Origin of the sequence: Psychrobacter halodurans, from assembly GCF_017498075.1 — a bacterium.
GTDB classification, from domain to species: domain Bacteria; phylum Pseudomonadota; class Gammaproteobacteria; order Pseudomonadales; family Moraxellaceae; genus Psychrobacter; species Psychrobacter celer.
In genome coordinates this window covers 1-57,671 of sequence record NZ_JAGBKN010000017.1, presented here as the reverse complement: position 1 = coordinate 57,671, position 57,671 = coordinate 1, and the positions used below count along the sequence as shown (strand labels likewise).

Sequence of the window (57,671 nt, the reverse complement as noted above, 5' to 3'; positions counted from 1 at the left end):
AGACCATATTGTCGAGGGTATCGAGACCTTCCCAGATACCTTGATGATGCTGTTTAAAGGTGAGAACTTCGGCAAGCTGGTACTTAAGGTAGAGGGATAAATCATGACAGTGAATACAAATGGAATTGCATCAGACGTAACTGGTAAACACATTTTAATCACCGGCGGCGCGTCTGGCATTGGCGCTGCCAGTGCGTTATTGCTTGCCAGTCGCGGTGCGAAAGTCGTCATTGGCGATTTGGCAGAAGAGATGGGCGCAGCCGTTGCTCAGCAAGGGCAAGACGCGGGCAATAGCATCGTCTTCAAAAAGGTCGATGTCACCAGTGGCGATGAAGTGCGTGCGCTATTTGCTTTTACTATGGAAACGCTTGGTGGTCTTGATGTGGTGATAAATAACGCCGGTATTGACCATAAGCCAGCACCGATGCACGAGCTAAGCGATGAGGATTTTGATCGTAATATCGCCGTTAATCTAAAAGGCGTTTGGCATTGTATGCGTGCTGCCGTTGCTTGCATGGCGACCAACGGCGGCGGTCATGTGATTAATGTGGCCTCCATTGCTGGTTTGCGTTCTGCGCCGCTATTATCCGCCTATAGCGCGGCCAAGCATGGCGTTATGGGGCTGACCAAGTCTGCGGCTCATGAATATGCGCGTGTCAATATCCGCTTTAATGCAGTCTGTCCGAGCTTTATCGATACGCCGATGGTGCGTAATACTATGGCAAATATGGATGAGCGCGCCCAACAAGCAACCATCAAAGCCAGCCCAATGCGCCGTTTAGGGGAAGTTGGTGAAGTAGCGGGTGCGATTGCGTGGCTGGCGAGTGATGAAAGTAGCTTTATGAATGGTCATGCCTTTACCCTTGATGGAGGCATGTTGGCTTAATAGTCAAATAACTGCCAAATCATTACGGCGTTAGCCTCGCTCGATGTACTATTTGTACTATCTATGCTCGGCTGCCTTGTAATGAGTTTGCAGTTTTTCGACTATAATTTATGAAGTGGTTACGATAAAAAAAATTGAAAACTGAATAGCTAGTTCAAAATATAAGGAGTAATGATGAAAGATTTATTTGATTTAACGGGTAAGATTGCGTTAGTGACTGGCGCGAGCCGCGGTATTGGAGAGTCTATCGCTCGTCTATTGGCATCTAGAGGCGCGCATGTGATTGTCTCTAGCCGTAAGATTGATGCTTGCCAAGCGGTAGCAGATAGCATCAAAGCTGATGGTCATAAAGCCAGTGCCTTTGCTTGTCACGTCGGCGATATGGGTCAAATTGACGCTATTTTTGAGCATATCAAAAGCGAGTTTGGTCAAATCGATATATTGGTCAATAATGCCGCGGCAAATCCATATTACGGGCATATCTTAGATACTGACTTAGCTGCTTTTGATAAAACGGTTGAAGTCAATATTCGCGGTTATTTCTTTATGTCGACGGCGGCGGGCAAGATGATGCGCGAGCAGGGCGGCGGGGTGATTTTAAACACCGCTTCGGTCAATGGCTTGGTCGCGGGTGATAAGCAAGGCATCTATTCAATCACCAAGGCGGCGGTGATTAGCATGACCAAGGCCTTTGCCAAAGAGTGCGGCCCTTTAAACATCCGCGTCAATGCGCTATTGCCAGGTCTGACCGATACCAAGTTTGCCTCGGCCTTGACCACCAATGATAAGGTCTTAAAAATGGCGCTACATGCCATTCCACTAGGACGCGTGGCCGATCCGGACGAGATGGCGGGCACGGTGTTGTATCTGGTGTCTGATGCGTCGAGCTATACCACGGGTGCGACGGTGGTCGTCGATGGCGGTATGCTTGCCTAATTATTTGCTGAGTCACTGATAGTCAGTTGAAAATAATTAGTCATTTGCTTAGCTTTGTCTTAAATAGTAATGAGTGATTGGCCATAACAGCACAGCTTGTACGTAAAGTGAAAAACCGCCCAGAGGTGAGTCTCTAGGCGGTTTTTATTTTTTATACGGTTTGTAAATGGCTTAGCACTTCGCTCAGCGCGATCAGTCTTTTAGCACTTCGGCCATGGCATTGGCGACATAGTCGACGTTGTTGACGTTTAGGCCTGCCATACACATACGTGAGTTTGAGACGATATAAACCCCAAACTCTGTTTGTAAGCGCTCGATTTGCTTGGGGGTCAATCCTGTGAAGCTAAACATGCCGTTTTGCTTGGTGATGTAGTCAAAATTGCGCGCTGGCACGTTGGCTTCTAGTACGGATTTTAGCTTGAGGCGCATGGCTTTGATGCGGTCACGCATGCCGTAAACTTCGCCGACCCACTGCTGGTGCAACGCTTCGTCGTTCATGACGATATCGACCACGCGGCCACCGTGTGATGGCGGGCTGGTGTAGATACGGCGTACGGCGTAATTGAGCTGGCCAAAGACGCGCTCGGCCTCTTCTGCCGTAGGGCATACCACAGACAAGCCGCCCACGCGCTCACCATATAGCGACAAGTTTTTGGAAAATGAGTTGCTCACAAACACAGGTAAACCCAGCGCCACAGCTTTGCGAATGGCATAAGCATCGTGGTCCATATCTTGCCCAAAGCCTTGATAAGCGATGTCCATAAATGCAATCAGCTCACGCTGTTTCATGATGTCCAATAGCTCATCCCACTGGGCATGGGTCAAGTCCATACCAGTTGGGTTGTGGCAGCAAGGATGTAGTAGCACCACATCGTGTTTATTTAACTTTGCAATGAAAGCTAGCATCTCATCAAACTTAATGCTGCTGGTGGCAGTATCGTAGTAAGGATAGGTGCCCACCTCGACATCCGAGCCTTCAAAGATGGCAATATGGTTGCTCCACGTCGGATCGCTCACATAGCACTTGGAGGCAGGAAACCATTCATGGATAAACTCAGCGCCGACTTTTAGCGCGCCAGAGCCGCCCAATGTGGCAATGGTAGCGACGCGTTTTTCTTGTAGCACCGCGGCGTCCTTACCAAACAGTAGGTTTTGACAGGCGAGGCGATGCCCTGGCAATCCTGCCATCGGCAGATAAGGTCTGGGCGAGATGGGGTCAGCGATTCGTTGCTCGGCGGTTTTTACACACTCAAGTACTGGCAGTTTGCTGTCTTCATCATAATAGATGCCGATGCCCAAATTGACTTTGTTTGGGTTGCTATCAGCAACAAATTTATCTACTAGACCCAAGATAGGGTCACCCGCATAATAGTCGACGCGTTCAAACATTTTGATTCTCTACAAATAAGATAAAATAAGGTCTCAAAATCATAAACTACATTGTCGCTGAACTCAATGTTAGAATGAACGAATAATGACAAAATACGTATCAATATACATTAATGAGAGTTGGAATGACATCACGTACAGACGATACTGCACATACCGAAAACACTCACTATGCCAATACATGGCTATTTGTACCGGCAACGCGCATGGACAGAGTGGCCAAAGCCTTTGCCAGTGGCGCAGATGCTGTCATTGTCGACTTAGAAGATACCGTGGCTCTAGAGGATAAAGCGTCAGCGCGCAAGGCGTTACAAGAGTATTATGCTCATGCCGACTATCGGCCCGTGTGGGTGCGTATCAGTCAAGCAGGCAGTGATGAGTTTGCCAAAGACATAAAAGCCTGTGAGCAGATGCCCAATCTCGCTGGCATCATATTGCCCAAGGCGGAACAGGCCACAGATATCGAATCCGTCCATCATTTAACTCGACTGTCTGTCATTGCACTGATAGAAAACGCGCGTGGTCTGTATCAAGTCGATACGATGGCAAAAGCGTCGGGGCTGCGTGCTTTTAGCTATGGGTTTTTGGATTTGTGTAATGATTTGAACGTACAAGTAGGAACGCCGGCGGCAGATATTATCGCCAATCAGATTCGCTATCAGCTTATCCTTAGCTCTAAAATCCATCAGTTAGCGCCGCCCATCGATACCGTGTATCCTGATTTTCAGGATGCCAAAGGATTGGTCGCGCGCGTGCAGCTCTGGTCGCAGATGGGGATGGCAGGGATGCTCTGTATCCATCCCAAACAAGTGGCCGTGGTGCAAAACGCGCTGATGCCGACCGCTGCCGAGATGGAGTTCGCTCGGCGAGTGGTGACAGAGTATGAGCGCCACGGGCAGGCGGTATTTAAGGTAGAGGGCGAGATGGTCGATGCGCCGGTGATTGAGCGCTGTCAGCAGTTATTAAAAAATAGCCGTTAAATAAAATGCTGACATCACATGAGCCTTGCGTTTAAGTGATGTTAAAAGTTATGTTCAACGCCATGGCAAAAATCTGTCAAAAACCATGTCATAAAAAATGCCTAAACATAGTATCAATATACCGCTCGATGGCCTCTGTATCAGGGCTGACCTGTGCATAGGTACGCAAGCCGATGAGCTGGATTTGGAAATAGCGTGCCAGTTCGGCAGGGTCCTGATTACAGCTGATCTCGCCATGGTCGATCGCTAGCTCAAAGGTGTTGACAAAAGAGGCTTCTACCTGCTTTAAGATGCTGGTCGCGTGGGTGAGCAGTTCTGGACTATCGTTTTGTGTCAGCTCGCCGATGGTTTTGACCACCATGCAGATACCGCTGGGCGCACAGCCTTTGCTGCAGATGGTGACGCTTCGAATAAAACGCTGTAGGCCTGCGAGCACGGTTTCTTCTTGGGCAATACAATTGGCAAGATTGGCTGCGCCTTGCTCAGCATAGCGGTTTAAGGCTTCTGTAAATAAGCTGTCTTTATTACCAAACGCGGCATAGATGCTGCCAGGGCGCATATCGACGACATCTTGTAGGTTTCGCATCGAGGTGGCGTGATAGCCTTTTTCCCAGTAGAGGTTTTTGGCTTTTTCGATCACCTCATCACGATTGAATTTGGCTTGTGCACTCATGTGGCTCCCCTTAAAATCTCTGTCTGATTAGGGCGTGTTGAATGTTCAACACGCCCTAAGTACATCAGCGTATCACTGTATCGTTTTTATACTGAATTGACTCTATGTTGTTGATCATTTTTGTCTAAAAAACGCCATTATTATAAAGTCATTTGCCTTATCAAGCGGCCAAACTTTGGCGCAAATTAAAGCGGTTTTTGCGGCTGTAATAATAAAGCCAGTCCAATGGCGACAAAGGCGGCAATACCAGAGACCATGTAACTGATGCGAAAGTCGCCCGTCAGCTCTGCAAGATAACCTGCTGCCACCGGTCCAAGCGCTTGACCACTCGAAAAAGCAAATGTCAGCGCTGCAAGCGCACTGGCTGCTGCCGCGGCACCAAAATAATCACCAGCGCAGGCGGCCATAATGACAGGTACGCTCCAGACCACGAAACCAAACAAAATAATCGACAAATATAACCCCAAATGCCAATCCGTTAAGCCGACTAACAGATAAGCGATGGCAAGAAAGAAAAATGCCAGCGCGAGCCCAAGGCGACGGCCGATGTGATCAGAGATCCAGCCAAAAAGCATGCCCGAAAAGACACTCAGTAGACCAATCCATGCCCAAATACCGCCTGCAGCCGCTTCACTGAGCTGATAAGAGCCCACCATGCTGGTCACGATGAAGGTCACATAAACCATATAAGTCGCGCCATAGATAGCAAAGATAAGGCCCAAGTGTACGAGTAGCTTGAGGTTACTGCGTTCCAGCTTTTTTTTGTTTTTTACGGGCGAAGTGGGTATACGTCCGAAAGGGCTGTGCGTGACATCGTTTGGATGATTGCGAATTAACGCAAAAGTAAGGCACGCCACCACAATATTGATTAGCGCAAAAATCAGCCAACCCGTCTGCCAAGACAGTAAGCTAAAAAAGGGTAATAGTTTTGGGACGACAAAGCCCGATAGGATAATACCAAAGCCGGGCCCTGCCATCACCAGCCCCAACGCCAGCCCGCGATGCGACGGAAAAAACCAGTGTGACATGACGCTCATCATCGGTAAGACCACGCCGCCGCTGCCAATGCCAGTGAGCACATAAAAAGCGCAAAGCATAGGAAAACTGGTGGTAAACGCCATACCAAGCATAGAGGCTGCGATGACAAAAAGACTGGCCGTACCGGTTAAACGAGTGCCAAACCTAGGTAGAATAAGCGGACTTAAAAGCACAGCGACAAGATAACCGATCAGGTTGGCAAAACCTAATATACCGCTTTGGGTGTAGCTCAATGCCAAAGACGCCGACATCGACGGCAGCAGCATACCAAAGGCAAATCGCCCCAAACCCAGCCCGCAAAACATCGCTATAGAGCCTGTAACAGCGACAACCCAAGCATAATGTAACCTGCCTAAGCTAAGCGGCGGCGTGCGATTGCGCGGCTCTGATGGCAAGATGTCCTCACGCATGTTGTTTCTCCGAAAGACCGAAGAAATTGGCGCTTATGTGCCCCATACGCATGATATACAAACCAAGTAACACCGCTGTCTGGCGTAAAAGATTGCCCATTTTACACTTATCCTTGTGTGGGTAATGCAGTACAAAAAGTCCGGTAGCAATGAGTATAGCTTTGCCTGAACACTCGTTCAATAGAAGTTATAAAAGTTTATGCAAATTGCTGCTGTTTATGTAAATTACTAGGGCGTGTCTTTATTTCAAAAATGGTGATAAAAATGAGATAAATTGCCGTCAAACAAGGAAAATAGCGCCGTTAATATCAGGATATTGACCAGCTATTTGACGACGTTTGACAAGATTTGACCATTTTTAGCCCATTTAGATAGCTATCGCGTGAATTGAAGACACGCCCTAAGATATGGTGATGAGTAGCATAAAAAATGCCAGACCGTTTAGTAGGCTGGCATTGTATTTAGGTTCGAATCATCTAGCCTTAATTAGCCGAGTCTTTTACTCAGCTCAGGAAAGCGTTTGATCATAAATAGCATCAGTAGCAGCGCCGCACTAGCGATGGCCGCCCCGACATAGCCCACGCTTGATAGCGACAGATGCGTCACCGCGTATCCACCAAAGAGCGCCCCCGTACCAATTCCTAAATTAATAATACCCGAAAACATCGACATCAGCATGTCTTGGGCATTGACATCGACCATGATGACTTTGGCTTGCATGGAGATGATCAGTAGCATCAGCGCCGCGCCCCATAACAAGGCAATTAGGCTGAGCACCCAGATCGAGGTCACCACATACAGCAGTACTAGCATAGATAAAAGCATCAGTATCGTCGAGACCAGCATAATCCGCGTGTTAAATCGATCACCCCAACGGCTAAATATGACACTGCCGGCAATCCCTGCGACACCGAATAACAGTAAAATGATCGTCGCTGAGTTTTCGCTCACTGAGCCGACCTGCCGCATAAACGGCTCAATATAAGAGTAGGCGCTATAGTGAGCGGTAAAGACCAATAGGATAAGCAAGTACAGGCAGACCAATAATGGGTTTTTTAGCAGTTCTGGTATTTTTCTAAAAGAGCCTTGAAACATACTGGGCAAGGTCGGTAACAGCTTGGCTTGTAGCATAAATACCACAAAAGCAATTACCCCAATCCCGCCAAACGTCGCGCGCCAGCCAAACCATTGACCAACCAAACGCCCCAACGGCACCCCTAGCACCATCGCCAATGAGGTACCCGTCGCAAGCACGCTTAGCGCCAGTGCTTTTTTGCCTTCTGGTGCTACTCGTATGGCAATCGCCGCGGTGATGGACCAAAATATCGCATGCGATAGCGCGATACCTACGCGGCTGATCAGCAGCACATCAAAGCTCCAAGCAAATACGGACAATACATGACTGGCGATAAATACCGCAAACAATGCTAGGAGTAAGCTTTTACGCTCAAAGCGACTGGTCAGTAGCATCAGCGGCAATGACATGGCCGCAACGATCCACGCATACAGCGTCAGCATCCAGCCAGTCTCGGCAGTGGTGATAGAAAAATCTTGGGCAATGTCACTGAGTAGAGCGACGGGGACGAATTCTGTGGTATTCATGATAAAGGCACTGATGCCCATCAAAAACACTTGAAAATACTGAGTCCGGCGAGCATCTAAGCTCGCCTCAATGTTGTGTTTCATAAGATCCAATACAAGAAAATGCTAGGGCGTGTCTTCACTCGATGAGTAAGAATAATTAAGTAAGAACTATGAGGACACGCTCTAATACGATAAGAAGATTAGCCAATAAGGGGGTAAAAATGCTGGGTGGTAAACACCTTTGGCAATATAAGAATGGCGAGGCAAGATACCAAGTCAAAGGCATTAGTTAAAGAGATTTTTTGCTAAGGATTGTTAATTTGATATCGAACGGACGATATCGCGTCAATCGCGCTCATCTAGATCGTATATCTAAAAACCTCTAAATAAGAGATAATAGCCGCTATAAAACCATCAACTCATATAACAAGGCCGTCCTGCATGACCAAAGAAAACCCTTATCACTTTTTGCCGTTACAACCCACTGGCAGAAACGAGACCGACAACGTAAACACCTATTCTCCTGAAGACATGATAAAAATATACGAGCAGCAGTTTCTCACGCACGTGCCTGAAGACCAGCTAAGCGAGTTTTTGCCCGCACTAAAGCAATTTTATGATATCGATGACAATACGTTGGACATCGCTGCGGTCATCTTTGATGCCATAGCGGATGCGGCGATTATCTATAATCACAAGGTAAAAGCAGGCGGTTATCAGATATTAGGCAGCTTGGTAACAGAGCAGCTGGAGTACGAGCAAGCCGAAGACAGTAACGAAGGCTCAAATTCAAATGACAGCTCAGACAATCAAGCCTATACCATAGACTGTATGCGTACGTTTTTTATCAATGATATCGAAATACCGTACCACTTTAATCTATTTATCCAAGGCGACGGTTATTCTACCTTGACCGAAAAAAACACCGTGCTAGAAAAGATATACTGGCTGGTCCATGGTGAGTCTGAAGGCGATTTAGACGATACAGCAACTTCTTTAGCATCTATTAACGAGGCGCTAGCCAGCTTACGCATCAGAGCGATGGATCTAAACACCATCCATCAGTTGCTCAATTATATAGAAGATCATCTGCTCGATGACGACATGGCAGACACGCTAAATACTCTGATAGATGCCGCTGAGTAGGTCTTGTCTTATGAGTATGACTCATGACTCACCGTAAGTGTGAATACGCGACAGCCGTTGTCGCAGATGATATAAATACACTGTATTTTTATCAATCTTTATATTATAGTTATTGAGTCAGGCAGCAATAATTCTAAAAACCATAACCGGATATAGTTGGTTTACTTTAAAAACGATACAATGCAGCTGGTATGAGTTTTGCGCAGCATCTGTCAGCGTAGACACAGTAAGCAAGGAAAATTTATACCAGTTGCCCGTTCATATGAGCATATCGATTTTATTTAGAACTGACTATAAACAACAACAGGGCAAACAGTGAACCCTCGGGGCGCAATGCCTCACTTTTTCACTGAGTTGTCTTTAATGATGCTATTTTCGTTTTATCTTATCTTCTTTTGCCTGTACAAATCCAAAAAAACTTAGTTGTTAACACACATAAAACTAAAAAAACGCTCGTTAGTCTGGCAAAAATGTTGACGATGCGACAATAAAAAGCAGCGTCTAAAAGCCAGTTCACCATAAAACTGCTGCCTTGCCAAACCGATTAATCTACTTCTCTTTATAAATACTAACTTATAGATAATAACGTCATTTAATAAAATGGCGAACAGACTTGGCTTGCTCAAGATCGGCATCAAGCAAAGAGCAACCAAAAAAAAGTGACAAACAAACCAAAATCAAAATCAAAATAATAAGGATATGACAATGACAAAGTTAACGTATGAATTTGAGCAAAAACGCGTAGACAATATGCAGTGGGCAGGTCGCTCAAAACTGTCTGGGTTAACGGCATTGGCCAGTGAGCAAGGGCGAGTACGAAAAAAACCCTTGTTTTATCTCGAAAGTGTGTCGGTAGACAATTATGTAGATGACATTTATTTTGTGAATAATAGCGATGAGACGCTGAGCTTTGTCGCGCTATTTATGCCTTATCGAAACATAATAGAGGCAGGGGCCAAGCTCGGTGATATCAGTGAGGAAAATCTAAATAAAGTAAAGCTTTATAGTGATGACATGGACCGTTTATACACCGATGTACTACCCAACCAAGGCGTGCGTATCGGTAGCAGCCATATCATTTATGACAGTGATGCGCTGATGCAGTGGCTGATACACCTGCCCTTTAAGGGGGCTAAGACGCATTACGCCATTTGGCGCTTTAACGTGGTGGAGAAAGGCGGTATAGGTGGGTCTTATCCACTGCTATGGGAGGATTTTAGTAAGCCCTTACCTATGGTGAGTAGCGAATGTCTATTTGAAAAGTCCGAAATGCCGATAGAGGCCAGTGTTTACGAGGAGCGTTGTGTGCTGCTTGAGCGGCTGATTGACGCATTTGGGGTGACCAATGCCATATTTATCTTAGCGATTAACGATGTGCTGTATCGTTACTGCGTGGGCTGGAGCGCGCCTTATAGCGAGTCGGATATACAGGCGCAAGACATCGCGCTCAAACTAAAAAAGCAAAAGCCAAAAGATGCGCAAGCGGTAAAAGGTATTATCCAAGCTGTTTATGACTTTTGGTTTAATGAGGATTTTGCAAAAAATATCTCGATGCAGGCTTGTGAGGAGGTTTTGGCTTTATACCAAGCGCAGGTCGCTATAGTCGATTCTAAATAAAAGAATCATACGTTTATTGATCAGCAAGGCCGATAAAAATTTTCTGGCGTGCTGTGCCTACGCAGACAGAGGTTGCAAAAATTTCTATCAGCCTTGCTATAACATTTTTATAGTGAACTGACTATAGCCAAAAAGCAGTTTAATCTAATTTAAATCTATAAGCCAAGCTGTTGAAAAAAATAAATAATTATTAAAAAAAGGAGAACGCTATGATGTTTCCTATCGAAAACAATGACACGTTTTTGTTGTTTTTTCATGGGCTTGACTCAAGCAATGAGACCAGCAAATATACCTGTATCACCCGTGAGCCAAAATATTGCCAAACGGTCAATTACCGAGACAACTTTGCAGAAGTATTTGAGATTTATGATGCCTTGATTCGTGAAAAAATAACACAGTATCCGCGCGTGGTGCTGGCAGGGCATTCGCTGGGCGGCTGGTTTGCCAATCATTTCGCCCACCAATACAACTTGCGGGCGCTATTGGTTGCGCCTTGTATCTATCCGAGTGAGGTGTTGGCCGATCGTATTCCAAACATCTCTGATATGAAGCTGTCTTTTCCGACATCAAACACCGAGATGATGCGAGTCATGATGGAGGTCGACGATGAAAGCTTGGATGTGGCGGTGGCTAGACGAACTTTGGTCAATCTGCCTGAGAGCTGGGAAGTCGATTACTTCGACGGCGGTCATCACCGTATCGCCCGCAGTAGTGATATCTGGTATCACTTGGTTCACCTATGCGAAGATCCGATCGTTTGGGTGGATGACGCAACCTACTATGGAGAGGACTAAAGAGCGGGGGTGAAAATTAAAGGATGGACTTCATCTAAAAAAAGCAGTTATTTGAGAGTAAAATAATTATTCACAAACAGACACACAGTTCCGTATTTATTTACGCTTATCTGATGTGCTATCATCATAAAACGATTTATCGTGGGTTTAACAGTTTTGTATTGCCAATCACTATTGACGACGATGATGTCAATTGAATGATGGCGTACAAACCTTGCAACTTCCAGCACGATATAAAACAACTCTGGTAAAGCGCATGAGCCTGTACTCCGACATCCTCATTTGTGCCTGATTTTATTATTTTTCGTCGGAGTTATAGGAATCTAAGGTGTCCACCATCATGAGCCACTCATCTCATCTTTCTAAATACACTCGTCACTATCGCCCGCAGCACCCGCTTGCTCAGTATATTGTTACTCAAATCAACACGCTAGAGCTGCGTGCACCAGATATCATCAGAGCCATGGGCTATCCGTTAGGCCATACCATACCTGCTTGTGAGCGCTTGCGCCATGTCTTGTGTCATCGTCATCTTGGGCTTGATGACAGTTATATGGACAGATACTTTAGTGCTGATGCGTTTTTGGCCACGCTGTTTGAGATACTTGAGCTACCTTATGAGCCATTTGCAGAAGATATCGCCCAGATTAAAGCTCAAGTGGCGCAACGCTCTGATACTTTGCCTCACTACCGCCTGCGAGCGCAGGTCGATTTTGCGTTTGTTGACGGGGCCAATTGGCTGTCTCGATGGGGGGCGGCGTTGGCAACTGAGGTGCATTTGCCAAGTGGGTTTGTGACATTAGATGAGCGCGAGCGCAAGGCGGCGATCAAGCAGAGTATCCGTGAGCATTATCGGCAGTTTGATGGTCATCTGCCTTACAACGGGGTGATTCAGGGCTATCAGCTGATGGTGCTGCAGCAAGATGAGGTCATCGAAAAAGTAGCCTATGGACTGCCGACCTCTAGCAGTGTGTAAGAATTTACTCAATAATCTCGAAAATAGTTTGCATAAAGCCTCACTAAATGGTGGGGTTTTTTTGTGGCACTGACTTGTTCGTAGTGTCTTGCGCAAGTGCTATTAGTGGCCTAGTATGAGTCTCATGCCAAAGCCAAAAGGTACGAGTTTTACCTTTATTTATTCAATATAAACCACCCACCATGTCAAGGAAGACACCATGAGTATCGAAAAATTTACCCCAAACTGGATGACCGAAGAGCATCAGATGGTCTATGACAGTGCGCTTAAAATGTTTAAAAGCTGGCAGTCAAAGGACGAAGAATGGCGCAAAAACGGCATGATAGACCGTGCCGCGTGGGAGGAAGCAGGGGCGATGGGGTTCTTGTGCGCATCCATACCCGAAGCGTATGGCGGCGGTGGCGGTGATTTTGGTCATGAAGCAGCGCTGCTGTATGCACAGGCAGAGGCCAATCAGCCAGGCTTCGGCGGTATGGTGCATTCGGGCATCGTCGCGCCGTATATCTTAAAGCATGGCACTGATGAGCAAAAGACAGAGTGGCTACCTAAGATGGCAACGGGCGAGTATGTCGCGGCCATCGCCATGACCGAACCTGGCACAGGCTCAGATCTGCAGAACATCAAAACTTACGCAGTCAAAGACGGCGACGACTATATCATCAATGGCTCCAAGACCTTTATCACCAATGGTCAGCATGCCAACCTTATCTTGCTAGCCTGTAAGACGGATCGCGAAAAAGGCGCGCAAGGGGTCTCGCTCATCGTGGTAGAAACCGACAAGGCCGAAGGGTTTGAGCGTGGTCGCAATCTCGACAAAATCGGCATGAGCGCACAGGATACCTCAGAGCTGTTTTTTAGCAATGTCCGTGTGCCACAACGCAATTTGTTGGGTGCTGTTGAGGGTAAAGGTTTTATTCAGATGATGGAGGAGCTGCCACGTGAGCGGCTTATTATTGCCTTATCTGGGGTAGGCGCGATGAAGCTGGCAATTAATTTGACGTTGGACTATGTCAAAGAACGTGAAGCCTTCGGTAAGCCGGTTTGGCGCTTTCAAAATACACGCTTTAAGATGGCCGAGTGCTACGCAGATTATCTCGCTGCCAGTAGTATGTGTGATGCTGCTGTCGATGCTATGTTAGAAGGCAAGTTAACCGTCCCACATGCGTCACTGATTAAGTATTGGGTCACCCAAAAGCAGTGTGAGGTGATTGATGAATGCGTGCAGCTATTTGGTGGCTATGGCTATATGACCGAATACCCCATCGCGCGCCTGTATGCTGATGCTCGTGTGCAAAAAATATACGGCGGCACCAATGAGATTATGAAAGAGCTGGCCTCACGTTTTATGTAAATGGTGGTCACTTATTCTCAATCTGGGTTTATAGCTCGGTGTATTTAAGATAAAGACAGATGTAGATTTATACGGATTTAACAATAAAAAAGGGATCTTTATGACTGAGACTGCGTATATTTATGATGCGATTCGTACCCCGCGTGGTAAAGGCAAAAAGGATGGCAGCTTATACCAAGCGTCACCGATTTGGCTGACACGCACGTTACTGCAGGCGCTGCAGCAGCGTCATCACTTAGACACCAGCCTAGTTGACGACGTGGTGCTTGGCTGCGTGACCCCTGTTGGCGAGCAAGGCTCTGATATTGCCCGTATTGCGGTGATAGATGCTGGCTGGGCGCAAAATGTGGCGGGCGTGACCTTATCTCGGTTTTGCGCCTCGGGCCTTGAGTCTATTAACTTAGCTGCCGCCAAAGTCATGTCAGGTATGGAGGATATGGTGGTCGCAGGTGGTGTGGAATCCATGAGCCGCGTGCCGATGGGCTCCGATGGCGGTGCTTGGTATATGGATCCGAGGGTCAATGAGGCGACGCATTATGTGCCGCAAGGCGTTGGCGCTGATACCATCGCCACGCTAAAAGGCTTTAGCCGCAGCGACGTCGACGCCTTTGCCACCGTGTCGCATCAACGGGCCGCGCACGCTTGGGAAAATGGCTATTATGACCACTCTGTCGTCCCTGTCTCTGATATCAATGGCATGCTGCTATTGGCGAAAGACGAAACCATTCGCCCAAATACCAGCACTGAGGCGCTAGCGGCTCTCAATCCTTCCTTTGCGAAATTTGGCAAGATGGGCTTTGATAGTGTGATTTTGGACAGATACACCACCATCGAAGCTGTCAATCATGTGCATCATGCAGGCAACTCGTCAGGTATCGTCGATGGTGCGGCGCTCTGCTTGGTCGGTAGCGCTGCCGCTGGTAAAAAGGCAGGACTCAAACCCCGTGCCAAAATCACCATGGCCTCAGTCATTGGCTCAGAGCCAGCCATTATGCTGACAGGGCCGACGCCTGCCTGCCAAAAAGCCCTCAAAAAGGCGGGCATGCAAGCCTCCGATATCGACTTGTGGGAGATTAATGAGGCGTTTGCTGCCATACCACTCAATACTGCCGATGACTTGGGTATCTCTCTGGATATCGTCAACGTCAACGGTGGCGCGATCGCCATGGGTCATCCGCTTGGAGCCACGGGCGCAATGCTGATGACCACCGTCCTTGATGAGTTAGAACGCCGTGATCTCAACACCGCGATGGTTACCCTATGCGTCGGCGGCGGGATGGGTATTGCCACCATCATTGAACGCGTATAGCGCTAATAAGTTTTTATTAAAATATATCGAAGTAGAATAATATTAAAAGGACTTAATATGATCACAAACAGCATAGATGCCATCAATGCACTGAAGCACTTTTCTGCCGAATCTGATAATGGAGTTGTTACTGTCACGATTGATCAAAGCCACCGCAAAATGAACGTCATCGGTGATGGCTTTACGGACGCCTTTGCTGTGCTGACCGATAGCTTTATCAATGACGAGATGGCTATAGGCTTGATCCTGACATCAGCAAAAGAAACCTTTGTGGTGGGCGCTGATATCGACCAGTTGGCGAATATAGAAACCGCCGAGCAAGTCTTTGAATTGGCCGAACATCTCAAAGACAGCTTACGCAAACTTGAAACTTCAGGCAAGCCAGTCGTTGCCGCGTTAAATGGCACAGCGCTGGGTGGCGGTTTGGAGCTGGCATTGGCCTGTCATTATCGCATCGCGATTGACGATCCCAAGACCTTACCTAAACCCAGGCTGGGTCTGCCAGAAGTGAAGCTCGGCTTGCTACCAGGGGGCGGCGGTACTCAGCGCCTACCGCGTTTGGTCGGTATTCCGGCAGCGCTTGAGCTGATGACCCAAGGTAAAGCGTTACGTCCAGATGCTGCTAAAGGCATCGGTCTGATCGATACGATTGCCACTGATCAAGCAGACATGCTACAGCAGGCCAAAGACTGGATAAAAGCCAATCCACAGGCGCAGCAGCCGTGGGATAAAAAAGGCTTTAAAATCCCAGGCGGCGACAGTCAGCATCCCAAAAACGTGCAGCTATTTTCTGTAGCGCCGGCTATAGCCAATCAAAAATCCCACGGCAATTATCCAGCGATTACCCATATCTTATCTTCTGTGTTTGAAGGCGGCCTTGTAGACATCGACACTGGCCTTGAGCTTGAATCACGCTTTTTTGCTGCTTGTGTGTTATCAAGTGAGTCCAGAAATATGATCAATACCCTTTGGACGCAGCTAAACAGTATCAAAAAAGGTCAGTCGTGTCCTGATGGCTTTGATCGCACGATCACCAAAAAAGTTGGCATATTAGGGGCGGGCATGATGGGCGCGGGCATTGCTTATGTCACTGCCAAAGCGGGCATCGACGTGGTACTGCTCGATACCGATCTCGCAGTGGCTGAAAAAGGCAAAGCCTATTCTGGCACCATTTTGGATAAAGCCATTAGCCGTCAGCACTCGACAGCTGAGAAAAAGCAGACACTGCTAAATCGCATCACGCCGACCACTTCTTATGAAGACTTAGCAGGCTGTGACCTTGTCATTGAAGCGGTGTTTGAAAGCCGTGAGATTAAAACTAAATGTACCCAGCAAAGTGACGCGGTGATTGCTGGGTCGGCTGTCTATGCCTCTAATACCTCGACACTACCGATCACTGGATTGGCTCAGGCCAGTACGCGCCCCAAGCAGTTTATCGGGCTGCATTTTTTCTCGCCAGTCGACAAGATGCCATTGGTGGAGATTATCATGGGCGAGCAGACCGATGATGCCACCTTGGCAAAAGCCTTTGATTATGTGCTGCAAATCGGCAAGACGCCCATCGTCGTCAATGACAGTCGCGGTTTTTATACCTCACGAGTATTTAGCACTTATGTGTCAGAGGGTATCGCTATGCTAGGCGAGGGCGTGCATCCGCGCAGTATCGAGGTCGCTGGCCTAAAGGCAGGTATGCCGATGCCGCCACTGGCGTTACAAGACGAGGTCTCTCTCAGTCTAGCGCTGCACGTGAGCGAACAGCAGCAGCTAGATATGGCTGCCGAAGGTAAGCCCGTATCCGTGCGCCCTTCGTACGAGATACTCAAAACACTGGTCAAAGCCCACAAGCGCCAAGGTAAAAAGACTGGCAAAGGCTTTTATGAATATCCTGATGAGGGCGATAAATACCTGTGGCCTGAGTTGCTGAATTTATATCCACCACGCGCCCAGCAGCCAGCCCAGCAAGAGCTAATCGATCGCTTGATGTTTATTCAAGCCAATGAGTCGGCTAAATGCTATCAAGAAAATGTCGTGCGCTCTGTCGCGGATGCCAATATCGGCGCTATCTTTGGTTGGGGTTTTGCGCCGCATCACGGTGGTACGCTCCAATTTATCAATGCCATGGGGCTAGAGGCGTTTATCAAGCGCAGTCGTGAGCTTGCTGAGCAATACGGCGAGCGTTTTCAGCCAGCGCAAATAGTGCTCGATATGGCGGCTAAAGGTGAGGTGTTCTCTGATGACTAATGTAACGACTGACTTGATGACTGATTCAATCATAAACTCCATGGCAGACTGCTTACAAGGGCTGCGAGTGGTCGATTTGACGCGTAACTTACCAGGGCCATTTGCCACGCGCCTGCTGGCCGATTTGGGTGCAACGATCATCAAGATCGAACCCAAAAATGGCGACCCTGCTAGAGCCTTCGGTGAGCTGTTTGCCGCATTAAACCATGGCAAAACTACCGAAAGACACGACTTTCGGGACCCCAAAGGCATTGCGGCTATCAAAGCGCATATCAAAGATGCTGATGTCATGCTCGATAGCTTTCGTCCTGGTGTGTTAGCAGGCATGGGATTGGATGCCAAAACGCTGCATGGGCTTAATTCAAAGCTTGTAATGGTATCAATCACTGGCTACGGCGTGACGGCTAAAGCGTCCAATGAGAGCGCTGCAATAGATGCGAGTGCGATCAATCACCCACGAGCCAGTCATGATTGGGCGCATAAAGCTGGCCACGATATCAACTTTATGGCGATGAGTGGTGTCCTTGACCAATTAAAAACCGCAAGTGGCGAGCAGGCCATGCCCAATGTACAATTTGCAGACTTGGCAGGCGGCAGTGATACTGCTGTCATTGCGCTGCTCGCTGCAGTGTTTGCCGCGCAGCGTACCGGCAAGGGTCGTCATATCGCGGTCAGCATGACCCACAGCTTATACCAGCATCTGGTCATGCCCAAGGAAACGGGCGCGCTGGTTAAAAGCTTTTCAAGAGACATGCCTGCACCGCATCTTGATTTTTTGGGCGGGCTATTGCCTTGCTATCGTTTGTACAGAACCCTTGATAATCGCTATATGGCGGTTGGCTCATTGGAGCTGAAATTTTGGCAAGGGCTGTGCGAGGCGTTGGCACTGCCAGCACTAAAAGACAGCCATTGGCAACTTGGCGTCATGCCAAACTCCCCTGAGAGCCAAGCAGCAGCGAAGGCTGTGAGTGATGCCTTTGCCAGTCAGACACTTGCCCATTGGCAGCGGCATTTCGCACCCATTGATGTCTGCGTTACCCCAGTGCTTAGCTTACAAGAAGCCAAAGCGCATCCGTTATTTGCACATCAAGACAAGTACTACTCAACGCCTGGGTGGCAGCTGGTCGAGTGAGACTGTATGCAATGTGCAGCGGTTGAGGAAGATAAAAGATAGGCTAGATAAAATAACAGTGACCAAGGACGTCTTTAAATAAAAAGGAGTTTACTTATGAAAGCAATTACCCGTTTTTCCAATAGCTTGATGGAAAAATACTTACCTGATCCATTTTTGTTTGTGTTGATATTAACCTTAGTGATTTTTGTGATGGGCTTAGGGCTCACTGAGTCATCTCCTATAGAGATGGTCACGTATTGGGGCGATGGGTTTTGGGCGCTGCTGGCGTTTTCGATGCAGATGGTGCTGGTGCTGGTCACAGGATTTGTGCTGGCAAGTAGTCCGATATTTAAAAAAGGCTTGGGTCACATTGCCGGTTTTGCGCATTCACCCAGTAGTGCGATTATATTGGTCACCCTCGTGTCTCTAGCAGCAAGCTGGATCAACTGGGGTTTTGGTTTGGTAATTGGCGCGCTATTTGCCAAAGAATTGGCCAAGCGGGTTCATGATGTCGATTATCGTTTATTGATTGCCAGCGCTTACTCAGGCTTTATCATCTGGCACGCTGGGTTTTCAGGATCGATTCCGTTATCAATTGCCACAGAAGGGCATCCGTTTGTTGATACCATTGGTGTTATTCCAACGAGTGCCACCATCTTTGCTGGCTACAACTTAATTATCGTCGCGGCATTGGTGATTATCGTGCCTCTACTAAACCGCATGATGATGCCAAAAAAAGAGGACACCATCACGGTCGATCCGAGCGTGCTTGTGGACCCGGTCGCTGAGGCGTTGCCTGCAAAGTCAGAGATGACACCTGCCGAGCGTTTGGAGAATAGCTGGGTTTTATCGATGGTTATTGGTGTGTTAGGCATTGCTTTTATTGTTTATTATTTTGTCCAAAATGGGTTTGCCCTAACGCTAGATTTGGTGAACTTTATGTTCTTATTTCTCGGCATCATATTTCACGGAACGCCCCGCAACTACTTGATTTCTATTCAGGAGGCGGTCAAAGGTGCAGGCGGTATCATCGTTCAGTTCCCGTTTTATGCCGGTATCATGGGGATGATGACTGCCTCTGGGCTGGCAGGGGTGATGTCAGAAGCCTTTGTCAGTGTGTCGACGGCGCAGACGCTACCGCTTTTTGCTTTTTTGAGTGCAGGACTGGTCAACTTTTTTGTCCCCTCAGGGGGCGGGCAATGGGCAGTGCAAGCACCCATTATGTTAGAGGCGGCCGACATGCTGGGCAGTGATCCGTCACGAGTGGCGATGGCGGTGGCATGGGGCGATGCGTGGACCAATATGATTCAGCCGTTTTGGGCACTACCGGCTTTAGCCATTGCAGGACTCAAAGCCAAAGACATCATGGGTTTTTGTGTCATCGTGCTGCTAGTCAGTGGTGTGGTGATTGGGCTGGGCCTATTGTTTTTATAAATGCTGCTTTTATAAATGTCGTTTGTATAAAGTATAAATAAAGCCAGACCTTACCTGCTTTAGGGGTGAGGTCTTTTTTTATGTTAGTCTAGGGCGTGTCATCGATTAGCACATATAGTCGCTTGAAAAAAACGGCTAAGCCTCGCTGTCTAAATGATGACATGCCCAGTGATTTTGATTTTATTGTGAGAAATATGATGAGACCTTCTTTGCCGCTCTTATATTCTTTTCGCCGCTGTCCTTATGCCATGCGTGCTAGGCTTGGCCTTGTGTTTGCAGAGCAGCAAGTGATGCTGCGCGAGATTGTCCTAAAAGACAAGCCGCCGCAGATGCTAGAGCTTAGCCCAAAAGGCACGGTGCCTGTGCTACAGCTGGCTGATGGTACTGTGATTGAAGAGAGCTTTGATATCATGATGTGGGCGCTAGGCCAACATGATCCAAACCGTTTGCTTGACGCTCAGATGTTGTCTCAGGCCAATGCCCTAATCGATAAAAACGATAATGAGTTTAAGCATTGGCTGGATCGCTATAAGTATGCGGATCGTCATCCTGAGATGAGCCAAGAAGAGTATCGCCAGCGCGGCGAGGCGTTTTTGCAGATATTGGAGACGCAGCTGACCAATAGCACTTATCTACTCGGAGATGGCATCAGCGTTGCTGATATTGGTATCATGCCCTTTGTCCGTCAGTTCGCCCATGTGAATCGCGAAGTATTTTACCACTTGCCGTATCCACACCTGCAGCGCTGGCTGAAGCATTGGCTGGCGCATCCGCTGTTTTTGCAAGTGATGACGAAATATCAGCCATGGCAAGAAGGAGACGAGGTAGTGATTTTCCCATCTTAGCTCATCTTAGCTTTGTCCCAGCCCAGTCCTAGTCTGGGATTTACTCATGTCGCCAATATACCTTGACCACCACATCGCTACGCTCAAGCCCCAGTCTTTTTTGTAATAAAGGGCGGAGCGCCTTTGCGGTTTTTGCCTCTAGCGCGCCCCATACTTTGTCGATCTGCAATGGCTGCTTGGCTAAATAGTCCGCCAGTTGTCTGTCGATCTGCGGTGCGACGTTTTGCCCTACCGAGGCAGGATTCATTATCATAGGCAGTACGGTAAAGTGACGATCAATATGACGTCGGGCACTGTTTTTGCTGCTGTCTTTGGCATCGATGCTCGGTGTGATGTCATCAAAATACTCTTGGTCAGCGGCATTTTGGGTGACACAAATGATCAGCGGCGGCGTTGGGTTGTCCCATAGCTCTAATAAACGTGCTGCTGTGGGCATGGAGGTCTCATCGACGATCAGTAGTGTCTGTCCTGTGTGTAAATGCGCCACTTTTTCAGGAAACTCTCGTTTGGTGACCACAGTGTCACCTGCCTGCAGTGCCATGGCCCAATTGCCGCCTGAGGTATCGCCATGCAAAAAAACATCGACCCATGCTCGCACGCCATCAGCGCTCCGCCATGCTTTTCTTAAGGTGTAGTAGACCTGCGCTCTAGCAGGCTGCGTGGTGTTTTTGCTAGGCTGGCTGCTGCTGGCTGTCCTCGCGTTATGCGCCAAATCGAACAAATACGCGTAGCCTGCCTCGTTTGTAGGCACGGTATCTGGGCTAGAGCTGTCATGACGATGGTTTTGTGAGTCCATACTAAGCTCAAGACGCAGCATGTTTTCACTGACTTTATAGCGGCGCTCTACGACAAAGACCTGCCGAGTCAGCTTGATGGTTTTTTTACCCAGTTTTTTATCTGCTCGCTGCCTCAGCAAAATATACTGCTCTTGTAGCTCATCGACTTGCGTGAGAGGGGCGGCAAAACCAATAAAGAAAGACTGTGGTTGCCAGTGGTTGTCTTTGGAGTCGATAGGCCGCGTCGCTAAGGGTTTGGCTTGCAGGCAGATACCTTCTGCATAAATCGCAGTTAATTGCGCCTCTGTATGCTCAAGCTCAGCTGCCGATAATGGGCTAAATGCCCGCACAAACCCAAGCAGCTCATCGATGTGTTCTTCATTGATGTGAGCGATGATGCCCGCTATCTCAGGGTCGTTTAGATCGGTATAGAGCTGGGCTTGATCGTCTAAGTCGGGGGTAGTTACAAAAGAGGAGGCGGGGGTCATAGACATACTCACAAACAACAAACATTCAAAAAAGTACTTATATTAAGGGTAATGATAATTGTTTTTGTTACCATTTACGAGTTGAATTTACTAAATTTCTAAAAAGTAGACAGACTGGCAGGTAAAACGATTTATATCGTCTCTTATAACTGGGATAATGTGGTTGTAGTCAAATCTAAATAAATCAGATACATGGCTATGTTTATTTTAGAAACCTCTTTTACTGATATGTCGAATGAGAACCCATAAGTTATGAGCACTGATGTTAAGACCCCTTTGACTTTTAGAAGATATCCATCGACGACCGCTTTGCAGTGTTTTGAGACGGCAGCTCGGCATTTGAGCTTTACCAACGCCGCGCAAGAGATGCACATGACGCAAAGCGCTATCAGTAAGCAAGTCGCGCAATTAGAGGAGATGCTGAACCTGTCGCTGTTTTATCGGACGCCGCACCGCATCTCCTTGACGCCCGCTGGCAAGACTTACTATTTAGAGGTGTTAGAGATTCTCAAACATATCGAGGCGGCGACTACTAGTCTAATGTCAAACAATGATAATTCAGAAGTGCTGAAAATCGTCTCGCATCCGACCTTTTGCTCGCGTTGGCTGATGCCTGCGCTCAACGGCTTTGGCAGGGCTCATCCGTTGATTAATCTAAATATTAAAGAGCTGGCGGGGCCGTTTTTTTCTGAAGATCAAAATGTCGATGTGGCGTTTTTGTATGGTGATGGGATTTGGGGAGGGATGGAGTCCATCAAGCTGTTTGATGAGTATAATGTGGCGGTTTGTCATCCGGATTATTTGGCTGGCAAAGCGCCTTGTACGAGCAACATCGCTCAGTGCACTTTACTACAGCTCAGCTCTCGCCCCAGCGCTTGGTATGAGTATTTTAGACAGCAGGATATTCGTATCGAGGGCACCTTTGTCGGTCCACGTTTTGATACTTTTCATACGACTATTTCGGCGGCATTACTCGGCTATGGTATCGCCTTGGTGCCACTGCGCCTAGTAGCACCAGAGCTGCAGTCAGGGGCCTTGGTGCGTGCATGGAATTATGCAGCAAAGGGTCGGGGTGCTTACTATATATCTTATCCATTATCTTTGGGTAATTCGCACAAAGTCAAAGTTATTGTAGAGTGGATCTCAACTTACCTGCAACACTCAAACGACCCTCAGCAGGACATAGAGTGTGCATGGTAAGCTAAAAAATAAATGCATGCTTTTGGGTGTCAGCTCATTGTCAATGCTTTGTTGATGAGGTTTGATAATCGATGGGCTAAGCAGGTGCTGCTACCAGCTTGCTACCTGCCTGACCACCGGCCGACTTATGGCCGGTTTTTTATGCCAATGACAAAAAGGAATGATGCCACAACTATTCTTCGTTTGCTGATGATAGGCGGGTTTGCTCAAATTATATCTATCTAGTCAAGGAAGATAAGAGACAGCCATGGAGCAGCAAAAACACCTGAATAATAAAGGATACATACTTGTGAGCCATACCTTTATCAGTAGCGATGATATTCGCCACAATTTTTCTATCGCCATGTCAGAGATGTACCAAAAAGAAGTGCCGTTATATGGTGACCTCATCGATTTGGTGAGCGAGGTAAATACCGACGTATTAAATAAACAGCCTGATATCAGGCAGCCGCTTGTGCACACCGGAGAGCTTGATAGGCTAGGTATGGAGCGCCACGGTGCGATTAGATTGGGCACCGCCGCTGAGCTAAGCATGATGCGCAGGCTATTTGCGGTAATGGGTATGTATCCTGTAGGCTATTATGACTTGGCGCCTGCTGGCGTGCCTGTGCATTCTACGGCGTTTCGAGCGCTTGAGACATCGTCATTAAATAAAAGCCCATTTCGCGCATTTACCTCTTTACTGCGCTTAGATTTGATCGATGATGAGGCCTTACGGCAAGAGGCGATAGCGGCGCTAGATAAGCGCAAAATATTTACAGATGATGTTATTAGCTTGATTGAGCGCTTTGAGGAGCAGGGCGGGCTGATGGCGGCAGACGCTAAGCAATTTGTTAAAGAAGCGTTAGAGACTTTTCGCTGGCATGACAAAACGTCCGTGTCAAAAGCGCTTTATCAGCAGCTATTAAGCCAGCATGGACTTATCGCCGACGTCGTCGGTTTTAAAGGCCCGCATATCAATCATCTGACACCTCGAACCTTAGATATCGATGCGGTACAAGCTGGTATGCGAGCAAAAGGCATCCCGCCAAAAGCCATTATAGAAGGGCCACCGAGACGGAGATGTCCTATTTTATTGCGTCAGACCAGTTTTAGAGCATTAGAAGAAGCGGTTAATTTTAAAAATCCAAAAGGCGGCTATGAAACGGGGCATCATACTGCGCGTTTTGGTGAGATTGAGCAGCGCGGTGTGGCTTTAACGCCCAAGGGCAGAGCGCTGTACGACCAATTGCTTAGCCAAGCACGCCGCCAGTTAGGGGCGACGCCAAATGCCGATAACGCCTTGGAGTATTATCAGATTTTAGAAAGTGCATTTGCAGCGTTCCCTGATGACTATCAAATGCTACACGATGAAGGGTTGGCGTATTTTTACTATCAAGCGGTCGATAGCGATACAAATAACGCGCAAACGCTAGATTCTATAGACGTAGAAAACATAGACGTAGAAAACGTAAATGACCCTTTATCAAAGCAAGTGGTTACTGATTTGCTTGAGCAAGGGGCTATTCGTCTTGAGCCGATTGTCTACGAGGATTTTTTACCTGTCAGTGCGGCGGGGATTTTTCAGTCCAATTTGCATGACGACAGCACAAACGACAATGAAAACGACGAAAACAGCGGCAAGCAAAGCAATGATAAAGGTCATACCAATAAAGACGCCTTTGAGAAAGCTTTGGGCGCTCAAGTCTACGATGAGCTCGCGCTTTATCAAACGCTACAAGCAGAGAGTCTCAAAGCGTGTTTACACAGGTTGATGCAACTTACTGAATAAAAAAAGACAGTAAGCAGGGCGGGTATGCCCAGAGGTTTGCCTGCCATTCCAAAAAGGAATGACAGTAAGAAATTAATTATTTTGCAACTTGCCTAGACGCAAGTTAAGTTAATAAGTCTCTCAAGGAAGCATAAACCAATATAAAAGGATTGATTATGATCAAGCAGTATATGGCCGCGATGGGTGTCAAAGAGGAGCAATATCAAAATGGTGACTTTGAGGTAACTAGCCCGATTGATGGCTCGGTGATTGGCAGCATAACCTTGGACAGCGTTGATGAGGTCAACACCAAGATTGCCAATGCCAAAAAAGCCTTTAAAGAATGGCGCGTGGTGCCTGCGCCAAGACGCGGTGAGCTGGTGCGTCTGCTTGGTGAAGTGCTGCGCGAGCACAAAGAAGACCTAGGGATGCTGGTGTCATTTGAGGCCGGCAAGATTAAAGAAGAAGGCCTAGGCGAAGTGCAAGAAATGATCGATATTTGCGACTTCGCCGTTGGGGTGTCGCGTCAGCTTTATGGTTTGACGATTGCATCAGAGCGCCCAGGCCACCACATGCGCGAGACATGGCATCCGCTCGGGGTGATTGGTGTCATCTCAGCCTTTAACTTTCCCGTTGCGGTTTGGTCGTGGAATACCGCGCTGGCTATCGTCTGTGGTAACCCTGTGATTTGGAAGCCCTCAGAAAAAACCCCGCTCGTCGCTTTGGCCTGTCAGGCACTGTTTGAAAAAGCCTTGACCAAATTTGGCGATGCGCCAGACCATCTATCACAAGTCTTACTCGGTAAAACGGATGTCGGTAACGCCTTGGTTGAGCACAAAGACGTGGCTTTGGTGAGCGCCACCGGCAGCACGCGTATGGGCCGAGAAGTCGGGCCAAAAGTTGCCAATCGCTTTGGCAAATGCTTGCTTGAGCTTGGCGGTAACAACGCCATGATTTTGGCTCCGACTGCCGATTTAGATTTAGCGTTACGTGGTATTTTATTCTCCGCGGTTGGGACGGCAGGCCAGCGCTGTACGACATTGCGCCGTCTATTTGTCCATGAATCTATCAAAGACGATATCTTACCGCGCATCAAATCTGCTTATGAAACCGTCAGCATCGGTCATCCACTAGAAGGCAATCTGGTTGGTCCACTGATCGATGAAGACAGCTTTAACAATATGCAAGCAGCGTTAAAAAAGGCGCGAGACGCAGGCGGCACGGTCACGGGCGGCGAGCGCGTCCTTGCAGACAAATATCCTAACGCCTATTACGTAACGCCTGCCATTGTCGAGTTTGACGAGCAAAACGATGTCGCCAGAAGCGAGACGTTTGCGCCGATTCTGTATGTCATGACCTACCAAGACTTTGATGAAGCCATTGAGATGCAAAACGATGTGCCACAAGGCCTATCATCATGCGTGTTTACCAATGACTTGCGTGAAGCGGAGACTTTCCTCAGCGATCGCGGCAGTGATTGCGGTATTGCCAATGTCAATATCGGTACCAGTGGCGCTGAGATCGGCGGGGCGTTTGGCGGTGAAAAAGAAACCGGCGGTGGCCGTGAATCTGGCTCTGATGCGTGGAAAGTCTATATGCGCCGCCAGACCAATACCATCAACTACTCAAAAGAGTTGCCACTTGCCCAAGGCATTAGCTTTGGTTGATAAAAAGGTGAGTACAGACTTTTGCTAATCTGATGTATTTATAAATAAACTGCCAAGCCTAATTTATAGAAGCTTGGCAGGCCAAAAATAATAAGCAATCATGGATTGGTTGCCACTCCCATCGACGACTACTAAGGAAGGTAGAACTATCATGATCGATGATAAATCGCACGACCCCGATGTAGATGGCTATGGCCCATCTTCTAGCTTTTTACTGGATATTGCCCCTCTGTTACTGACTGCTATCATTCTGATGATACAGTTCTTTGTCTTCAAAGATTTTACCCCTCACATTCCTCTTGCTTGCGGTATTTTAATCACCGGCTTATTTATGAAGCTGCGTGGCCGTCATTGGCAAGGTATGGAAGAGCGTTTTTTAAAGGTCATCAAAATTGGTTTACCTGCGATGATTATCTTGATGGGCGTGGGCATGCTCATTGGTGCATGGATTATCGCCGGAACCGTGCCGACCATTTTGTATTACGGCTTTAGTATCTTTTCCCCTTCCTCGTTTTTATTTTCTGTTTGTATCATTTGCGCCATTATCTCTGTCGCTACGGGCACCTCGTGGGGAACTGTGGGTACCGTGGGTCTTGCGATGATGGGTATCGGTTTGGGGCTTGGTATCCCAGCACACCTAACGGGCGGCGCGATCGTTTCAGGGGCCTTTTTTGGTGACAAAATGTCGCCGCTATCAGACACCACCAACCTAACGCCTGCTGCGGCGGGCGTCGATCTTTGGGATCACATCAAGGGTATGTTACCGACGACCGTTCCCGCCATGATTACCGCTTTGGCTATCTATGCATGGATAGGCATGGGGTATGGTGATGACAGTATTGACTTGTCGTCTATCCGCGCGCTACAAGACAACCTAGCGGCCAATTACAATTTAAGCATCGTCACTTTGCTACCGGCAGTGGTGGTTGTGGTGGCGGCTATTATGAAGATGCCCGCGATACCAACGGTATTGAGCGGGGTCTTTGTCGGCTCTGTGATAGCTGTGTTTATGCAGGGCGTGGCGGTGAGTGAGGTGTTCGATGTGTTACAAAACGGATTTGTCAGTGAGACAGGCTTTGAGGTAGTGGATCAGCTGCTGTCAAAAGGTGGTGTGATGTCGATGACGTGGGTCATCAGCTTGACCATTTTTGCCTTGGGTTTTATCGGTGCGCTTGAGCACTACGGCACGCTTAGGGCCATCATGGCAAAGATTAATAACTTTGTAAAATCGCGTCTGGGTCTGGTGTTTACCACGTACGGCAGTGTGCTCAGTGTCGGGACACTCATCGGTGATGTTTATACCACTTGTGTTTTGCCAGGCCGTTTGTTGCAAGACAAATATAAAGAGATGGGCTATAAACGTACGACATTGACGCGCTCTATCGAAGACGCTGGGACGCTTTTGTCGCCTCTCATCCCATGGAACATGGGTGGTAGCTTTGTGGCAGCGACACTCGGTATCGCCACCTTGACCTATGCGCCTTTTGCCTTTGCCTGCTGGTTGTCGCCTTTATTTGGCCTGCTTTGGGCTTTCCTTGATAAGTTCATACCGCGTGAAGAGCCGGCCACAGCAAAGCTCGACACCAATGCTTCACTCAGTGAAGTATGCTAAAGGGAGTCTGATATGTTGCAAGAGCAGTGTTTGTGGAACATGACGGCGCCTACTATTGACGCATATAGCCAAATGAGTAGCGATACCCAAGCGGCTGTCTGCGTCATTGGGGGCGGCTATACTGGACTGTCTGCAGCAATTCACCTGGCTGAAAAAGGCATCAAAGTCGTCTTGCTTGAGAGTCAAAGTATCGGTAGTGGCGGCTCAGGGAAAAGCGTGGGTCTGGTCAATGCGGGTACGTGGGCGCGCCCTGATGATTTGGGGGTTAGCCTAGGCGAGGCAGATGGTGAGCGCTTGACCGCAGCGCTTGGTCAAGCGCCGGGTTTGGTGTTTGACTTAATCAAACGCTATGATATCGACGCGCAAGCAACCCAAGCGGGCAATATTCATATGGCGCACAATGCCAAAGGTGAGATCGATGTCGATATCAGATACGAGCAGCTCAGTCGCCGCGGTGCTAATGTGGAGGTATTGACAGGCAGTAAGTGTCATGAATACTGCGGTACCACTAGTATCAATAAAGCTTTATTAGACCACCGCGCAGGTACCATCAATCCACTGGCTTATGTCCGAGGGCTTGCCAAAGTCGCTGCAAATCTTGGCGTGACGATCTATGAACACTCTGCTGTTGAATCACTAGAAAAAGTAGGCGGTCATTGGTACGCCAGAACGGCCAAAGCATGTGTCAAATCTGAGCGTGTGATTATAGCAACCAACGCTTATACCGAAGGCGAATGGACAGATATCGCCAAGACTTTTTATCTGGTTTATTACTATCAGATTGCATCCGAACCGCTGAGCGGTGCAGCGGCAGAGCGCATACTGCCCTACAAAACAGGTGCCTGGGACACACGTCTGGCGCTATCTAGCTTTCGCCGTGATAACGATGGTCGATTGCTATTAGGTACCGTCGGTGGCATGCAGATGAAGCCCAAATCCTTTTATCAATCGTGGGCCAATGCGGTGCAAAAAAGCTACTATCCAGATCTGCCCGCGTTTGACTGGCAGTATGAATGGTGCGGTAGCTTTGGCTTTACCCAAGATCATATCTTTCGCGTGATGGAGCCAGACGAAGGCTTGCTGACGGCGACGGCTTATAATGGTCGCGGCATTACCACTGGTACGCTTATGGGTAAATGCTTTGCAGACTATATCGTGACCGGAAAAAGAGACAGCATTCCTCTGCCTTTCAAGACTTTAGAGGAAGCAAAGGTGACTTTTGGCGGTATCAAGTCTGGGTTTACAGAGCTTGGCCTCACACTGTATCACGCTGGTCAATGTCTCAAGATCATCAGATAGTTTGGTTATTTGCATAGTGAGGTTATTGATTTAGTTAAAATGATAAACCGTGATAAAAGCTCTAAAAATGGTGGGTTGCTTATTAGCTTTTTTAATGTCACATTTAAGAATTGTTCATAATAAAATAACAAAACAGATTAAGGATAATTATGCAGATTTTAGACATTCATACCGTAAAAAAACAGCTAACCATGCCGATGGCCATCAGTGCTATCGAGGAGCTGCTGAAGAGACAAGGCGAGCATCCGAGCTGGATTAAAACACCTGAGCGCCTAGTCATTCCTACTTTTCAGGAGAGTGATGTAAACACCTCAGGCTCGCATTTGTCGATGCCGTCAGTGGTTTTTGATGGTGAAAACGAGTATGCAGTCGTCAAGCTGGTCACCATCTGTCCCGACAATCCTCAGCGCGATAAACCAACCACCATGGCCGCCATCACTGTCTCAAATAATGAGACAGGCGATATGCTGGCTTTTTTGGACGGAATATATATCACCCAAGTGCGTACCGCCGCGCTGTCGGGGATAGCGACTAAACATCTGGCAAATCCACACAGTCGGGTGGCAGCAGTGGTCGGTACCGGCGGGATGGCATATGAGCAGCTAAACGCTATTCTTACCGTACGTACAAATATCAAGCAGGTGAACCTTTGGAACCGAACCAAGCAGACCGCGCATAAATTTCAGGAGAAATTTAAAAAAGACTATCCACAATGGGACGTTGATTTTACGGTGTGCGACGATATCGAAGCGGCAATCAGAGACGCAGATATTATCAATCTGGCCACACGCGCGACGGCAGGACTGTTTGAGGCGGCGCAGATAAAGGCAAATGCTCATATCAATGCGGTGGGTGCTTATCAGGCCACGATGAAGGAAGTTAGCAACTCAGTGATAGAGGCCAGCACGTCTGTGATCATTGATGATGCTGAAGGCGGCTTACATGAAGCAGGGGACTTGATACAAGCGCATGAAGACAGTGATAGTGCTTGGACATGGGATAGACTCACTGGCACATTGGGGGACTTGGTTAATAAAAAAATTAGCCTCGATGTGAAGGAAGATAAAGGTATGACGCTGTTTAAATCAGTGGGCGCAGCCAGCTTTGATGCAGCCGTCGCTTTACAGGTAGCAAAAAAAGCCAAAGCAAAAAGCTTGGGTCAATGTGTCACGCTATAAGGGCTGAGTATTTATCCTTATACAATCAATCCAACGTAACACTGACACACACCATGTCATGTCCGTATTTTAAAATAAGTGAACTTAAGTGTCCTCAACTCAATCAATAGTCATCTAAAAGAGATAAAAATGGCCGTTATAAAATATCCGTAACTCTTTTTACCTTTTATATTCTCCTGACTTTATCAATGGCTATTGATAATCATAGGCTTAAGAGTTGACAATATTTCAATAAGCACTATACTTTTCTCACGTGGCAGCCCATAACTTTTGTTGATAATGCTGTTGTTTTACGCTCAACCTAACTACGATGAGAATCCCAGTTATGCTTTCACAACGCGCTCGTCTGCATCAGCTCTATGTAGGTGCAGATGTCCTGCCTTTTGACGCCTTATACCCAGTCACCTTTTTATGGCAGAGTAGTATCCATCAACACGCGGTGGGCAGTATACTGGCTTATACTCAGTGTTTTTTGGATAGCGACGCTTGTTTATCACTCATCGGCACACCAGTTTGTCTCACCACGCTTACCGCCGCTCGCAAACCCACTTATCGCTGTGGACATATCAGAGCCGTCCACTACCAGCACTCAGATGGTGCTATTCACTTTTATAGCTTAGATGTTGCCAGCCCAGATTGGCAACTCACTCAGTCTATCCATACCCGCAGCTTTGTGAACCAGTCTACGCTCGATATCATCACCGCGATCCTTGGTGATTATGACTTTGAATGGCAGCTCTCAGACCCACTCTTATCATCAGAACAGCTGACCGCACCACTCGCCATGCGCAGCCAATTTGATGTGAGTGACTATGAATTTATCACAGGATTACTGGCAGATATCGGCATATCGGCTTTATGGATAAACGGCGACTCAGCCGACAATCTTGGTCACTGGCAGCTAATCAACACTTTAGAGGATAGCACGCTTGAGCCAGTAAGCTACCGCTATGCTGCGTCTTCCGTACAGTCCGGTAGTGATATCGTGGACGAGCTACAGATCAGAGCCAAGCAACGCGGCACCTCTATTGTGGCAGTACGCGCTGATGGGTTGTCAGCGGATACTCTCTATGAAGGCCAAGCTTATGACGATTCTGCACTGGCTATGCAAGATAAGACCGTCTTATTAGGGGCGCCGTCTCGAGTCGATAGCGATGCTGCTGCCACTCGTATGGCCAAGCAGTGGGTCGCTGCTAATACCTGCAATAGAGAGTATTACACCGCTGCTGGTTCGATGCGCGGCATGCATATCGGCAATCGCGTGCATATCGATAACTTATCGACTGTTCACACTTTAGCAAGCTATTGCACCGCACTTACTATGATCGGCATCGAACCAGATAGCGACAGCGTCTCTTACCATCATGCTTCTTTTATAGCGGACTGGCTCACTCGTACTAGTAAACACGCCCATCAAAGCAGCCAACAGCAAACCGACATCCTGCATACTGTCAGCACCGTCCATCAGTCGTATGCAGCCATTCCCCAGTACGGTATCGACATCGCACAAGACACAGGTGTATGGGTAATCGCCACACTATTAGACTCTGCTATTCCATACTGTCCCTATCCCAGCAAGCATGCCTTTGTCAGCAGTACCTATACAGGCGTTTCCCAAGCCTGTACCGGTGATCAAACTACCTCAGCGAGTCCAAGCTATGCCTCAGAGGTGACCGATGACGGTCTGCAGCGCACCATCACCACTCCGGTATCTGCTGGTATCAGCCCGCACGACGATGGGGTGACGCCACCGCTGCGCAGTTTGCAGTTGTCCTCAGGTGCCACTCACGGTTGGCAGTTTACCCCAAGACTCGGACAGTCGGTGCTGCTCAACCACTGGTACGGCGATAAGGACAGCCCCGTCATTAGCCGTAGCCTCTATGACGGTATCGGCATGGGCGACACTGATGATAAAGACATCACTTCCCGTGATAGCGGACTCTCCAATCGCCACAACCTACAAAACGGATCCTCACCAAGATGGCATGGTGGCGGTCTGGGACATTCGCAAATCAAGGATGATGACGCGCATAGCGGCTGGATAACCGGTATCGCTCAATACGGACTTAACGATCAATCTGAAGTCAGCCTTCTGTTTGATGACACTCCAAACCAGATCAGCATGCAGTGGTCGGTCAACACTGCTAGTCGTGCCAACGCCCAAACCCCCACCAGCACCAGCAGTGCTACTTTCTCACCAGATGAGCACATCCTTGAGCTTGGTGTCCTACGCCATCGCTACAGCAACCATCAATCGACAAGCAGCGGACAGGGTATAAACCTTGCCACCGATCACGGGCTACAAGCCACAGCGGATAGCGGAGTCTTGCTCTCCACCTTTGGTATCCGGCACAGCCAATCCGAGCATGAATCGGCGTGGGTCAACGACGCAGGTCAGCGTCAGCTGAAACTGGGTGCTGAGCTGAGCGAGACCCTGATGGAAGCCAAACAAGCGCACTTGCAATCCACCCAAGAGATCAGTAGTGCGAACGCGTCTATAAAAGCCTTTGAAACCGCAGCGCAGGTGATCGATGAGACGCTAAATACGGAAGTGCTTGGCGCAGCTGATGTACTTCTAGTCAGTCGTGACAGTATCCTCGCCTCAAGCAGCAATACCCTATGGACAGCCAAGACCATCGTACGCCAATCAGGCGCTACCCAATCGGATGTGGTGGCAGGTAACTATACCTTAACGGCAGATCGTATCGAGTCGCTGTCAGGGATAGCCGGGCAAGCCGCTCTATCAGGACTGAATATTAGTGCTAATACCAAGCCCGTGGCGATACAAGCACAGGGCGGTGAGCTGCAATTGCACAGCCAGCAGGGTATGACCATCGGTAGCGAGTCGGGTCAGGTGAATATCGCAAGTCCTAAGCGCATTAAGTTTCAGACTAGCGCGGGGGCGTCGCTGACGATTGATGAGAGCGGGATTAAGCTCGTTTGCCCGGGGGAGATTAAGGTGAATGCGGTGAAGAAAAGCTTGGTGATGGGTGGTAAGGTTAATGCGCCTATGATTGCTTTACCAACGTCGGGTTTGTTTAGTAAAGCATTTGATCTTAAAAAACTCATTCCTCAAGATTTAATAGATCAAGGTATTAGCTATAAGCTTATTAATAAGACAAGAGGCACAGAGGTTGAAGGTAAGCTTGATGAAGAGGGTCAGACTTTAAGAGTGTTTGGGGATAAAGCTGAGAAGGTTGAGTTAGAGATTCTTGGCAACGTGAACCACAAAGGAGAGATTAAGGTCACTGATGTATCAGATCAGATAGAGTGTGATAACTGCTCTATTGAAGACCTATTTGAAGATTGTGGCGATAATCATGCACATGATGAAGACGACTTTGACTGTTAAACCTCTTAGTAGAGTAAATTTATAGGATAATCTATGTACTTATTTAGAAACAAAAATCTATGGCTTTTCCCAGTATTTTTCTTTACCGCATCATTCATTAGTGTAGTTCATGCCACAGATGAAGAAGGTTATCAAAGCTATATAGATAGCATACCACGCGTTCAGCTCAAGATGATTCCTAATTCAAAAGAAGAAGTAAACGAATCTTTCAACCAAACTGATGAACCAGACTCAATGAGCTATATCGATAAGCTAAATGAAGAACTGGCAATCAATAAAGTTCCTTTTCGGTATATAAATGATGAGTATGGCGATGGGAAATTTACTACTTATCCATTTGAACTAGTGAATGAGAAACTGCCAACAATAGAAGGTAGTAATCCTAATTACAATAGTAGATATGACAAAGCCTTCCAAAAAATGATTTATAAACTCGTTAGCCCTATCAGTTTAGCTGACAAAGAGCTTTATGCTATGGGATCACAGCGAGAAGGAATATACATACAAGACATAAACACTGATAAAAAGTATGTGTTTAATAAAATCTGCTTTGATAATAAATGTGCTATAGGTCAAGTCTTCTATATCTTTGACCCAAAAAGCTACGAAATGACAGGCATGCTTTATGATGGTTGTTCGTTTATTAAAAATGACATAACAGGTAATGATCAACGTACTAAAGAACTATTACAAAAATATATCGATGTACAGAACCCTCTAGACTATAGTTATGCTCCTGATGTTTGTAAAAAGCAGTTGTCGATAGCGGAGAAAAGATAATATGGGATCACTAATAAAACCAGTTAAAGGAGTTACTTATACTCCTGATAGATTAGGATATATTAGAGCGGTTTCTAGAAAGGAGTCAGGATCTGATTTACGTTATTCTTATACCTATACTGGAGACAACAAAGAAGCCATTAAAGTTGATAACCCAACCGCTGTTAGTGTATTAAACCCTTGGAATTATGTGGGGCTGTTTCAGTTTTCTGAAGAGGCATTACAGGATGTAGGCTGTTATCGCTTTGATGGAACTAAAAATTCAAAAACTCAAGACTGGGGTGGGACTGGGAACTATTGGACTGGTAAATTTGGTGCTACTTCACTTAATGTTTTTAAAAGCAGCGGTACTATCCAGATGAAGGCGATCAATGAATGGATTAATCGCTTATGTAGATACTCAAGGAGTAAGAATTTAAACGAATTCTATGGCGTAACTATTACAGGAGCAAGTGGTTATGAAGATTTTGAAGTAACTGAATCAGGCGTAATAGCTGCTATACATCTAAAAGGTTTAGGAGCTGTTAAAAGTTTTTTAACTACAAATGGTAAAACCAATGAATCCGATGCTAACGGTACTAGTATAGCAAAATACATGAATATGTTCGCTCACTACGATATTCAAACTTGTTGTAAACGAAAAATATATGTCAAAATTGTAGATGCTAAAAAAGTTGGTATTCCTAACAAAGAAGTTGAAATTAGCTCCGAATATAAAGGTAAATTTAGTCTAGGTAAAATAGCAGTTACTCATAAAACGGATGAAGAGGGTAACTTACCCGTAATAGTCAGACATCCAAATGCAAAAATTCAGTTAAAAATAGACGGTAAACTAGTTGAAGCTATAGTCCAAAAATCAGAACAGGTACAAGGGTATGAAATAGTCTACCTAGGTAAACACAACTATTCATCTAAACTATCAGAACATGAAAAATTGGAAGCTACTCAGGAAAATACTGATAGTAACAATAGTATCAGTAATGATGAATCTACTAGTTCAGATCAACCAAATGAAAGCACTACTGATAGAAATATAGTTGACGAAGTCACCTTCAACATAAAACTAGTAGAAGCAGACACAGGCAAACCCCTACCTAACACAACCTATCATCTTGAGTATAAAAACAACATCAAAACCCATAAAACCGACGGCTCAGGTATCGAATCAGGTATAACAGCTGATGTTAGCCAATCTATCAACGTCTACCTTGATGATGATAGCAAGAAACAATCTATTTATAGTATGGCATTTCCCGTTATAGGTGACCTAAACGGGCAAACCAAAATACTCAAAGTCCCTGTCGTTTCTTTTAGCATAAAATTTGTCGACAACAACAATCAACCCATACCCCGTTACGAGTTTAAAACCCTATATCGTGGCAAAAAATCTGCTATAAAAAGAGCCAACCGTCAAGGTATTAGCACTATAAAAGCCCTTGCTGGTCAAAAGCTTACCGTTATCGATGGTCAAGATAGAGCTCAAACAACCGCCATCGTTACCTATGGCTCTAAACAATGGACTATGATCATAGGCACAGACATCACTAGAGAAGATATCAGCGATACCTCAGATACCTTGAGTCAAGAAGCATCGACTACTCCAGAGACCAGTAAACAAGAGGACAAGCCAAAACCTCAAACAGAGCAAAACCCTGTCATCAAAGTAGAAAAGCCAAAAGTAACAGAGGTTGAAAAAAAGACAGAAACAGGGCCGATGCTTGAGGTTGCCTCAGATGAGGCTAAAATCACCATAAAGTTCGTTGATGAAGCAACGAATAAGCCACTATCAGGGCTTTCATATATTACTCAGTCTACTAAATACGGTAAGAATGCTTCTACTACTGGTAGTGATGGTACAAGAGGTAGAGCACACAATTCGCTAGTAGGTGTTGATATAACCGTACTGGTGTATGAAGACGGTAAGGAAGTTAAGAAAGATGTCATTACAGCAAGTGCCGATCGAAATGATATTCCTTATGTTTATAAGGCTAAGAAGCCTGAGACAACATGGTGTAATCCATTAGATAGCTGCATAGTTAGAACTGCTCGTTTAGCATCAAGAAAATCTGCTACATACGGAAAGGTTAGAAACGGTGGTACACGAAACCACCAAGGTGTAGATTTTCGTGCAGTTCCTGGCGTACCTATCAAAGCGGTTGCTGAAGGAAAAGTTATTATAATTAATGAATCTTATAGCAGCAAATCTAATTTCGGAGCATATCTAGTATTAGAATGCGAACTTAATGCATTACCAGAGTTTCAAAGATCTCATGCTAAAAAAAATGTTAAAGGTAATAAAGTATGGTTTTTTTATGCTCATCTTAGTCAGATCAATACCAAGTATAAGAACAAGAAAGTCTCAGCTGGTACAGTATTAGGTAAAACTGGAGCTAGTGGCAATGCTAGAGGTATGACCACTATTGCTAAGGGCGCACATTTACATTTTGAAGCTAGGCATGTCTCTACAGGTAGTCCTGGAAGAGGGTTAGTTGGTAGGTTTGATCCTCTACCATTTTTTCCAAAAATCCCTCCTGCATAGTGGATTGAATGTATTACTAATAGCTCTTTCAAATTTCGGACAGTTAATTATGCAATATAGAATCGCTTTTACAATGTTTTTTACTATATTAATTAGCGCATGTAATAATAACGCTACTACGCAAAACCCAGATGTCCAAACTACCAAAATTCAAACTGAAAAACTTTATCAGGAATTTCAAGGTGGTGAAGCAAAAATTCAACAACATCCAAAAACTCAAAACACTAAATTACCAGGTCAACAGAAGCCCCCTATTACAAATGAAGTTAAAGTAGGTGAAATTATTAGTTTGGATAGTATTAAAAGTATATCTATTTTTGAAAATGAGCTAAAAGAAATATCAGTTGTTGAGGACTGTGGAGGCTTTCTCGCTCAAGAAGAAAGTGAATATGAAAGTATCCTTCAATATGGGAATATGGCAGTAAACGTAATGAACGATCAAGCGGTTGTATCAAAAGTCATTGGGTTTCCTGATAACTTTAAGTTTAATTACAAAGGACTTGTAGTTGACAGCAATTTCACGTCCAAGGATTTAAACTATGATGACTTTGAAATCTTTAAAAATGAACTTAATTCGTCACAAGAGATAATAGGTATTGAATTTACAGATATAGAAACAGTTTACGACACTTTATTTAGTTTACGGGAAAATAATAGTGATGATTTGTTTTATCTATACTTTCTAGATGAAAAAGCCGTCGCTTTGGAGATTGTTGTTCAATGTTAGTTTGTATTGGCATAATAAATCAGAAATAATCTAAATGTATTAGAAATAGATAGATATACTGCATTCATTATAAAAATTATTAGTAAGATAAAAACAAGTTTAAATTGCTCTTGTGAGTTTACTCGTTTATACCCAAAGGATAAAGGACTAAACTCCCATGATTCACTTAATGATATGACACCTGCTGAATACAGGCAGGTGGCTTAATTATTCTACGATGATGTTGTGTTAAGAATGGGGTATTTACATGACGATATTAATTGTTTTACTCTGATCAATTATTTTTTAGTTTGGGGTCAATTCAGTATTCGCAGCTTTAGGGCAGGGCACGGTTTGGGCACGAAATGGTCACGTTTTGGTCACGGTGCTGATTTTTGAGCTTTTAATACGTTAGATAAACTTAGCAATTAGACTGAATAGCTAATACTGAAAAACGCTACAGCCCTTAAAAATTGGAAAAAAAAGCCTCACTATTAAGTGAGGCTTTTTAGATATTTGGAGCGGGATAAGAGATTCGAACTCTCGACCCCAACCTTGGCAAGGTTGTGCTCTACCACTGAGCTAATCCCGCTAATTCATCGTTTGATTAACTATCATCAGATGATGAAGGCGTATTATACGCAGTTTTTTTGAGGTGTCAACACCCTTGACGAAAAAAAGTAAAAGTTAGCAAGACAGGTATGTCATCTGCTCATAAATGTATGTTATAACGGTTTCTTATAATATGCATTCCAAAAGATTTGCATTGAAAAATAAGCTGGGATGCATTTTATAGTTTGTTTTTATGATGGTTTTCATCATAGATACCTACCAATCATACATACTTATAATGACAGGTCATAAGGATAAGGAAATGAGTCAACAATATACCATCGCAGATTATTTGTTTGATCGCATCGCAGAAGCGGGTGCAAGTGATATATTCGGTGTACCAGGGGATTTTAACCTCACGTTTTTAGACAATATCATCGCCTCTGACAAGCTGCGCTGGGTCGGCAATACCAATGAGCTAAACGCAGGTTATGCCGCTGATGGCTACGCACGTGAGCGTGGTTTTGCGGCCATGGTGACGACCTTTGGGGTGGGTGAGTTATCAGCAATAAATGCCACGGCAGGCTCTTTTGCCGAGTATGCGCCAGTGCTGCACGTCGTCGGTGCGCCGAGCACAGCGCTGCAAGATGCCAAACGCCGTATTCACCATACGCTTGGAGACGGGGTATTCAATCACTTTATCAAGATGGTAGAGCCTGTGACAGTCGCACGGGCACAGATTACGCCAGAAAACGCCGCCTCAGAGATCGACCGTGTGATCCGCGTGATCCTCAAAAAACACCGCCCAGGCTATCTTCTATTGTCGCCAGACGTGGCAAAAATGCCGATTTATCCGCCGACGACCAAGCTCGATGACAGTCAAGAAGACATCACCAGTCAATCGGCGCTGGCAGACTTCAAGCAAGCGCTGGTAGAGTTTTTGCCCAACAAGACCACCACGCTGATGGCAGATTTGATGGTGCATCGTTTGGGGTTACAAAATCAGCTAAAAGCGTTAATCGCTGATACCGAGATTCCTTATACTACGCTGTCATGGGGTAAAACACTGCTTGATGAAAACAGCGAGCGCTGGGCGGGTACTTATGCTGGTGTCGCCTCACGTCCTGTGGTAAAGGACGCCGTAGAAAACTGTGAGTGTTTGATTAAGATTGGCGTGCAATATACCGATACAACGACGGCAGGCTTTAGCCAAAATATCGATCAAAAAACAGTGGTCGATTTGCACTATGAGCGGGCGTCTATCAGTGGTCGCAACTTTGCTCCGATTGCGCTAAAGGACTCGTTGCAAGTGCTGCATGAAGTGATGACTTCTGGTATCGAAGTTGTACCCAAGCCATTTTGTAAAGAGATGACACCGCATGAGCAAAATGGCAAAGACGATGAGGCTATTCGTCAAGACGATCTGTGGCATATCATCGCTGATCATTTAGATCATAATAATCTGGTGTTTTCGGATCAAGGCACCTCGTATTTTGGCATCAGTGATGTGCGCTTGCCAGAAGGAGTGACGTCTTATGGCCAGCCGATGTGGGGATCCATTGGTTATACGCTGCCGGCCAGCCTAGGCGCTGCCATTGCTTCGCCAAATAAGCGTAGCGTGCTGCTCATCGGTGATGGTTCGGCCTTACTGACGGTACAAGAAATCGCTGTGATGATTCAAGAGCGTATCAATCCGGTGATTGTGCTGATCAATAATGATGGCTATACCGTTGAACGTGCGATTCATGGCGAAAACCAGCGCTACAATGATATCCCTCGTTGTGACTGGCAGATGATGCCAAAAGCCTTTGGTGCTACCGAAGACAACAGCTTACTGCTCAAAGTCACCACGGCAGGTGAGCTAAAAGCCGCGCTCAAGCAAGCGGCTGCTACCACTGATAAGTTGGTGATGCTAGAGGTGATGGCTGATAAGCATGATATTCCCCCGCTATTGGCCGATATCAGTGCCGCGCTAAAACCAAAAAATGACTGATGGCATGGTGATGCTATACGATAGCTAAAGCAGTCATCTGCTCGCTTGTATTTACTCGCTACCTGACCTCACTTGGCATCTGTGCTGAGTGGGGTTTTTTGTGCACTTATCGATACGTGCCGGTAGTCATGATTTATTATCAGGTATGGTGAGCGAGGCGGGTATTATCATGATAAATTAGACGGTTAACAGATGATAGGAGAGGCCGTATCATGATTTGGCTAAAAATGCTTATGGATGAATTGAAGGTGTGGCTGACTAAAATAAATAGATATGAAAAGTATTTTTTAAAATAGGATTTTTGCTCTCGCTAGTAGATGTTATTCTTAGAGGCGCTTTGAGCATTTTATTTGCAGTATCATCGATCGCGTCACCATATCGTCAGGTCAGTGCTATCGCACGCGCAACATTTGTCATCACCGATAACCATAGGGCTTAAAATAGATGGATACCTTAAATATCCTGTATCTCGTAGGAGCATTGTTGATTTTTGCCAGTATCATGGCAAGTACGTTATCCGCGCGTTTGGGTGTGCCATTATTGTTGTTGTTTTTGATAGTTGGCATGCTGGCAGGCGAGCAAGGTATCTTAGGTATTGAGTTTTCTCAGTATGGTATTGCCAATTTTGTCGGGCAGGCGGCGCTCGCTTGTATCTTGCTCGATGGTGGTCTGCGTACCTCTTTTAAATCATTTCGCGTCGGACTCAAGCCGGCGGTGACGTTGGCCACATGGGGCGTGCTGGCGACGGTAATGGTGCTTGGGGTCTTTGTCACTTGGCTGCTTGATGTCGATTGGCGTTTTGGGCTGTTGATGGCCGCTATCGTTGGCTCGACCGATGCCGCCGCAGTATTTTCGCTACTACGTAATGGCGGGGTCAAGCTAAACGACCGCGTGCAAGCCACGCTAGAGTTGGAGTCGGGTGCCAACGATCCGCTGGCCATTTTATTGGTGACAGGACTGATTGCTTTAAACGTCGATCCGGCAGGTCAGACCGTGCTTGGTTTTTTGGGTTTGCTGTTGCAGCAGCTGGGCGTGGGTCTGGGCATGGGACTGTTATTTGGCTACCTGCTAGCGCGTCTGTTGCCAAAAGTGCATCTGGCCGAGGGTATGTATGCCATTTTGATACTGTCCGCGGGCCTTTCTGTCTTTGCTGCGACCAATCTGCTTGGCGGTAGTGGGTTTTTGGCGGTCTATCTGACGGGCGTACTGATCGGCAACCATAAGGTGCGCTCGACTGAGCACGTCATGCGCGTGATGGATAGCTTTGCTTGGTTGTCGCAAGCGGTTTTGTTTGTGGTACTGGGGCTATTGGTGACGCCATCAAACGTCATCAATGTCTGGCATTATTCGGTGGCGATTGCAGCCTTTATGATACTGGTGGCACGTCCGATTGCGGTCTATACCAGCGTCAAGCCCTTTAAGTTTAAAGACAGAGAGATTGGTTTTATCTCTTGGGTAGGCCTGCGCGGGGCAGTTCCGATTACCCTTGCTATTTTGCCTGTGATGGCTGGTATAGATGATGCCTTTATGTTGTTTGATATTGCCTTTGGGGTAGTGGTGCTGTCATTGATCCTGCAAGGGACGACGATTCCTTTTATGGCCAATGTGTTTCGGGTGCGTATTCCGACCAATAAAGACCCAAAAGAAGAGCATGAGGTTTGGGTGTCAGACAAGGCCAGTATTACCCTGTATGAGTTTGAGGTACAAGCAGGGGCGTTTGCGATAGGTCGCCATCCGCTCGGTATCTCCAACCGAATCAGCCCAGATGAGATCAGTGTGTTTGCCTTGGTGCGTGGTCAGCAAATCGTCGTGGTCGAGGAGGACACCAAACTCAGATATGGCGATAGCGTCTGGTATGCCATGCGCGGCAACCATGCCAGCAAGATCGCCAAGATTTTCAATGACACGACTTTAGACCGTAAAGCCATCGATGACTTTTATGGTGACTGGCTGCTATCACCCAGTGTCAAGCTTGGTGATTTGCCCTTTTTTACCGACATGGTGACCTCAGAGTCGCTGGCAGACACTCTCAAGTATAAAAAGCCAAAAAACACTGAGAGCATGTGGGAGCAGACGGTCGCTGAGTATGTCGCACAAAGCTTAGAGACCGCGCCTGTGTCGGGGGATACGGTAGAGATCGATGATGCGTGGTCATTGGTGATTAAGGAGGTCGATGACAAAGGCAAGCTCAGAACGATCGGCCTAAAACATGACGAGCCAGCAAAAGCGCTTTAGTCATTTGCCGGCTGTGATAGCAGACTCATCATATGCTGCAAAAAATCCGCGACATGCTTATGCAGGTTTTGCCGATATGCCCAGTGATGCTTGACCTCGTAGCTTGCCTCTTCGGGCAATAGTATTTTCATCATGCCCATCTCCTCATAGCGCTTGGCCAAATCATTGGGCAGATAGCCGACGTGATGACCTGCTAAGATAAGCTGCGCGGTCGCCTCCATATGGTAAGTGGTGGCGCTTAAAGTTTTTGGCCGGATATGATTGATACTCAAGTCGGTAATATAACCGCGTTTTATCCAAGGATGGTTTTGTTCCAACGCCTCAAAACTCAGGCCTTCTGACTCATAAAACAGCTGATGCTCACGCCCGCAGCAGACCACTTGTTTCTCAATAAAGGCCGGCTGAAAGGTCAGTAACGGCGGAAAACTGCCAAAATACCCCACGCCCAGATCACTCTCATTACTCAGCAGCTTATCTAGCATACTCTCAGGGCTTTGCACATCGATAGAAAAGTGTATCAATGGATTATGACGATAGCTGGCCGCCAAACACTGACGTAACGCTTCATAAAAAAACGTCGGCATCTGATCGATAAGGCATAGGCGAATATGGCCGCCGCGTACGGAGTCTAGTTGGCGAATATAATGCAGCTGATGCTGAAAGCTGGCCACCGCTTCGGTGAAGCTCAAACACGCCTCATAGACTGCCGCACCATCCTCGGTCAGCTTAAACCCTGCGCGCCCGCGATGACACAGCGTCATTCCCAAACGATCCTCTAAGTGCGTTAAGTGACCACTAATGACAGAAGGCGTCACGTTTAAGCGCGACTGCGCTGCGGTTACCCCTTGGCACTCTACAATGGCCATAAAGCTGCGCAAGGTTTTGATGTCTATTTTTATCAGCTCATCTAGCATATATACGCCTCTCCTATATCAAATTCTTGTGATAAAGCTTCTAATAATAAAGAATAAATCGAAGTTACTACGAAAAATCAGAAGTTTACTTCTGAATTTTACCATGGTCTGTGTTCGGATATTTCGGTATTGTCAAAGCATCTGACAAACTGTCTATGACACCAATCAAAACAAGGATGTGAGTGATGAAATTTAATCAACCATTAAGCGGCAACGATATGCCAAGATTTGGCGGTTTTGCCTCTATGATGCGCCTGCCGACGCAAGCAGACGCCAAAGGCTTGGACGCAGCCTTTGTAGGCGTGCCTTTGGACATCGGCGCATCAAACCGTAGCGGTGCCAGACTGGGCCCAAGACAGATTCGTGATGAGTCGCGTATGATTCGCCCTTATAACGTCGCCACGCGCGCCGCGCCCTTTGAGTCTTTGCAAGTCGCTGACATTGGCGACGTACCTATCAATACCTTTAACCTGCAAAAAAGCGTCGACATCATCGAAAAATTCTACACCGATAATATCGTCAGTCATGGCGCGATTCCATTAACACTGGGCGGTGATCATACCATTGCCCTGCCTATCCTACGTGCACTTGCCAAAAAACACGGCCCTGTCGGGATGGTGCATATCGATGCTCATGCTGATATCAATGATGAGATGTTTGGCGAAAAAATCGCCCATGGCACGCCGTTTCGCCGTGCTGTCGAAGAAAATCTAATCGATGGCAACCGCGTGGTGCAGATTGGCCTGCGCGGCACCGGCTATAGTGCTGAAGAGTTTGATTGGTCAACTCAGCAAGGCTTTCGCGTGGTGCCAGCCGAGGAGTGCTGGTACAAGTCGCTGACACCGCTCATGGCAGAAGTGCGTGAAAAGCTCGGCGATGGCCCTGTCTACTTGAGTTTCGATATCGATGGCATTGATCCTGCGTTTGCACCGGGTACGGGCACGGCTGAAATTGGCGGCTTAACCTCCACCCAAGGCATCGAGATTATTCGCGGTATGCGCGGCCTTGACGTAGTCGGTGGCGATTTGGTCGAAGTGTCACCGCCCTACGATCCGTTTGGTAACACCTCGGTACTCGCAGCAAACTTGCTGTTTGAGATGCTTTGTATCTTGCCAGGTGTGCGCTATGACGATAAGGTCAAAGCGTTATATTAATTGGCCTGTGTTGGGCAGGGTGCTACTGCAGGCCGATTAATATTTAGGCCGTAAATACTATTGAAATTTTTAGGATGATCGACTCATGACCCAAGTAATGCAAACGCCTTCTTTATCGCCAGACACCTCGTCTCTGACCTGTGGTGAGCTACTCGTGCAGTGGCTGGAGTATTATGGAGTGGAGACCGTGTTTGGTATCCCTGGCGTGCACACGGTCGAGCTATACCGTGGTCTGCCAAGCACCAATATCCGCCATGTGACGCCGCGTCACGAGCAAGGCGCAGGCTTTATGGCCGACGGCTATTACCGCGCGTCTGGCAAAGTCGGAGTGTGCTTTATCATCACCGGCCCTGGCATGACCAACATCATGACAGCAATGGCGCAAGCCTTAGCCGACTCGATCCCGATGCTAGTGATTTCTAGTGTCAATAAGGTCAAGGATACGGGTAGCGGTGAAGGGCACTTGCATGAGCTGCACGATCAGCAGGGCATGGTCAGCAAGGTTGCGCTTGCAAGCAAAACCATCTGGCAACCTGAATCCTTGCCTAAGGTCATCGCCGAAGCCTTTGCCATGTTTGATGGCGAGCGTCCGGGACCGGTGCATATTCAGCTACCTATCGATGTGATTACCGCTGATGCCAGTCATGTCGCCAAGCCGCCTAAAAATGATAAGAGTGTAGCAAGTTTGGCGCGACCGCAGATCACAAGACCGCTGCCTAATCCTGCGCAGCTTGATTTGATCATTGAGCAGCTAAAGAGCGCAAAAAATCCAGTGTTGCTTTACGGTGGCGGCTGCGTTGATGTCGATCACGATGCACAAAGGCTGGCAGAGCTTATCGATGCGCCGACGTTTTTGACCATCAATGCCAAAGGCTTGTTGCCACCTAGTCATCCGCTGAGCTTGGGGAGCAATCAGTCGTTAGAGGCGGGGCGCGCCGTCATTAGCGAGGCCGATGTGGTATTGGCGATCGGTACCGAGCTTGGTGAGACTGATTATGATGTGTTCTTTAATGGCGAGTTCCAAATCAATGGCACACTCATTCGTATTGACTGCGACGCTCAGCAATTGCAGCGGCCATTTCGTGCAGATATCGCGGTGTTGTCCGATGCACAAATGGCCATTAGCGGCCTATGCACAAGTTTAGAGGGGCATCAGCTAAATCATCAAGCCGCCGCACGCGTAACCGAAGCAAAGCAGGCGTTGATCAAAGCGATGACACCTGACTTTGCCGGTCAAAACGCCCTGCTTCAGCTGATTCGAGATGAGGTGGAGGATGTCATCTTCGTTGGCGATTCGACGCAGCCTGTCTATAGCGGCAACCTTGGCTTTGAGGCATTGGCGACCCGTAAGTGGTTTAACTCGTCGACGGGGTTTGGCACCTTGGGTTATGGCTTGCCTGCCGCCATTGGCGCCATGATTGGCTCAAGTGCGCCCGTTATTAGCCTTATCGGCGATGGCGGCATTCAGTTTACCATTGCCGAGCTTATCTGCGCCGCCGAGCTTGAACTGCCATTGATCGTCCTACTTTGGAACAATCAAGGATATGGTGAGATTCGCCGCTATATGGAGGAGGGCGGGCTGCCACTGATTGGGGTCAATATCAAAACACCAAAGTTTGAGCCATTGGCCGCAGGGTTTGGCGCAGGCTATCGCCGAATTACCGATAAGCAGCAGTTATTAGAGGCTTTGCAAACAGACATAAGTGGCAAGCAGCCAATGGTTTATGAGGTGGATGAAAGCGATGCGTTTTTGTCAAAAATGAGTCAAGACTTTACCTATTTTGGCTAATCATCTTTTGGCTAGTCATTTGCATGAATGAAAAATAACCAACAAAACCGTATCACGCTGTTTTTTCGCTGAAACGAGGGACCGGGCAGGCAGCAGAAAGGAAAGCTGGCGTCGTCGCCTATCAAGGAGGAATTAAATGACGAACTATATCGATAAGTCGCAGCAGCCGCTATTGGGCAATGATGCTGTCGAACCTACCACTCCACAAGGGGAGCGGTGGCGCGCCTCAATGTGGAAGTTTTTACTGTTTTCTGCGCTGGGTTTGGCGCTGTTTATCATCCCGTTTAAATGGGAGGGTAAGGTCACCATTTTATTGGGCGTGCTGACAGATACTCTGCAGGCCTCACTTGGGGACTACGTGGTGTATGCTGCACTGGCCATTGTGACTTTGTCTTTGGTTGGGGCGCTGGCAGTCAAGCTCGTTAGACCAGAGATTCATGCAGACTCCATGACGGCAAAGCTTTTTGATGTCGATTGGTTTTGGCTTGCCGCGCGGTTTTTTGGGGCGCTGTTTGCCTGGATGATTTATTTACAAGTCGGTCCTGAGTTTATTATCAATCGCAATACTGGCGGGGTGATTTTTGAAGACTTAATTCCCATTTTGATTCCTTTATTCTTCTTTGCCATTTTATCTCTACCCTTTCTCACTGACTTTGGTCTGATGGAGTTTTTGGGTACCTTGGCCAGCAAGGTGTTTGTGAAGTTGTTTAGATTGCCTGGGCGCTCTGCAGTCGATGCCATGTCTTCTTGGTTTGGCGCGGCCTCTATTGGCTTACTGGTGACTATGCAGGAGTACAATAAAAGCTACTATAGTCAGCGTGAAGCGGCGATTATCGCTACCACTTTTTCGGTGACATCCATTGCCTTTACCTATGTCGTTGCCAAAACCATTGGCGTCGATAATAACTTTATCTTCTTTTATCTGACCATCGCCTTGACAGGGTTTATCGCCGCTATCATTATGCCGCGCATACCGCCATTATCGCTAAAACCAGATACTTATCATTCTGGCAAAAGCATGCTGGATGAAGGCATTCCTGCGCAGTATTCTACTTACCAATGGGCGGTCAATCGTGCCGTCACGCGCGCGCACTCTATGCCAAGTTTGGGTAGCGTGTTTAAGCACAGCCTAAAGAATTTGTTTGATATCTATTTTGGTTTGATTCCGGTGATTTTCGCTATCGGTACCATTGGGCTTGGTTTAGCAGAGTACACCCCTGTGTTTGATTGGCTGTCTGCACCACTTGTGCCATTGCTTGAGTTGTTGCAAATTCCAGAGGCGACTAAAGCTGCGCCAGCGATGATTATGGGCTTTGCTGATATGTACTTGCCAGCCTTGGTCGGCAAAAGCATCGAGAGTGAGATGACACGCTTTATCGTCGGGGCGGCTTCTATTACCCAGATTGTTTATATGTCTGAGGTGGGCGCGCTGATATTAAAATCAAATATTAATCTGAACGTCTTAGAGCTGTTTATGATTTTTATCTTACGTACGCTGATCAGCTTGGTGGTTATCACCTCAGTGGCGCATCTATTGTATTAATCGTGATGGTAACCATCATTTGGCATTAAAAAAGCAGCGAACATTTAGCGTAAAGATAGTTTTATCAATAATATAAGGCAACCGAGTATCATGGAAACGACCAATTCTTTATCTTTAACAAGAGCCACCGCTCAGCAAAGCATAAAAAATGATTTAAGGTTAAACGCGGCTTATATCGATGGTGATTGGGTCACGGTTGAAGCCTCTGAGTCAGTAAGTGATCATGCTTTGTATGACCCAAATACCGGCGAGGTCATCGCAACGACTCGTTTGTGTCATAGCGCACAAGTAGAGATGGCTGTCACGGCCGCCGCTCGCGCTTATCCGTCTTGGTCACAAACCAGCGTGGGCACACGAGCGCGCTATTTACAGGCGATTGCCGATACGATGGAGCAGCAGTTTGATAAGCTGGTTGCACTGTCGGTATTGAATAACGGCAAGCCGATTGCAGAGGCGACGATAGATGTCGGAGATGCCATCACCTGTTATCGCTATTATGCCAATCTTACCATCGAGCAGGAAACATGGTCTAAGGTCAGCACCGACGAGACGGGCATACGCTTATTGAAAACTTACGAGCCTGTTGGTATCTGCGCCCTTATTGTGCCTTGGAATTTTCCGATGGTGACTACCGCCTGGAAGCTAGCACCCGCGCTGGCAGCAGGATGTACCGTTATTCTCAAACCGTCAGAGGTGACACTATTGCCAGAGCTGATGCTGGGTAATATATTGTCCGCTATACAGCTGCCAAAAGGCGTGGTCAATATCCTCCCTGGCGCGGCAGAGGTGGGCGCTGCGATGACCAGTCATCCGCTGATTGATAAAGTCTCCTTTACCGGTAGTAATAGCGTTGGCGAAAAAGTGATGCGCCAAGCTGCAGAAGGTATCAAAGACATCAGCCTAGAGCTGGGCGGTAAGTCCGCTATCGTGGTATGTGCAGATGCTGATATCGACTATGCCTGCGACGTGATCATAGGCGGTATCTTTACCAATGCTGGGCAGATTTGTTCAGCGACCTCAAGGCTGCTTGTCCACCAAGACATTGCCGAGTCATTATTTGCAGTATTAAAAACAAAAACAGAAACTCTGAAAATAGGCGATGGTTTTGCGGCGGACACGCAAATGGGGCCATTGGTCAGTGCTCAGCAGCTGGCGCAGGTCAAAAAATATATCGATATTGCAACTGAAGAAAACCTGCACTGCCTAACGGGTGGCACCCTCTTAGCGCGTCAAGGCTATTTTGCTGCGCCGACCATTTATACCGAGGTACCAGCGACCAGTCGCTTGTGGACAGAGGAGGTGTTTGGGCCTGTGTTGGTGAGTGCGACCTTTGCAGATAACGCGCAGGCGATTGCGTTTGCCAATGATAGTAAATATGCCTTGGCTGCGAGTATTGTCAGCGCTGATGAGCATGCAGCGTTAGAGATGGCACGGCACATTCGAGCCGGTCATATTTGGGTCAATGAGCAGCAAATCGTTGTGCCCGAAGCGGGCTGGGGCGGGTTTAAACAAAGTGGTATCGGCCGAGAATTAGGGACTGATGGCTTATCTGCTTATCAAAAGAGTAAGCATGTTTTGCTACCGTCTTAATTGCCGTTTTGATGACTGTTTTTATGAATGCTCTTATGTCTCTGTCAAAAAACCCCCTGTATAGAACGCCTATATAGGGGGTTTTGGTTAATGCGTAGCCAGTAGCAATTGAATAACTGCGACCTACCACATCAAGTCATCTGGAATCACGTAAGCGGCATAAGGATCGTCTTCTGCCAACGCGTCTTCGGCAGTATCGTTTGATACCACCATAAAGCCTGTCATCTTAGCATCTATACGGTCAGCTAGTGGGCGTGGTATCAGGGCATAGCTGTCCTCTAGGCGTGCTATGACCACATGGCCTGCGACGATTTGATCATAGAGCTTTTGGGTGATATAAATCTTTTTGATTTTTGTATCATCCACAAACTGATAAGTAATCTCACCTTGTGTATCAGTGAGCTGATGCTGCTTAATCATCTGAATGATATTGGCTTTTCGTGTTTTTTCTTCTAACGCTCGTTGTTTTTCTTGATTGAGCTTTTGGTCTTTTTTCAGCTTTTTTGCTTGAGCTTCTGCCAGCGCCTTTTTGGCTGCTGCGCTGTCTGAGTCGCCAGTACGTTTGGCATGCTCTGCTTGTTTGCTGATTTTTTTGGCCTTTTTGCTATCGACCAAACCAGCTTTTAATAATTGAGCCTGAAGGGCGTTTTTTGCCATAATTCACTCACCTAAATCCACTCATTGAAACCGCGATATGTCACTTACAACATCCAAGCCCTGTATTGTAGCAAAATTTGCTAAGAGATGGGGTGTGAGTCTGTCAGACATCGCTGGATGATATAGGCCAAATTGGGTATCATCAAGGCAGTGGCTGAGGTTTTAGCATCTGGCCATATTAAACGAGCTATATAGCTATAAATAGCGGTATCGGGGTAAATAACGATGATTAAGGACAGATTATGACAACATCGCAGCACATTTTGGCTTGTATCGATGGCTCGGCCGTGACCGCATCCGTCTGTGATTATGCCGCATGGTACGCCAATCGAGTAAACTTACCCGTTGGTCTGCTGCATGTCAGCGATGTGCCAGCGTCGTTTAGACGTGATCTGTCAGGGGCGATAGGGATTAATAGCCGTGAGTTTTTGTTAGAGGAGCTGGCGCAGTTAGACGAGCAAAGAGCTAAGGTGGTCAATAGCTATAGCAATGCGCTGGTGCAGGATGCCAAAAGCCATATTCGTAATAAGTTTGGTGATCTTGAGGTGCTTATTTATCAAAGACGAGGCAAGTTACTGCCAGCCATTGAGCATTTTGCCACAGCAAACCGCGCCATCGTGATGGGTCGCCGCGGAGAAGATCACAAATATAGCCGCATCAATATTGGTAGTCAGATAGAGACGGTCGCCCGTGCCTCTGATATTCCCGTGGTGATTTGCTCAGAGACGTTTAAAGAGCCGCGCTCGTATATGATTGCGTTTGATGGTAGCAAGACTGCCATAAAGGCGGTACAAATGGTGGCTAAAAGCCCTATGTTAAAAGGTCTCGATAGCCATGTCGTGATGATTGGCAATCATAATGATGCCGCCAAACAAAGCCTAAGCGCGGCCGCTGCCCAATTACAAGAGGCGGGTTTTAGCGTAAAGGCGCATCATTTATCGGCCTCCGATGCGGTCGATGGTCTATTAAAGTTTCAATTAGACAATGACATCGATATGATGGTGGTGGGCGCATACGGGCATTCAAAACTACAGCAGTTGTTTTTGGGCAGCACCACCACAGAGATTATCGCCAGCACGTTGTCGCCTGTGGTTTTGCTACGTTAGCCGTTTGTTTTTTTGGGATAATACGCAGTTTTTGGACAGTATACTATGTTGATTAATGCAGATTTTACTCGCGTCGCCACCTCACTACCCAAGCAGCAGCAATGGGTAAAATCACCGCAAAAGGGGATAGAGCGCATCATGCTCGATCGTGTGGGTGCAGAAAAAGCTCGTGCCACCAGCTTTGTGCGTTATGCTCCTCAGTCTGACTTTCCGCATCACCGCCATCCGGGCGGTGAGGAGATATTTGTGCTGGCAGGGACGTTTTCTGCCGATGACAAACATTATCCAGCAGGCTGGTATTTACGGAATCCGCCAGCCTCAGGTCATAGGCCTTGTCAAGGCTCGCGCAGTGTCTGCCAGCTGTTTGCTAGTGACTATGAGCACGTCAGCTTGCAGCGCTTGGACGCAGGTGAGCTGCTATTTACTGAGGCCATCAGCGGCGGTGCCGAAATCATGGTGCTGGCAGGCGAGTTGTACGCTGACGGTGAGACTTTTTCGCGCTATAGCTGGATACGCCTGCCGACCGAAACGCCATTAGAGATGGTATCTGGCCCTAGCGGCGCGACCGTCTATATCAAGACGGGGCATCTGGCGCAGGTCATTGGCGTGCGCTAGTCAACTAAAAAGTAGTTGTAGATTGAGAGACGCTTAATGACTATATTTAATAACAATTATACATAGCTATTGATGTATACATGCTAAAAACTGATATTAAACAGGCTTCCGTCATGGAGGCCTTTTTAATAGCTATTCTTTGATTGATTTCTCAGATAGGCTTTAGTAAGGTTTGAGACATAAAACCAAACGATTGATCAATATCATTCAATGCTAATGCCTAAAACCTTATATGACAAATTTCTTAGATAAAAAAAAGTACAGTTTTACTTTCGCACGATGTCGTCAGGCTATGCTACTAATGATAGGTGCTTGGGTTTCTGTCAGCTCCTATGCGGTAGTGACAGACTTACAGATCAATAGTCTGATCAAACAGTCTATTGAAACGCATCCTTTGGTAGGCTCAGCCCGGGCGCAACAGGAGGCAACCACAGAAGGTATCAATGCCGCTAAGCTAAACTTGTTGCCGACGCCCAGCATCTCTTCAGGTTATGACCTTGATAATGAATTTGTGTCACAAGTCACCATACGTCAACCGCTATGGACGGCCGGTAAGCTGACAGCGGATGTCAATCAAGCCATATTCGATGACAAAGCTGCCGTAGAGCACATCTACGAGCAACAAAACTTGGTTGCCAAAACAACCATCGAGGCATGGCAAGGATACATTCAGGCCATCGCTCAGCAGCGTATTCATGCTGATGCCTTAGAGCAGCTGCATGAGTTTGAGGCGATGATGCAGCGCCGCGTGAAGCAAGGGGTTTCAGCGCGTATCGAGCTTGATTTGGTAACCAATCGCATTTTGCAAGAGCAGCACGCTTATCAAGCTGCTATTGAGCAGCAGCGTATAGCCGTGGCCAGACTTGAGCAAATCATCGGTGAGCCTTTGTCTCGCAGTAGTGCTATGAGCCTACCTGAGATCAAAATTTTGGTGGATCAAGCAAAACAACAGTCTGCCAGTTTTGAGCGTATGGCGTTTGACCAATCCAGCTTTTATAACCCTACTGTTGTAAAAGAGCACTTTCAGATTGAGTCTGCCAAACAAGGCGTCGAAGCCCAACAAGCGGCACGATATCCCACAGTATATGCGCAATACGAACACGCTTACTATCACGACGACCACACAGATACAGGCAAGTTTTCTTTGGGATTAAACTATGCTCCAGGTGCTGGGTTCTCTAACTTGGCACTCGCGCGCGCGTCTCAAGCGCAAGTCAATAGCTTGGTTCAAAACCAAGAAGCGGCGCGCCGTCGAGTGATAGAAGATATACAGGTGCAGTACCAGCAGTTTGTCAGTGCCAAAGACCGAGAAACCTCACTGGTCGCGGCGGCGGCGGGCGCGCAAATCGTGGTCAGCTCGTATCGCAGACAGTTTATCGCTGGTCGTAAATCATGGCTAGAGGTGCTAAATGCTGTACGTGAACACAATGATTATCAAGTACAGCTGGTGCAAACTCGAGCCAGCTTATTAGGAGCCTTTTATAAGTTACAAATTGATTTTGGCGTGATGCCGTGGCAAAAATTTGCCGCCAACCGAGCGCCTGTCAACTTATTTAAACCATTAGATAGCGTCAACAACTGGATGGGTAAAAAAAGTAAAAACGCAGATAGCAAAGCGCTCGGTTATCAAGCACAAGGACCAGAGGACTATATCAATATCAGATTGCCCGCGAGCGCTGAGGATGATCTCAACAACGGCCAGTATATTATGCTAGAAGAGGATTACCTTATCACGCCCTAAAAGGATTTAGATAAAGGTATCTCTTAACGATAAGATAAGTGATTAATATGAGCACAAATTCGCAAGTGACATCCTCCCAATCTGTAATGCCAAATCAAGCCGCCCCAAGCCCTGTGCAGAGTGAGTTGACTAAAACACTGATAGATGCGGTGAGACATCTACTGGGTCAGCAAGGCTATCCGGTCGATAATATACGTCTGCATGATGTCATTGAGCGTCATCAGGAGCTGTTTGATAGGCAAGGTAAAAGTCTTCATGAGTTAAGTGGTGTGTTGGCGATATTTGATGATATTGGCGTCAAAGATATTCCTGAGGTGTTGCAAGAGCCAGATGCTGCTTTTTTGCCTTTGCTTGCTTATCGACCAGATATGGGCTGGGGGGTGGTCGATGGCCAAACCCCACAAAAAAACTGGCGGTTTAGACAAGAGGATGCCAGCACCCCGACGCGCACTGAACAGTTAGCGCTTGTCTTACGTGTCCGTCTAAAAGAGGATCATATCAAGCAGCGGACGGCCTCATTTTCTGATTTATTAAAATCAGATCTCAGTAATTACAAAGGCGTGTTATTTGAAGCCGTGATTGCCACCTTTCTCATAAATATGTTGGCACTGGCAGTGTCTTTATTTTCTATGCAGGTTTATGACCGAGTTATCCCGACCCGTAGCGAATACACACTTATTATTTTAGCGAGCGGCGTCATGTTGGTGATTTTATTCGAAGCCTTTATGAAGTTTTCGCGCTCAAAAATCATGGACAAAGTCGTGGTTGGTCTTGATCAGTATTTATCACGCGAAGTGTTTCAGCGTTTGTTAAAGGTACGCATCGATCAGATGCCAGGTTCGGTCGGCTCTATGGCCGCTCAGCTACGTGGATATGAGCAAGTGCGTGGTTTTTTTACGGCCAGTACGCTGTTTGGTTTGGTCGATATACCCATGACTATTATATTTATCAGCTTGGTGGCTTTTATTGGCTCACCACTGGTCGCGGCCGTCCCAGTCGTGGCTGCACTAGTCGCGATCGTGATGGGGCTGTTTGCCCGTAAACGCATCGATATCATTGCAGCAGAAGGTGCGACCGCCTCTTATTATAAAACAGGTCTTTTGGTAGAAGCCGTTGAGGGGGTGGAGACGATAAAAGCGGGGGCGGGCAGTTGGAAGTTCTTGTCTCGTTGGCTTGATGTGATGAATATCACCGTCAAAAACGACTTGGATATGAAACATACCAATGACAACTTAACTTACTTTACTCAAATGCTGCAGCAAGTGAGCTATGTGGGTATTGTGATAGTGGGCTCTTTTGTCGTGATGCAAGGTGATATGACCATGGGTGGCCTGATTGCTTGCTCTATTTTGGGTGGCCGAGTGTTGGCTCCAGTAATGGCTATACCCAACCTACTGGTACAGTATTCTCATGCCAAAGCCGCCAAACTCAATATCGAAACGCTGTTTTCGCTTGAGCAAGACAATCAAGGAGTCGCTTATCCCTTATCACCGACTCGTATCAATGGCAACTACCAGTGTGATGGTTTGGTGTTTAATTACCAAGGCAATGACAGATCAGCGCTTGCGATTGATAAGCTAAGCATCAAACCAGGAGAGCGCATTGCGATCTTGGGGCCCATTGGTTCAGGGAAGTCGACCTTGCTAAAAGTACTCGCGGGCTTGTATGCACCGACCAAAGGCCGAGTACTGTTGGATGGTCTAGATATCCATCAAATCAGTCGTGAGACGTTAAGTGAGCGCGTGGGGTATTTGCAGCAAGACCACAGGCTGTTTCAAGGCACGCTAAGAGAAAACCTACTGATTGGTATGGCAGCGCCCAATGATGATGTCCTACAAGACGCCCTAAATAAAACAGGGCTTATCAATCTTGTATCTAGCCACTCAAGCGGCCTTGATTTGCCCATTAGTGAAGGCGGTAAAGGCTTATCAGGCGGGCAAAAGCAATTGGTTGCCTTCACTCGCTTATTACTAACAAAGCCGGATGTGTTTTTATTAGATGAACCCACCGCCTCCATGGACAATCGCCAAGAGCAGCGCTGTTTACAAGTGCTAAAGCAGGAGCTGACAAAAGGCCAGACCTTTATCGTCTCTACGCATAAAACCGCTCTTTTAGACTTAGTCGATAGATTGATTATCATGGACAATCAACGCATAGTGATAGACGGACCAAAACAAGCAGTGCTTGATAGCTTAAAAAGAAACGAACAAGCTCAACATCAAAACACCATCAAAAAAAGAGGAAAAACGACCGATCAGATCAATAAAGACTCACCAGACAATTAAGGTAAGCAGGCATGTCAGAGTATAAATACACACCCACCACCCCCAATGTAAATCGCTCAAGGTTAAGTATTTGGATTGCCTTAATTGGGATAATTGTCTTAATCATATGGGCATCATACGCCAAAATAGACCAAGTAACTCGTGCCAAAGCTACCGTTATCGCAAGCGCTCGTACACAAGAAATTCAAGCCTCAGAGGGTGGGGTGCTAACTCGGCTTGCTGTGGCAGAAGGGCAAGAAGTCAAAAAAGGTCAGTTGCTTGTCGTGTTAGAAGAGGAGCGAGCCAAGGCCGCGGTCGATAACTCCGCGTCTAAAATAGCAGCATTACAAGCAAAGCTGGCGCGACTAAATGCTGAGATATTCGAAAAACCTTTAGTTTTCCCAAAGGCATTACAAAGCTACCCTGAATACGTACAAAACCAAAAAGCGCTTTATGATCGACGCCGCCGGGCGATCAATGAAGACGTCTCTTCTCTTGAAAAAATGCTGGTGTTGGCGCGGCAGGAGCTGAGCATGAATGAGCCTTTATTAGAGTATGGGGATGTCAGTCAGGCAGATGTGATCAAGCTGAGCCGTCAAGTGGCTGATATCGAAGCGCAAATCAACAATAAGCGCAATAAATACTTTGAGGAAGCGCAAGCTGAAATGACCAAAGCCCAAGAAGAGCTTGATACGGAGCTTGAGCAGCTACGAGATCGCTCACAAGTACTAGAAGAAAAACGTCTGATGGCACCGACAGAAGGCAAGGTCAAAAACATCAATGTGACCACTATCGGCGGTGTGGTGAAGCCAGGCGAGATCATTATGCAGATTTTGCCGACCAGTAGTGATCTAATCATTGATGCAAAAGTGAGCCCTGCCGATATTGCGTATGTCAAAGAAGGCCAATACGCGACCGTAAAGCTCGATGCTTATGATTATTCTATTTTTGGCGCAATGAAAGGGACGGTGAATTATATTAGTCCAGATACGCTTATTGAAAAAACGCCTAAGGGCGAAGAGCCTTATTATCGAGTATTAATTGTCATCAATGGTGCCGAGTTTGCAGGCAGGGGCGATGAGATTGTCATCAAACCTGGTATGACAGCGTCAGTTGATATCAAGGCTATGGAACGCACTGTCTTGTCTTACTTGACCAAGCCTATCACCAAAACCTTGTCAGAGGGCTTAGGCGAGCGATGATAAGACACATTAACTGATGCCAGTGTTACCTCTCTTTTATCCTGACGTATTTATAGTCTGTTCTAAATAAAACAGATACAGAGTGAACCGCCCCGACTTTATCGGAGGGTAATTTACTTGAGTCAGGCAGCAATGCCTGACAGGATTAAACTATCATAATACCGCTTTTCAAACTCAAAGGGTGACACATATCCAATCGTGCTATGCAATCGTATTTTATTGAACCAATCTACCCATTCAAGGGTT

Annotated in this window: 43 protein-coding genes and 1 tRNA gene (1 of these 44 running past the window's edge); 35 read left to right on the top strand and 9 right to left on the bottom strand. The window is 47.0% G+C overall.

Features of this window, described 5'->3' with window-relative positions:
* From J3491_RS08735 to J3491_RS08725, 3 genes are all read left to right on the top strand, one after another.
* Positions 1 to 100, top strand: partial view of an NADP-dependent oxidoreductase gene (locus J3491_RS08735; protein ID WP_243456273.1) — the 3' end only. The gene continues 923 nt to the left of window position 1, outside the view; 100 of the gene's 1,023 nt are visible here — the last part of the coding sequence; the start codon falls outside the window, past its left edge; the stop codon is at positions 98 to 100.
* Between the two features lie 3 nt (positions 101 to 103).
* Entirely contained in the window at positions 104 to 886 is a 783-nt protein-coding gene (locus J3491_RS08730) for an SDR family NAD(P)-dependent oxidoreductase (RefSeq protein ID WP_207969879.1), read from the top strand.
* Positions 887 to 1,057: 171 nt separating this feature from the next.
* Complete coding sequence (locus J3491_RS08725; RefSeq protein ID WP_243456271.1) at positions 1,058 to 1,822, top strand: SDR family oxidoreductase; 765 nt, start codon at positions 1,058 to 1,060, stop codon at positions 1,820 to 1,822.
* Between the two features lie 192 nt (positions 1,823 to 2,014).
* On the opposite strand, the gene J3491_RS08720 is transcribed toward J3491_RS08725, so the two are convergent.
* Positions 2,015 to 3,211 carry an amino acid aminotransferase gene (locus tag J3491_RS08720; RefSeq protein WP_075101160.1) on the bottom strand — a complete coding sequence of 399 codons (1,197 nt, stop codon included), beginning with the start codon at positions 3,209 to 3,211 and terminating at the stop codon, positions 2,015 to 2,017.
* A 125-nt stretch (positions 3,212 to 3,336) separates the two neighbouring features.
* Between J3491_RS08720 and J3491_RS08715 the strand changes: the two genes are divergently transcribed.
* Positions 3,337 to 4,191 carry an HpcH/HpaI aldolase/citrate lyase family protein gene (locus J3491_RS08715; RefSeq protein ID WP_207969876.1) on the top strand — a complete coding sequence of 285 codons (855 nt, stop codon included), beginning with the start codon at positions 3,337 to 3,339 and terminating at the stop codon, positions 4,189 to 4,191.
* A gap of 88 nt (positions 4,192 to 4,279) precedes the next feature.
* Here J3491_RS08715 and J3491_RS08710 read toward each other — a convergent pair whose 3' ends face one another.
* The 3 genes from J3491_RS08710 to J3491_RS08700 form a co-directional block, all read right to left on the bottom strand.
* Positions 4,280 to 4,864 (bottom strand): TetR/AcrR family transcriptional regulator, encoded by a 585-nt coding sequence (locus J3491_RS08710; protein WP_207969874.1) that lies wholly within the window; start codon positions 4,862 to 4,864, stop codon positions 4,280 to 4,282.
* A 185-nt stretch (positions 4,865 to 5,049) separates the two neighbouring features.
* Entirely contained in the window at positions 5,050 to 6,312 is a 1,263-nt protein-coding gene (locus J3491_RS08705; protein WP_207969873.1) for an MFS transporter, read from the bottom strand.
* 486 nt (positions 6,313 to 6,798) lie between these two features.
* Complete coding sequence (locus J3491_RS08700) at positions 6,799 to 7,998, bottom strand: sugar transporter (protein WP_207969871.1); 1,200 nt, start codon at positions 7,996 to 7,998, stop codon at positions 6,799 to 6,801.
* Positions 7,999 to 8,337: 339 nt separating this feature from the next.
* Here J3491_RS08700 and J3491_RS08695 point away from each other — a divergent pair, with 339 nt between their 5' ends.
* The 10 genes from J3491_RS08695 (at position 8,338) to J3491_RS08650 (ending at position 20,723) form a co-directional block, all read left to right on the top strand.
* A complete protein-coding gene (locus tag J3491_RS08695) occupies positions 8,338 to 9,042 on the top strand; it encodes a hypothetical protein (RefSeq protein WP_207969869.1) in 705 nt (234 codons plus the stop codon).
* Positions 9,043 to 9,747: 705 nt separating this feature from the next.
* Positions 9,748 to 10,659 carry a hypothetical protein gene (locus tag J3491_RS08690; protein ID WP_207969867.1) on the top strand — a complete coding sequence of 304 codons (912 nt, stop codon included), beginning with the start codon at positions 9,748 to 9,750 and terminating at the stop codon, positions 10,657 to 10,659.
* Between the two features lie 209 nt (positions 10,660 to 10,868).
* Entirely contained in the window at positions 10,869 to 11,453 is a 585-nt protein-coding gene (locus J3491_RS08685) for an alpha/beta hydrolase (RefSeq protein WP_100749267.1), read from the top strand.
* 340 nt (positions 11,454 to 11,793) lie between these two features.
* Positions 11,794 to 12,429 (top strand): hypothetical protein, encoded by a 636-nt coding sequence (locus J3491_RS08680; RefSeq protein ID WP_100749268.1) that lies wholly within the window; start codon positions 11,794 to 11,796, stop codon positions 12,427 to 12,429.
* A gap of 199 nt (positions 12,430 to 12,628) precedes the next feature.
* The gene (locus J3491_RS08675) at positions 12,629 to 13,780 is read left to right on the top strand and encodes an acyl-CoA dehydrogenase family protein (protein ID WP_207969866.1); all 1,152 of its coding nucleotides are present in this window, start codon (positions 12,629 to 12,631) and stop codon (positions 13,778 to 13,780) included.
* Between the two features lie 100 nt (positions 13,781 to 13,880).
* Entirely contained in the window at positions 13,881 to 15,089 is a 1,209-nt protein-coding gene (locus J3491_RS08670; RefSeq protein ID WP_207969865.1) for an acetyl-CoA C-acetyltransferase, read from the top strand.
* Between the two features lie 57 nt (positions 15,090 to 15,146).
* Positions 15,147 to 17,330 carry a 3-hydroxyacyl-CoA dehydrogenase NAD-binding domain-containing protein gene (locus J3491_RS08665; RefSeq protein ID WP_207969863.1) on the top strand — a complete coding sequence of 728 codons (2,184 nt, stop codon included), beginning with the start codon at positions 15,147 to 15,149 and terminating at the stop codon, positions 17,328 to 17,330.
* Positions 17,331 to 17,346: 16 nt separating this feature from the next.
* A complete protein-coding gene (locus J3491_RS08660; protein ID WP_207969862.1) occupies positions 17,347 to 18,462 on the top strand; it encodes a CaiB/BaiF CoA transferase family protein in 1,116 nt (371 codons plus the stop codon).
* Between the two features lie 96 nt (positions 18,463 to 18,558).
* Positions 18,559 to 19,878, top strand: a complete 1,320-nt coding sequence (locus J3491_RS08655; protein WP_207969860.1) for a short-chain fatty acid transporter — start codon at positions 18,559 to 18,561, stop codon at positions 19,876 to 19,878.
* A 194-nt stretch (positions 19,879 to 20,072) separates the two neighbouring features.
* Positions 20,073 to 20,723, top strand: a complete 651-nt coding sequence (locus J3491_RS08650; RefSeq protein ID WP_243456269.1) for a glutathione S-transferase — start codon at positions 20,073 to 20,075, stop codon at positions 20,721 to 20,723.
* 40 nt (positions 20,724 to 20,763) lie between these two features.
* Here J3491_RS08650 and J3491_RS08645 read toward each other — a convergent pair whose 3' ends face one another.
* Positions 20,764 to 21,993, bottom strand: a complete 1,230-nt coding sequence (locus J3491_RS08645) for an SIP domain-containing protein (RefSeq protein WP_207969857.1) — start codon at positions 21,991 to 21,993, stop codon at positions 20,764 to 20,766.
* Between the two features lie 246 nt (positions 21,994 to 22,239).
* On the opposite strand from J3491_RS08645, the gene J3491_RS08640 reads away from it, so the two are divergent.
* The 10 genes from J3491_RS08640 to J3491_RS08595 all read left to right on the top strand — a co-directional run bounded on the left by J3491_RS08640 (position 22,240) and on the right by J3491_RS08595 (position 38,091).
* Positions 22,240 to 23,187, top strand: a complete 948-nt coding sequence (locus J3491_RS08640; RefSeq protein ID WP_075101175.1) for a LysR substrate-binding domain-containing protein — start codon at positions 22,240 to 22,242, stop codon at positions 23,185 to 23,187.
* Positions 23,188 to 23,476: 289 nt separating this feature from the next.
* Complete coding sequence (hglS, locus tag J3491_RS08635; RefSeq protein ID WP_424108353.1) at positions 23,477 to 24,958, top strand: 2-oxoadipate dioxygenase/decarboxylase HglS; 1,482 nt, start codon at positions 23,477 to 23,479, stop codon at positions 24,956 to 24,958.
* A gap of 155 nt (positions 24,959 to 25,113) precedes the next feature.
* A complete protein-coding gene (gene amaB / locus J3491_RS08630) occupies positions 25,114 to 26,604 on the top strand; it encodes an L-piperidine-6-carboxylate dehydrogenase (RefSeq protein ID WP_207969854.1) in 1,491 nt (496 codons plus the stop codon).
* A gap of 151 nt (positions 26,605 to 26,755) precedes the next feature.
* The gene (gene nhaC / locus J3491_RS08625) at positions 26,756 to 28,216 is read left to right on the top strand and encodes a Na+/H+ antiporter NhaC (protein WP_207969853.1); all 1,461 of its coding nucleotides are present in this window, start codon (positions 26,756 to 26,758) and stop codon (positions 28,214 to 28,216) included.
* A 12-nt stretch (positions 28,217 to 28,228) separates the two neighbouring features.
* Complete coding sequence (amaA, locus tag J3491_RS08620) at positions 28,229 to 29,515, top strand: L-pipecolate oxidase (RefSeq protein WP_207969852.1); 1,287 nt, start codon at positions 28,229 to 28,231, stop codon at positions 29,513 to 29,515.
* A 149-nt stretch (positions 29,516 to 29,664) separates the two neighbouring features.
* The gene (locus J3491_RS08615) at positions 29,665 to 30,693 is read left to right on the top strand and encodes an ornithine cyclodeaminase family protein (protein WP_207969851.1); all 1,029 of its coding nucleotides are present in this window, start codon (positions 29,665 to 29,667) and stop codon (positions 30,691 to 30,693) included.
* A gap of 325 nt (positions 30,694 to 31,018) precedes the next feature.
* Entirely contained in the window at positions 31,019 to 34,045 is a 3,027-nt protein-coding gene (locus J3491_RS08610; RefSeq protein WP_207969850.1) for a contractile injection system protein, VgrG/Pvc8 family, read from the top strand.
* A gap of 33 nt (positions 34,046 to 34,078) precedes the next feature.
* On the top strand, positions 34,079 to 34,825 hold the full coding sequence (locus J3491_RS08605) for a hypothetical protein (protein ID WP_207969849.1): 747 nt from the start codon (positions 34,079 to 34,081) through the stop codon (positions 34,823 to 34,825).
* Between the two features lies 1 nt (position 34,826).
* Entirely contained in the window at positions 34,827 to 37,364 is a 2,538-nt protein-coding gene (locus tag J3491_RS08600) for a M23 family metallopeptidase (protein WP_207969848.1), read from the top strand.
* 49 nt (positions 37,365 to 37,413) lie between these two features.
* Positions 37,414 to 38,091 (top strand): hypothetical protein, encoded by a 678-nt coding sequence (locus tag J3491_RS08595; protein ID WP_207969847.1) that lies wholly within the window; start codon positions 37,414 to 37,416, stop codon positions 38,089 to 38,091.
* A gap of 496 nt (positions 38,092 to 38,587) precedes the next feature.
* Here J3491_RS08595 and J3491_RS08590 read toward each other — a convergent pair.
* Positions 38,588 to 38,662, bottom strand: a tRNA-Gly gene (locus J3491_RS08590).
* 282 nt (positions 38,663 to 38,944) lie between these two features.
* Here J3491_RS08590 and J3491_RS08585 point away from each other — a divergent pair.
* Complete coding sequence (locus J3491_RS08585; protein WP_207969846.1) at positions 38,945 to 40,615, top strand: alpha-keto acid decarboxylase family protein; 1,671 nt, start codon at positions 38,945 to 38,947, stop codon at positions 40,613 to 40,615.
* A gap of 444 nt (positions 40,616 to 41,059) precedes the next feature.
* Entirely contained in the window at positions 41,060 to 42,850 is a 1,791-nt protein-coding gene (locus J3491_RS08580) for a potassium/proton antiporter (protein ID WP_207969845.1), read from the top strand.
* Here J3491_RS08580 and J3491_RS08575 read toward each other — a convergent pair.
* Positions 42,847 to 43,764, bottom strand: a complete 918-nt coding sequence (locus J3491_RS08575; protein ID WP_207969844.1) for a LysR family transcriptional regulator — start codon at positions 43,762 to 43,764, stop codon at positions 42,847 to 42,849. The genes J3491_RS08580 and J3491_RS08575 overlap by 4 nt on opposite strands.
* Before the next feature lie 185 nt (positions 43,765 to 43,949).
* On the opposite strand from J3491_RS08575, the gene speB reads away from it, so the two are divergent.
* The 4 genes from speB (at position 43,950) to J3491_RS08555 (ending at position 49,840) form a co-directional block, all read left to right on the top strand.
* Complete coding sequence (gene speB / locus J3491_RS08570; protein ID WP_075101197.1) at positions 43,950 to 44,918, top strand: agmatinase; 969 nt, start codon at positions 43,950 to 43,952, stop codon at positions 44,916 to 44,918.
* An 85-nt stretch (positions 44,919 to 45,003) separates the two neighbouring features.
* On the top strand, positions 45,004 to 46,707 hold the full coding sequence (locus tag J3491_RS08565) for a 5-guanidino-2-oxopentanoate decarboxylase (protein ID WP_207969843.1): 1,704 nt from the start codon (positions 45,004 to 45,006) through the stop codon (positions 46,705 to 46,707).
* Between the two features lie 136 nt (positions 46,708 to 46,843).
* Positions 46,844 to 48,250: a YjiH family protein gene (locus J3491_RS08560; RefSeq protein WP_207969842.1), complete on the top strand. Its 1,407-nt coding sequence runs from the start codon at positions 46,844 to 46,846 to the stop codon at positions 48,248 to 48,250.
* A 90-nt stretch (positions 48,251 to 48,340) separates the two neighbouring features.
* The gene (locus tag J3491_RS08555) at positions 48,341 to 49,840 is read left to right on the top strand and encodes an aldehyde dehydrogenase family protein (protein ID WP_083608526.1); all 1,500 of its coding nucleotides are present in this window, start codon (positions 48,341 to 48,343) and stop codon (positions 49,838 to 49,840) included.
* 123 nt (positions 49,841 to 49,963) lie between these two features.
* Here J3491_RS08555 and J3491_RS08550 read toward each other — a convergent pair whose 3' ends face one another.
* Positions 49,964 to 50,497 carry a DUF2058 domain-containing protein gene (locus J3491_RS08550; protein ID WP_075101200.1) on the bottom strand — a complete coding sequence of 178 codons (534 nt, stop codon included), beginning with the start codon at positions 50,495 to 50,497 and terminating at the stop codon, positions 49,964 to 49,966.
* Between the two features lie 242 nt (positions 50,498 to 50,739).
* On the opposite strand from J3491_RS08550, the gene J3491_RS08545 reads away from it, so the two are divergent.
* From J3491_RS08545 to J3491_RS08525, 5 genes are all read left to right on the top strand, one after another.
* Positions 50,740 to 51,603: a universal stress protein gene (locus tag J3491_RS08545; RefSeq protein ID WP_075101201.1), complete on the top strand. Its 864-nt coding sequence runs from the start codon at positions 50,740 to 50,742 to the stop codon at positions 51,601 to 51,603.
* A 45-nt stretch (positions 51,604 to 51,648) separates the two neighbouring features.
* A complete protein-coding gene (locus tag J3491_RS08540; RefSeq protein WP_207969841.1) occupies positions 51,649 to 52,218 on the top strand; it encodes a cupin domain-containing protein in 570 nt (189 codons plus the stop codon).
* 292 nt (positions 52,219 to 52,510) lie between these two features.
* A complete protein-coding gene (locus J3491_RS08535) occupies positions 52,511 to 53,959 on the top strand; it encodes a TolC family protein (protein ID WP_075101203.1) in 1,449 nt (482 codons plus the stop codon).
* Between the two features lie 47 nt (positions 53,960 to 54,006).
* The gene (locus J3491_RS08530) at positions 54,007 to 56,244 is read left to right on the top strand and encodes a type I secretion system permease/ATPase (protein WP_083608528.1); all 2,238 of its coding nucleotides are present in this window, start codon (positions 54,007 to 54,009) and stop codon (positions 56,242 to 56,244) included.
* Between the two features lie 11 nt (positions 56,245 to 56,255).
* Positions 56,256 to 57,425 carry a beta-barrel domain-containing protein gene (locus J3491_RS08525; protein WP_075101205.1) on the top strand — a complete coding sequence of 390 codons (1,170 nt, stop codon included), beginning with the start codon at positions 56,256 to 56,258 and terminating at the stop codon, positions 57,423 to 57,425.
* Positions 57,426 to 57,547: 122 nt separating this feature from the next.
* On the opposite strand, the gene J3491_RS12075 is transcribed toward J3491_RS08525, so the two are convergent.
* Positions 57,548 to 57,671 (bottom strand): IS3 family transposase (locus J3491_RS12075; protein ID WP_341534385.1); only part of this gene is annotated, 124 nt, incomplete at its 5' end.

Bases quoted from the DNA above. Each gene is read 5' to 3' on its own strand.
- J3491_RS08730 (WP_207969879.1), top strand. From the start codon at position 104: ATGACAGTGAATACAAATGGAATTGCATCAGACGTAACTGGTAAACAC.
- J3491_RS08725 (WP_243456271.1), top strand. From the start codon at position 1,058: ATGATGAAAGATTTATTTGATTTAACGGGTAAGATTGCGTTAGTGACT.
- J3491_RS08720 (WP_075101160.1), bottom strand. From the start codon at position 3,211: ATGTTTGAACGCGTCGACTATTATGCGGGTGACCCTATCTTGGGTCTA.
- J3491_RS08715 (WP_207969876.1), top strand. From the start codon at position 3,337: ATGACATCACGTACAGACGATACTGCACATACCGAAAACACTCACTAT.
- J3491_RS08710 (WP_207969874.1), bottom strand. From the start codon at position 4,864: ATGAGTGCACAAGCCAAATTCAATCGTGATGAGGTGATCGAAAAAGCC.
- J3491_RS08705 (WP_207969873.1), bottom strand. From the start codon at position 6,312: ATGCGTGAGGACATCTTGCCATCAGAGCCGCGCAATCGCACGCCGCCG.
- J3491_RS08700 (WP_207969871.1), bottom strand. From the start codon at position 7,998: ATGAAACACAACATTGAGGCGAGCTTAGATGCTCGCCGGACTCAGTAT.
- J3491_RS08695 (WP_207969869.1), top strand. From the start codon at position 8,338: ATGACCAAAGAAAACCCTTATCACTTTTTGCCGTTACAACCCACTGGC.
- J3491_RS08690 (WP_207969867.1), top strand. From the start codon at position 9,748: ATGACAAAGTTAACGTATGAATTTGAGCAAAAACGCGTAGACAATATG.
- J3491_RS08685 (WP_100749267.1), top strand. From the start codon at position 10,869: ATGATGTTTCCTATCGAAAACAATGACACGTTTTTGTTGTTTTTTCAT.
- J3491_RS08680 (WP_100749268.1), top strand. From the start codon at position 11,794: ATGAGCCACTCATCTCATCTTTCTAAATACACTCGTCACTATCGCCCG.
- J3491_RS08675 (WP_207969866.1), top strand. From the start codon at position 12,629: ATGAGTATCGAAAAATTTACCCCAAACTGGATGACCGAAGAGCATCAG.
- J3491_RS08670 (WP_207969865.1), top strand. From the start codon at position 13,881: ATGACTGAGACTGCGTATATTTATGATGCGATTCGTACCCCGCGTGGT.
- J3491_RS08665 (WP_207969863.1), top strand. From the start codon at position 15,147: ATGATCACAAACAGCATAGATGCCATCAATGCACTGAAGCACTTTTCT.
- J3491_RS08660 (WP_207969862.1), top strand. From the start codon at position 17,347: ATGACTGATTCAATCATAAACTCCATGGCAGACTGCTTACAAGGGCTG.
- J3491_RS08655 (WP_207969860.1), top strand. From the start codon at position 18,559: ATGAAAGCAATTACCCGTTTTTCCAATAGCTTGATGGAAAAATACTTA.
- J3491_RS08650 (WP_243456269.1), top strand. From the start codon at position 20,073: ATGATGAGACCTTCTTTGCCGCTCTTATATTCTTTTCGCCGCTGTCCT.
- J3491_RS08645 (WP_207969857.1), bottom strand. From the start codon at position 21,993: ATGTCTATGACCCCCGCCTCCTCTTTTGTAACTACCCCCGACTTAGAC.
- J3491_RS08640 (WP_075101175.1), top strand. From the start codon at position 22,240: ATGAGCACTGATGTTAAGACCCCTTTGACTTTTAGAAGATATCCATCG.
- amaB (WP_207969854.1), top strand. From the start codon at position 25,114: ATGATCAAGCAGTATATGGCCGCGATGGGTGTCAAAGAGGAGCAATAT.
- nhaC (WP_207969853.1), top strand. From the start codon at position 26,756: ATGATCGATGATAAATCGCACGACCCCGATGTAGATGGCTATGGCCCA.
- amaA (WP_207969852.1), top strand. From the start codon at position 28,229: ATGTTGCAAGAGCAGTGTTTGTGGAACATGACGGCGCCTACTATTGAC.
- J3491_RS08615 (WP_207969851.1), top strand. From the start codon at position 29,665: ATGCAGATTTTAGACATTCATACCGTAAAAAAACAGCTAACCATGCCG.
- J3491_RS08610 (WP_207969850.1), top strand. From the start codon at position 31,019: ATGCTTTCACAACGCGCTCGTCTGCATCAGCTCTATGTAGGTGCAGAT.
- J3491_RS08605 (WP_207969849.1), top strand. From the start codon at position 34,079: ATGTACTTATTTAGAAACAAAAATCTATGGCTTTTCCCAGTATTTTTC.
- J3491_RS08600 (WP_207969848.1), top strand. From the start codon at position 34,827: ATGGGATCACTAATAAAACCAGTTAAAGGAGTTACTTATACTCCTGAT.
- J3491_RS08595 (WP_207969847.1), top strand. From the start codon at position 37,414: ATGCAATATAGAATCGCTTTTACAATGTTTTTTACTATATTAATTAGC.
- J3491_RS08585 (WP_207969846.1), top strand. From the start codon at position 38,945: ATGAGTCAACAATATACCATCGCAGATTATTTGTTTGATCGCATCGCA.
- J3491_RS08580 (WP_207969845.1), top strand. From the start codon at position 41,060: ATGGATACCTTAAATATCCTGTATCTCGTAGGAGCATTGTTGATTTTT.
- J3491_RS08575 (WP_207969844.1), bottom strand. From the start codon at position 43,764: ATGCTAGATGAGCTGATAAAAATAGACATCAAAACCTTGCGCAGCTTT.
- speB (WP_075101197.1), top strand. From the start codon at position 43,950: ATGAAATTTAATCAACCATTAAGCGGCAACGATATGCCAAGATTTGGC.
- J3491_RS08565 (WP_207969843.1), top strand. From the start codon at position 45,004: ATGACCCAAGTAATGCAAACGCCTTCTTTATCGCCAGACACCTCGTCT.
- J3491_RS08560 (WP_207969842.1), top strand. From the start codon at position 46,844: ATGACGAACTATATCGATAAGTCGCAGCAGCCGCTATTGGGCAATGAT.
- J3491_RS08555 (WP_083608526.1), top strand. From the start codon at position 48,341: ATGGAAACGACCAATTCTTTATCTTTAACAAGAGCCACCGCTCAGCAA.
- J3491_RS08550 (WP_075101200.1), bottom strand. From the start codon at position 50,497: ATGGCAAAAAACGCCCTTCAGGCTCAATTATTAAAAGCTGGTTTGGTC.
- J3491_RS08545 (WP_075101201.1), top strand. From the start codon at position 50,740: ATGACAACATCGCAGCACATTTTGGCTTGTATCGATGGCTCGGCCGTG.
- J3491_RS08540 (WP_207969841.1), top strand. From the start codon at position 51,649: ATGTTGATTAATGCAGATTTTACTCGCGTCGCCACCTCACTACCCAAG.
- J3491_RS08535 (WP_075101203.1), top strand. From the start codon at position 52,511: ATGCTACTAATGATAGGTGCTTGGGTTTCTGTCAGCTCCTATGCGGTA.
- J3491_RS08530 (WP_083608528.1), top strand. From the start codon at position 54,007: ATGAGCACAAATTCGCAAGTGACATCCTCCCAATCTGTAATGCCAAAT.
- J3491_RS08525 (WP_075101205.1), top strand. From the start codon at position 56,256: ATGTCAGAGTATAAATACACACCCACCACCCCCAATGTAAATCGCTCA.